Annotated in this window: 51 protein-coding genes (2 of these 51 running past the window's edge); 28 read left to right on the top strand and 23 right to left on the bottom strand. The window is 37.2% G+C overall.

Annotation, left to right across the window (positions count from 1 at the left end; all coding sequences use genetic code 11):
* Window positions 1-607, bottom strand: the 5' portion of a protein-coding gene (locus ACKWCD_RS14375) for an AraC family transcriptional regulator (protein WP_413984655.1). Its footprint begins 281 nt before the window's first position; 607 of the gene's 888 nt are visible here — the first part of the coding sequence; the start codon lies at window positions 605-607; its stop codon lies off the left edge, out of view.
* A 199-nt stretch (window positions 608-806) separates the two neighbouring features.
* Between ACKWCD_RS14375 and ACKWCD_RS14370 the strand changes: the two genes are divergently transcribed.
* The gene (locus tag ACKWCD_RS14370) at window positions 807-1,391 is read left to right on the top strand and encodes a hypothetical protein (RefSeq protein ID WP_413984654.1); all 585 of its coding nucleotides are present in this window, start codon (window positions 807-809) and stop codon (window positions 1,389-1,391) included.
* A 63-nt stretch (window positions 1,392-1,454) separates the two neighbouring features.
* Here ACKWCD_RS14370 and ACKWCD_RS14365 read toward each other — a convergent pair whose 3' ends face one another.
* The 4 genes from ACKWCD_RS14365 to ACKWCD_RS14350 all read right to left on the bottom strand — a co-directional run bounded on the left by ACKWCD_RS14365 (window position 1,455) and on the right by ACKWCD_RS14350 (window position 4,601).
* Complete coding sequence (locus ACKWCD_RS14365; protein WP_413984653.1) at window positions 1,455-1,814, bottom strand: DoxX family protein; 360 nt, start codon at window positions 1,812-1,814, stop codon at window positions 1,455-1,457.
* 2 nt (window positions 1,815-1,816) lie between these two features.
* Window positions 1,817-2,449, bottom strand: coding sequence for an MOSC domain-containing protein (locus tag ACKWCD_RS14360; RefSeq protein ID WP_413984652.1), 633 nt, complete (start codon window positions 2,447-2,449; stop codon window positions 1,817-1,819).
* A 544-nt stretch (window positions 2,450-2,993) separates the two neighbouring features.
* A complete protein-coding gene (locus ACKWCD_RS14355; RefSeq protein ID WP_413984651.1) occupies window positions 2,994-3,830 on the bottom strand; it encodes a helix-turn-helix domain-containing protein in 837 nt (278 codons plus the stop codon).
* A gap of 420 nt (window positions 3,831-4,250) precedes the next feature.
* Window positions 4,251-4,601: a DUF6249 domain-containing protein gene (locus tag ACKWCD_RS14350; RefSeq protein ID WP_413984650.1), complete on the bottom strand. Its 351-nt coding sequence runs from the start codon at window positions 4,599-4,601 to the stop codon at window positions 4,251-4,253.
* A 135-nt stretch (window positions 4,602-4,736) separates the two neighbouring features.
* On the opposite strand from ACKWCD_RS14350, the gene ACKWCD_RS14345 reads away from it, so the two are divergent.
* Together ACKWCD_RS14345 and ACKWCD_RS14340 are read left to right on the top strand one after the other, a co-directional pair.
* Complete coding sequence (locus ACKWCD_RS14345) at window positions 4,737-5,321, top strand: RNA polymerase sigma factor (protein WP_413984649.1); 585 nt, start codon at window positions 4,737-4,739, stop codon at window positions 5,319-5,321.
* Window positions 5,308-5,724: a hypothetical protein gene (locus ACKWCD_RS14340; RefSeq protein ID WP_413984648.1), complete on the top strand. Its 417-nt coding sequence runs from the start codon at window positions 5,308-5,310 to the stop codon at window positions 5,722-5,724. Before ACKWCD_RS14345 ends, ACKWCD_RS14340 begins: the two co-directional genes overlap by 14 nt.
* Here the strand turns inward: ACKWCD_RS14340 and ACKWCD_RS14335 are convergent.
* Entirely contained in the window at window positions 5,721-6,548 is an 828-nt protein-coding gene (locus tag ACKWCD_RS14335; protein ID WP_413984647.1) for a hypothetical protein, read from the bottom strand. The genes ACKWCD_RS14340 and ACKWCD_RS14335 overlap by 4 nt on opposite strands.
* Window positions 6,549-6,663: 115 nt before the next feature.
* Between ACKWCD_RS14335 and ACKWCD_RS14330 the strand changes: the two genes are divergently transcribed.
* Together ACKWCD_RS14330 and ACKWCD_RS14325 are read left to right on the top strand one after the other, a co-directional pair.
* Entirely contained in the window at window positions 6,664-8,262 is a 1,599-nt protein-coding gene (locus tag ACKWCD_RS14330; protein ID WP_413984646.1) for a solute:sodium symporter family transporter, read from the top strand.
* A gap of 2 nt (window positions 8,263-8,264) precedes the next feature.
* Window positions 8,265-9,077 (top strand): inositol oxygenase family protein, encoded by an 813-nt coding sequence (locus tag ACKWCD_RS14325; protein WP_413984645.1) that lies wholly within the window; start codon window positions 8,265-8,267, stop codon window positions 9,075-9,077.
* Window positions 9,078-9,112: 35 nt separating this feature from the next.
* Here the strand turns inward: ACKWCD_RS14325 and ACKWCD_RS14320 are convergent, their stop codons facing one another.
* Both ACKWCD_RS14320 and htpG read right to left on the bottom strand, forming a co-directional pair.
* Entirely contained in the window at window positions 9,113-9,517 is a 405-nt protein-coding gene (locus ACKWCD_RS14320; protein WP_413984644.1) for a hypothetical protein, read from the bottom strand.
* 221 nt (window positions 9,518-9,738) lie between these two features.
* Window positions 9,739-11,625, bottom strand: coding sequence for a molecular chaperone HtpG (gene htpG / locus ACKWCD_RS14315; RefSeq protein ID WP_413984643.1), 1,887 nt, complete (start codon window positions 11,623-11,625; stop codon window positions 9,739-9,741).
* Window positions 11,626-12,069: 444 nt separating this feature from the next.
* Here htpG and ACKWCD_RS14310 point away from each other — a divergent pair, with 444 nt between their 5' ends.
* Both ACKWCD_RS14310 and ACKWCD_RS14305 read left to right on the top strand, forming a co-directional pair.
* The gene (locus tag ACKWCD_RS14310) at window positions 12,070-12,729 is read left to right on the top strand and encodes a TetR family transcriptional regulator C-terminal domain-containing protein (RefSeq protein WP_413984642.1); all 660 of its coding nucleotides are present in this window, start codon (window positions 12,070-12,072) and stop codon (window positions 12,727-12,729) included.
* A 21-nt stretch (window positions 12,730-12,750) separates the two neighbouring features.
* Entirely contained in the window at window positions 12,751-14,061 is a 1,311-nt protein-coding gene (locus ACKWCD_RS14305; RefSeq protein ID WP_413984641.1) for an ABC1 kinase family protein, read from the top strand.
* On the opposite strand, the gene ACKWCD_RS14300 is transcribed toward ACKWCD_RS14305, so the two are convergent.
* Complete coding sequence (locus ACKWCD_RS14300) at window positions 14,058-16,511, bottom strand: alpha/beta hydrolase family protein (protein ID WP_413984640.1); 2,454 nt, start codon at window positions 16,509-16,511, stop codon at window positions 14,058-14,060. The genes ACKWCD_RS14305 and ACKWCD_RS14300 overlap by 4 nt on opposite strands.
* 163 nt (window positions 16,512-16,674) lie before the next feature.
* Here ACKWCD_RS14300 and ACKWCD_RS14295 point away from each other — a divergent pair, with 163 nt between their 5' ends.
* The gene (locus ACKWCD_RS14295) at window positions 16,675-17,685 is read left to right on the top strand and encodes a 3-oxoacyl-ACP synthase III family protein (RefSeq protein ID WP_413984639.1); all 1,011 of its coding nucleotides are present in this window, start codon (window positions 16,675-16,677) and stop codon (window positions 17,683-17,685) included.
* A 217-nt stretch (window positions 17,686-17,902) separates the two neighbouring features.
* Window positions 17,903-18,262, top strand: a complete 360-nt coding sequence (locus ACKWCD_RS14290) for a CoA-binding protein (RefSeq protein WP_413984638.1) — start codon at window positions 17,903-17,905, stop codon at window positions 18,260-18,262.
* A 96-nt stretch (window positions 18,263-18,358) separates the two neighbouring features.
* On the opposite strand, the gene ACKWCD_RS14285 is transcribed toward ACKWCD_RS14290, so the two are convergent.
* Window positions 18,359-19,831 (bottom strand): sodium:solute symporter, encoded by a 1,473-nt coding sequence (locus ACKWCD_RS14285; protein ID WP_413984637.1) that lies wholly within the window; start codon window positions 19,829-19,831, stop codon window positions 18,359-18,361.
* Window positions 19,832-19,890: 59 nt separating this feature from the next.
* Here ACKWCD_RS14285 and recR point away from each other — a divergent pair, with 59 nt between their 5' ends.
* From recR to ACKWCD_RS14270, 3 genes are all read left to right on the top strand, one after another.
* Complete coding sequence (recR, locus tag ACKWCD_RS14280) at window positions 19,891-20,511, top strand: recombination mediator RecR (RefSeq protein WP_413984636.1); 621 nt, start codon at window positions 19,891-19,893, stop codon at window positions 20,509-20,511.
* A 93-nt stretch (window positions 20,512-20,604) separates the two neighbouring features.
* The gene (locus ACKWCD_RS14275; RefSeq protein ID WP_413984635.1) at window positions 20,605-21,963 is read left to right on the top strand and encodes a dihydrolipoamide acetyltransferase family protein; all 1,359 of its coding nucleotides are present in this window, start codon (window positions 20,605-20,607) and stop codon (window positions 21,961-21,963) included.
* A gap of 12 nt (window positions 21,964-21,975) precedes the next feature.
* Window positions 21,976-22,698, top strand: coding sequence for a class I SAM-dependent methyltransferase (locus tag ACKWCD_RS14270; protein ID WP_413984634.1), 723 nt, complete (start codon window positions 21,976-21,978; stop codon window positions 22,696-22,698).
* On the opposite strand, the gene ACKWCD_RS14265 is transcribed toward ACKWCD_RS14270, so the two are convergent.
* Window positions 22,676-23,521, bottom strand: coding sequence for a tetratricopeptide repeat protein (locus tag ACKWCD_RS14265; protein WP_413984633.1), 846 nt, complete (start codon window positions 23,519-23,521; stop codon window positions 22,676-22,678). The two genes, ACKWCD_RS14270 and ACKWCD_RS14265, sit on opposite strands and share 23 nt — an antisense overlap.
* Window positions 23,522-23,608: 87 nt before the next feature.
* On the opposite strand from ACKWCD_RS14265, the gene ACKWCD_RS14260 reads away from it, so the two are divergent.
* From ACKWCD_RS14260 to ACKWCD_RS14210, 11 genes are all read left to right on the top strand, one after another.
* Window positions 23,609-24,385 carry an exonuclease domain-containing protein gene (locus tag ACKWCD_RS14260; protein ID WP_413984632.1) on the top strand — a complete coding sequence of 259 codons (777 nt, stop codon included), beginning with the start codon at window positions 23,609-23,611 and terminating at the stop codon, window positions 24,383-24,385.
* Window positions 24,386-25,294, top strand: a complete 909-nt coding sequence (locus tag ACKWCD_RS14255) for a carboxypeptidase-like regulatory domain-containing protein (protein ID WP_413984631.1) — start codon at window positions 24,386-24,388, stop codon at window positions 25,292-25,294.
* Between the two features lie 6 nt (window positions 25,295-25,300).
* Window positions 25,301-25,912, top strand: a complete 612-nt coding sequence (locus ACKWCD_RS14250) for a fumarylacetoacetate hydrolase family protein (protein ID WP_413984630.1) — start codon at window positions 25,301-25,303, stop codon at window positions 25,910-25,912.
* A complete protein-coding gene (locus ACKWCD_RS14245) occupies window positions 25,912-26,250 on the top strand; it encodes an Hpt domain-containing protein (RefSeq protein WP_413984629.1) in 339 nt (112 codons plus the stop codon). The genes ACKWCD_RS14250 and ACKWCD_RS14245 overlap by 1 nt, the downstream gene beginning before the upstream one ends.
* Window positions 26,251-26,266: 16 nt before the next feature.
* Window positions 26,267-27,517 (top strand): competence/damage-inducible protein A, encoded by a 1,251-nt coding sequence (locus ACKWCD_RS14240; protein ID WP_413984628.1) that lies wholly within the window; start codon window positions 26,267-26,269, stop codon window positions 27,515-27,517.
* Window positions 27,518-27,582: 65 nt separating this feature from the next.
* A complete protein-coding gene (gene rpmB / locus ACKWCD_RS14235) occupies window positions 27,583-27,819 on the top strand; it encodes a 50S ribosomal protein L28 (protein ID WP_413984627.1) in 237 nt (78 codons plus the stop codon).
* Window positions 27,820-27,839: 20 nt separating this feature from the next.
* Window positions 27,840-28,022: a 50S ribosomal protein L33 gene (gene rpmG, locus ACKWCD_RS14230; protein ID WP_099574372.1), complete on the top strand. Its 183-nt coding sequence runs from the start codon at window positions 27,840-27,842 to the stop codon at window positions 28,020-28,022.
* 40 nt (window positions 28,023-28,062) lie between these two features.
* Window positions 28,063-28,215 (top strand): DUF4295 domain-containing protein, encoded by a 153-nt coding sequence (locus ACKWCD_RS14225; protein WP_138658852.1) that lies wholly within the window; start codon window positions 28,063-28,065, stop codon window positions 28,213-28,215.
* Window positions 28,216-28,424: 209 nt separating this feature from the next.
* Window positions 28,425-29,384 carry a signal recognition particle-docking protein FtsY gene (gene ftsY, locus ACKWCD_RS14220; protein ID WP_413984626.1) on the top strand — a complete coding sequence of 320 codons (960 nt, stop codon included), beginning with the start codon at window positions 28,425-28,427 and terminating at the stop codon, window positions 29,382-29,384.
* 159 nt (window positions 29,385-29,543) lie between these two features.
* Window positions 29,544-31,217, top strand: a complete 1,674-nt coding sequence (locus tag ACKWCD_RS14215) for an amidase family protein (protein WP_413984625.1) — start codon at window positions 29,544-29,546, stop codon at window positions 31,215-31,217.
* A gap of 13 nt (window positions 31,218-31,230) precedes the next feature.
* Window positions 31,231-32,238, top strand: a complete 1,008-nt coding sequence (locus ACKWCD_RS14210) for an alpha/beta hydrolase (RefSeq protein WP_413984624.1) — start codon at window positions 31,231-31,233, stop codon at window positions 32,236-32,238.
* Between the two features lies 1 nt (window position 32,239).
* On the opposite strand, the gene ACKWCD_RS14205 is transcribed toward ACKWCD_RS14210, so the two are convergent.
* Window positions 32,240-33,334 (bottom strand): serine hydrolase domain-containing protein, encoded by a 1,095-nt coding sequence (locus ACKWCD_RS14205; RefSeq protein WP_413984623.1) that lies wholly within the window; start codon window positions 33,332-33,334, stop codon window positions 32,240-32,242.
* 123 nt (window positions 33,335-33,457) lie between these two features.
* Here ACKWCD_RS14205 and rimO point away from each other — a divergent pair, with 123 nt between their 5' ends.
* Complete coding sequence (gene rimO, locus ACKWCD_RS14200; protein ID WP_413984622.1) at window positions 33,458-34,762, top strand: 30S ribosomal protein S12 methylthiotransferase RimO; 1,305 nt, start codon at window positions 33,458-33,460, stop codon at window positions 34,760-34,762.
* Window positions 34,763-34,831: 69 nt separating this feature from the next.
* Window positions 34,832-36,154: a GntP family permease gene (locus ACKWCD_RS14195; RefSeq protein ID WP_413984621.1), complete on the top strand. Its 1,323-nt coding sequence runs from the start codon at window positions 34,832-34,834 to the stop codon at window positions 36,152-36,154.
* 15 nt (window positions 36,155-36,169) lie between these two features.
* On the opposite strand, the gene ACKWCD_RS14190 is transcribed toward ACKWCD_RS14195, so the two are convergent.
* The 6 genes from ACKWCD_RS14190 to ACKWCD_RS14165 all read right to left on the bottom strand — a co-directional run bounded on the left by ACKWCD_RS14190 (window position 36,170) and on the right by ACKWCD_RS14165 (window position 44,576).
* Complete coding sequence (locus ACKWCD_RS14190; protein WP_413984620.1) at window positions 36,170-36,613, bottom strand: DnaJ domain-containing protein; 444 nt, start codon at window positions 36,611-36,613, stop codon at window positions 36,170-36,172.
* Window positions 36,614-36,617: 4 nt separating this feature from the next.
* Window positions 36,618-37,025 (bottom strand): hypothetical protein, encoded by a 408-nt coding sequence (locus ACKWCD_RS14185; protein WP_413984619.1) that lies wholly within the window; start codon window positions 37,023-37,025, stop codon window positions 36,618-36,620.
* 16 nt (window positions 37,026-37,041) lie between these two features.
* A complete protein-coding gene (locus tag ACKWCD_RS14180; protein ID WP_413984618.1) occupies window positions 37,042-38,880 on the bottom strand; it encodes a Xaa-Pro dipeptidyl-peptidase in 1,839 nt (612 codons plus the stop codon).
* Between the two features lie 54 nt (window positions 38,881-38,934).
* Entirely contained in the window at window positions 38,935-41,445 is a 2,511-nt protein-coding gene (locus tag ACKWCD_RS14175) for a glycoside hydrolase family 3 protein (RefSeq protein ID WP_413984617.1), read from the bottom strand.
* Window positions 41,446-41,612: 167 nt separating this feature from the next.
* Window positions 41,613-41,969 (bottom strand): bleomycin resistance protein, encoded by a 357-nt coding sequence (locus tag ACKWCD_RS14170; protein ID WP_413984616.1) that lies wholly within the window; start codon window positions 41,967-41,969, stop codon window positions 41,613-41,615.
* A gap of 147 nt (window positions 41,970-42,116) precedes the next feature.
* The gene (locus ACKWCD_RS14165) at window positions 42,117-44,576 is read right to left on the bottom strand and encodes a M14 family zinc carboxypeptidase (protein WP_413984615.1); all 2,460 of its coding nucleotides are present in this window, start codon (window positions 44,574-44,576) and stop codon (window positions 42,117-42,119) included.
* 172 nt (window positions 44,577-44,748) lie between these two features.
* Here ACKWCD_RS14165 and bshC point away from each other — a divergent pair, with 172 nt between their 5' ends.
* Window positions 44,749-46,350, top strand: coding sequence for a bacillithiol biosynthesis cysteine-adding enzyme BshC (gene bshC / locus ACKWCD_RS14160; RefSeq protein ID WP_413984614.1), 1,602 nt, complete (start codon window positions 44,749-44,751; stop codon window positions 46,348-46,350).
* Window positions 46,351-46,822: 472 nt separating this feature from the next.
* Here bshC and ACKWCD_RS14155 read toward each other — a convergent pair whose 3' ends face one another.
* The 5 genes from ACKWCD_RS14155 to ACKWCD_RS14135 all read right to left on the bottom strand — a co-directional run bounded on the left by ACKWCD_RS14155 (window position 46,823) and on the right by ACKWCD_RS14135 (window position 55,674).
* Window positions 46,823-47,713: a DUF4249 family protein gene (locus ACKWCD_RS14155; protein WP_413984613.1), complete on the bottom strand. Its 891-nt coding sequence runs from the start codon at window positions 47,711-47,713 to the stop codon at window positions 46,823-46,825.
* A gap of 3 nt (window positions 47,714-47,716) precedes the next feature.
* Window positions 47,717-50,149, bottom strand: a complete 2,433-nt coding sequence (locus ACKWCD_RS14150; RefSeq protein WP_413984612.1) for a TonB-dependent receptor — start codon at window positions 50,147-50,149, stop codon at window positions 47,717-47,719.
* 543 nt (window positions 50,150-50,692) lie between these two features.
* Window positions 50,693-51,550 (bottom strand): endo alpha-1,4 polygalactosaminidase, encoded by an 858-nt coding sequence (locus ACKWCD_RS14145; RefSeq protein WP_413984611.1) that lies wholly within the window; start codon window positions 51,548-51,550, stop codon window positions 50,693-50,695.
* Between the two features lie 222 nt (window positions 51,551-51,772).
* The gene (locus ACKWCD_RS14140; protein ID WP_413984610.1) at window positions 51,773-53,569 is read right to left on the bottom strand and encodes a hypothetical protein; all 1,797 of its coding nucleotides are present in this window, start codon (window positions 53,567-53,569) and stop codon (window positions 51,773-51,775) included.
* A 218-nt stretch (window positions 53,570-53,787) separates the two neighbouring features.
* Complete coding sequence (locus ACKWCD_RS14135) at window positions 53,788-55,674, bottom strand: tetratricopeptide repeat protein (protein WP_413984609.1); 1,887 nt, start codon at window positions 55,672-55,674, stop codon at window positions 53,788-53,790.
* Window positions 55,675-55,805: 131 nt separating this feature from the next.
* Here ACKWCD_RS14135 and guaA point away from each other — a divergent pair, with 131 nt between their 5' ends.
* Window positions 55,806-57,338: a glutamine-hydrolyzing GMP synthase gene (gene guaA, locus ACKWCD_RS14130; RefSeq protein WP_413984608.1), complete on the top strand. Its 1,533-nt coding sequence runs from the start codon at window positions 55,806-55,808 to the stop codon at window positions 57,336-57,338.
* A gap of 2 nt (window positions 57,339-57,340) precedes the next feature.
* A protein-coding gene (locus tag ACKWCD_RS14125) for a LysM peptidoglycan-binding domain-containing protein (RefSeq protein WP_413984607.1) crosses the window boundary here: on the top strand, window positions 57,341-57,671 show its beginning. 1,859 nt of this gene lie beyond the right edge of the window; only the first 331 of its 2,190 coding nucleotides appear in the window; the start codon lies at window positions 57,341-57,343; the stop codon falls past the right edge of the window.

Here is a 57,671-nt window from a genome sequence, read left to right as displayed (position 1 = left end):
CCTTAAAATTAGTCTTTACGAAATTGAAAACGATATTGATTCTGTCATTATCTTTTACCCCGGTATGCATTGAAAACCCTTCGGCATTTAAGATTCTAAACTCATCAGTAGTGCTTAGACCATAAAGAACATCAAGAATTGTGTGAAGGCGTTCAAAACTATTTTTATTTTCTAAAGTTTCCAATTTGTGCCCTAAGATAGCTTTAGTTTCTCCATAAAAAACTACACCCGATTTGGCAATCTCAAAAAGGTTTTCAATATCCTCCATTTCAGGAAGGGTAAAGAAATTTTCTCCTAAAAAGTCTTTCTTCATTTGCACTACCGTTTCACTTCGATTTCCGGTGAGTTCATCTGTAAAACCACAATGCGGTAGATTACTCCCTATTAGAATCAAGGTTCCATTGGTGTAATAAGAGAGATTGCTCCCAATTTGGCGTTTGCCAGATCCCCCGTTTACAAAAACCAACTCGATTTCTGGATGGTAATGCCAAACATTACTTTGGTTACGTTGATTCTTGTCAAACTTTTGATAAGCGAACGAGTTTCCAAAGGAAGGTTCGATAGACTCAAAAGTAGGCTTGTTTACAACAGTTTCGTTCCTTTTCATACTTCAAAGTTAATCCGTTGATTTTTCTCCTATCTATGTAAAATTACCTTAAATATGTTCAATATTACCCTATTTTAATTCTGTTAAATGTTTCATAGATAAAATAGTGCATAAATCGGAAAATGCTGTGGTGGTGCGCATTAGAATGTTGCGGTAGTTTTGTAGTGTTGATTAATAGTAACCCTAAAATTTAAAAAACATGAAAAAGGTAGTAAGATCAATCGCAGTAGTAGCTTTAATGTTTTCGGTAGCAACAGGTTTGGCGAAAGAACCAAAACTTAGCTTGACTCCCAATGTGGAGAAAAGTCTAAATTTTGAAATGGACATTACATCTGAAAAAACATTCGTACGCATCTCTGATATGAATGCCGTAACTATATATAAAGAAGAAGTGGCCGCAGGTAATACCTATTCCAAAAGGTTTAATTTGAATAGCCTACCTGCAGGAACGTATGTATTGAAAATTGAAGACTCGTTGCAAGAGACAGTATTTGCATTCGCAATTAAAGATTCAGAAATAATTATCACTGAAAAGAAGGAAAACGTCAAGCCAGTTTTTAGAAGGAAAGAGAAAAAAGTTTTCTTAAATCTTCTAAACCTTGAAAAAGCGGTTGTGAAAATCAAGGTTTTAGATAGTGAAGGTCGTATTGTCTTTCAAGAAACCATTTCTGATGCGATGTTGATAGAGAAGGTATTTAATTTCGAGGATGCTTATAAAGACAATTATACCATAATGGTTCAAAATTTAAATGACACCTATTCCAAAGATGTTATTGTAAAGTAAAGTTGATTAAGTTAGTTTAAAGTTGGAGTCCTCAAGTTTAGTTAGCTTGAGGACTTTTTTTTGTTAATACCTCAAATACCAATATGCCCAAAACATTAATAAGAATTGAAGTGGTATTCTTGCAATGAGCACCCACCTAGAAATACCCATAGAGGCTTTTTTGTTAAAAAGCATATGACAATGCGCAGGCAAAAAGAAAACAAGCATGGCTATAATAGCATAAATGGCTAAGTTTTTAGTTTCAGAAAAGCACAGTGCAATACCAAGAACTATTTCTGCGATGCCACTAATTATAACCAATAGCTTATGACCCGGGAGGTACCCTGGTAAAATTCGTAAATACATTTTGGGTCGAACGAAATGCATAATTCCTGCGATGATATATATCAAGGCCATTACATATAAATGCCAAGGATAGTTCATGTCTAGAGGAATTTTTTATACCGTTCTTTTTTGTATTGAGGAACGGACGGATTATCCATAAATAATGCAAGCAGTTCTTTTGGTTTTTCACGCATAAACATCAACTCATAGAATTGCTGCGTAGTAAGCGTATTTTTTGATTGCTCTTGTAATTCTAAACGATCATCAGTTTTGACTTCCCCTTCTTCTAATATGCGTACGTAGGTGCCTGGTCTATTATGATCTATGAATTGTCGTAATACCTCTTGTGTACCAAAACGAATACCCAATTTATAACAAGGTTCACGTGGCTGTGATACTTGAACTAGCGCTGTTCCGAGTTTATAAATGTCTCCTACTCGCATTTTAGATTCATCTAGTCCGTCAATAGTTAGATTTTCACCAAACATACCCCAATCCCAATCTAAGTTAGGATACAATTCTTTCCAATACGGGTAGTTTTCTGAAGCAAACAAGTAGCAAGCCTTGTTGATACCTGCATGATGAACGCGGTCAATAACAGTGTCGTTAGAAACATCATTTGTATTTAAAAAAAGTGCTTGTGAAACAGGCTTTTTAAAAATGCCCGTTTGTTCTTCTTTTCCATTCCATATGAATGTAGTGGGAGTTCCAAGGTTGGTCGAAATTACTTGCATTTTCTAAAGATAAAAAAACCACCACAAATTAATGCGGTGGTTTTGGTAATAACCTTTCATTGTATGAAAAGTTATCGGGGGGAATTTCAACAATTTTAATTTTGGCCTTAGCTGAAATCGGGGGACAATTATATAAGGTTAAGCTATGTATGTTTCTTTAATCTATAATTTCAATTATTTTTTCTTTTTTTGTGTAAAACATATCCTGTAAATGCTATCAAAATTGGTAGTACAAAAAGATCATATCTCACGATATGAGACAAAAGGGATTCGGTCATTCTTTGTATTTGGTATTCCCATGAAATAAAAATGGACCAAACCCCTATGAACACAATCCAAAAAAATCTATCACCAACTTTCATCGTCCTTTTTTTCGGCCTGCAAATATCTGAACAATGGCATGGACCAACCTAAAAAAGTAAGGTGATAGACGTCCTGATTTCGGACTTCAGAACCGATTTTAAGTTTTTTAGGGTAATAGTATCTCGTATCAGGAATCAGGACTGAATTAAGATTGTAAATGAGATGGAAAAGTCAGTAAAAATCAGGCAGCGCTCTTTTCTTTGAATTTGGATGGAGTAGTACCAGTTATTTTTTTAAACGCTGCGTAAAAAGCACTTTTACTGTGAAAACCGACTTCGTAGCCAATGCCTTCGATACTCAAATTAATATCTTGTGATTTGAGTAAATCGATCGCTTTTTCAATGCGAAATTGATTTATATAGCTATTGAAATTTTGATTCTGTATTTTGTTAATGGCCGCTGAAATTTGTTTGGTATGAATTTGCAAATCTTTAGCTACATCTACGATGGTTAATTCACTTTTGACATAACTTTCAGAACTTTTTAAATGCTCATCTATTTTGGTGAAAAGTGCAGCGAGGTTTTCATTTTGAGGCTTTATAGTCGTTTGTTTTGTTTCTTTCTTTTGAAGACTATAATAACCATTTTCAGAAAGAATAGATAATACGTTTCGTTGAATTAATCCGAAGAAAAATATCCAGTATATCGTTACATAATCTATTATTAGAACAAATAGCTTTGAATATATATTTTCAGGTAGTAGATAATATAAGGGAAAATATACGATATAGGCTACAAAGCTAAAAATCAAAAAGAGGCGAACCCATCTTAATTCTCTCAATTGAGTTCTTGAGAAATGATCTCGTACCATTTCTTGGTGTTTATTTACGAGGACTAAATTCCAAGTGCCAATACAGAATGAATAAACAATACCCGCTATTAAATATGATTTAAACCAAAGACTTTGATCTATTGCCAATTTGGTTTCATAGGGTTGAAAGAAAACTACGATATTAATAATAAAAGCTAACAAACCAGGATAAAGTACCCAGTAGGGTATTTTTTGATCTGCAAGCATCGAAACTCGATATGAATAAATAAAAAATAAAGGATAGATTAACCAATAAAAGTTAAAAGGTAGTCGGAACAAATTTGGATAATACTTGTAAAAATCCATTTGTTCTAGGGTAGGGTGCAGTCTCATGAGTGCGAAAAGCATTATGAGCAAGCCCAAGAAGAAGGTACTTCTATATTTTCTTTTGTTTAAATAAATTAACAAAATACCCAAAACTATACCTTGCAAACAGCCTAGCAAATGCAATACCGAGAATATATTGTAGTCTAGCTCCATTTTTGCTTTAAATTCAATAGAAGCTACGAATTTAACTAGGAAATCAGACTATTTGTAAGTTAAATTTCTGAAAAATGAAGGGGAATTTAAAATTCAAAAGTCGTTGAAGACAACGACTTTTACTTTGAATTAATTTGAAATTGTAGTCTATTTTTCTTTATCCATTTTTTTGGTTAAGAAAAAGCCAGACAATAGTCCAATACCTGCCATGAAGAAAATTGTACCTGGGTATGCTACATCTGGGTCAACTCTCATCTCTTCAAGAACTGCCCCAAGGAATATGGCAACCCCGACACTGATAAGCAACAAGGCCAAATTGAGAAGAAGAATTTTACCTGTAGATGTTCCTCTACTCTTTTTTTCTGAAAAAAATATACTCGCCTCAGCTCCTTTTTCTATAAGTGCCATCCGCTCTTTATTACGCGTGGTGAAATAAAGATATACGATTGCGAAGATGAATAAAAAAAAGCTGATAGGGATTAAAATTGCTTCTGCCATTTGATTGTTTTTTAATTGATTAATAAACTCATTTGCTAAGTATGACGACAACTATTTGAGATAGGTTACAAGAATTTTAAATTTTATGAGATTTCCTGTAACCAGAATTGTAATTTATACGTCATATGAAGCAGAATGAGCCAAAAAGAAGACCAACACTATATTGATAAAGTTATCAATGGAGATACTAGAGCATTTTCTGTTTTGGTAGAACGATATAAACATATGGTCTTTACTTTGGCAGCTAAGATTCTGAAAAATCATCAAGAAGCAGAAGAGGTCGCCCAAGATGTTTTTGTAAAAATGTATTCAGCATTAACTGCCTTCAAAGGTGATTCAAAGTTTTCGACTTGGCTATATAAAATTGCGTACTATCGGAGTCTAGATTATTTAAAGAAACAGAAGCGGAGTTTGAATACCAGTTCAATCGATTCTGATACCGAGTTTCATTTAGCTAGTACAGAAAATGCTCTTGATAATCTTGAAGCGAATGAGCGAAAACAGTCTATTAAAAATGCTATCGATGAATTACCAGAAGATGATGCTGTTGTAATAACCCTCCATTATTTTGAAGAGTTGTCACTGAAAGAGATAGCAGATATTATGAATTTGGAGGCGAATACGGTAAAAGTCCGTTTATTTAGAAGTAGGAAGCGTTTGGCTCAATTGCTCAAAAATAAGTTAGAACCAGAAATACTTGATAACTATGAAAGAAAATAAAGAATTAGATGATTTCATTAGAAAGTCAGTCAAAGAAGCTGGTCTAGAACAGCCTTCAGATGGTTTTACCAATGCTGTTTTCGAAAAGATAGGTTTAGAAGTTCAAAAAAGCAGTGTCTTAACTTCCGAGCCTTTGTTTTCTAAAACTACATGGTTTATGTTGATTTCCGCTGTAACAGGGATTTTTGCTTATGTAATCTTGGGAAGTTCAGCAAGCATAGAAAATACTTGGATGGCAGCTATAAAGTTAAATAAACTCACTTCTTTTAATCTTTCTTTAAATATGTCTGAATTGCCTTTTTCAACTACTTTTATTTATGGTTGTTCAGGAGTAGCTTTCTTCGTGTGGATTCAAGTTATTTTAATAAAACAAAGACTTAATAAAAGGTATGCGGAGAGTTAGCGTTTCTTCTGATAGAATGGCGTACGTTTTAAAAAGTAGCTTAATGTTAAAATGTAATCAGTTCGACCTGAGGTCATGAAAGGGCGGCGTTTTTCATCCATAACTTTATTCCCGTTTTTGTCATAAATTTTGAAATAAACCATAGTTTCAAATTCATCTCGAGACGAACTATATTCACTACTGTATCCTTTTACTCTATTCTTCTTATCAACTCTTACAGTACTCGATTCTGAAGAACTCGATACAGTTGATCGGTAAGACACTACAATTTTTGAATTTACTAAAGTTCCAACTCCCACGATTTTTGCTATTTCGTCCATATCATAGTTTTTTATTTGCGATGCTTCGGTTATACCAGCTTTTCGTAATCGTTTCCAGGTTACTTCGGGGTCTTGATAACTTATCGTATTTCGTTCTGGTTTGCGTTGCAAATCACGGTAGTAATATTCCTGTGCTTCTATACCTTCTTCCGGGCTAACCGAACCATCAAATATGAATTCAAATGGTAGAATCGCTCCTTGATTTCCCCTCATTTCCGGATACTCATAATTAGCATTTTTACGACTTAAATTTGTTGTGTATACATCCGAAAATTTCTGTTCTCGACCACTTTTGAAAATGATTTTTTCCACATTATCCTTTTCCACAACATTTTCAAGATCTTCACCTAAATAAACATAAGTAATCGTATTAGGTTCTATTTTTTTCACCTTCGCGGCAATGGTTTCTCCGTTAGACAAGAAAATTTGATCTGAAGCATTTTGGGCATTTGCAGACAAAAACATCCCGAGAAAAGCGATGACAATGATTTTTGAATATTCCATAATAGTGTTTGTTTGTAGTCATGCTAAATTATCGCTAACTGCTATTCTATGAAATACCTGATTTCCAGTATTTTTCATTGGGCATAAACTTGAAAAATATGTTTATTTTTAAAAAATGGCCTTACTAACCTTTCTTTTGTTTACGGGATTTGTGGCATTCTATGCTACCTGGAAACTGCGTCGTGATAAACTAAATACGAAAGACGGCTACTTTTTGGGGGGAAGATCTTTAACGGGAGTTATAATCGCAGGCTCTCTTTTGCTAACTAATATTTCCACAGAGCATTTGGTAGGTATGAACGGCTCTGCCTATCGTAATGGTGCGATTATTGTTGCTTGGGAAGTTACTTCGGCTTTAGCCTTGGTATTAGGAGCCTTATATTTTGCTCCGAAGTATTTAAAAATGGGATTGACCACAATTCCTGAATTTCTTGAAAAACGCTTTGATGGACTTACACGTACTATGGTAGCTTTACTGCTGATTATTTCTTTTGTTGCTACTTTACTTCCCATCGTTTTATATACGGGGGCATTAAATATTGAGGCTATTTTTGAAATTTCGGACTTACTGAATGTAACTCAAACCGAAGGTATTTGGGTTACCATCTTAGTAGTTGGTGTAATTGGAGCGATTTATGCAATTTTCGGAGGGCTCAAAATGGTAGCCTATACCGATACAATTAATGGCTTCGGATTACTTGTAGCAGGATTGCTTGTTCCAATTTTGGCTCTACTTAGCATAGGTGATGGAAACCCATTTGAGGGCCTGAGCATGGTTTTTGAAAATAGTCCTGAAAAATTTAATGTGGTCAGCAGAGAATCAGGAGTAGGGGAAGGGGCTCGTTCTGCGATTCTACCTTTTGAGGTTTTGTTTACAGGCTTGATGGTCAATCAAATTTATTTCTGGACGATGCACCAGTCTATCATTCAAAGGGTTTTAGGAGCGGTCAATCTAAAGGAAGCCCAGAAAGGATTACTCTTTACGGGATTTTTGAAGATTTTGGTTCCTTTGGTTATAGTGCTTCCAGGACTAATCGGTTTCTATTATTTCGGTGAAAGTTTATATGATAATCCTGATAGTGTTTATCCGCTTTTAGTAAAGAAGGTACTACCACTTTGGTTGACAGGTTTCTTTGTTGCGGTTATGATGGGAGCTATTCTCAGTACATTTAATAGCGCTTTGAATAGCGCGGCGACGGTATTTAGCTTGGGTGTTTTTAAAAGATATATCTCTAAGGGTGCAACAGAAAGAAAATTGGTTAGAGTCGGAAAATGGACATCTGCCCTTCTTGCCATTTTTGCAATTGGTATCGCCCCCTTTGTAGCAAACGCACCAGACGGATTGTATCAATTACTGCAGCAACTCAACGGAATATTTTTCATTCCAATCGCAAGTGTTATTATTGCTGGTTTTGTTTTTCCAAAAATTTCAGCATATGGAGCAAAGGTAGGTTTAGTGTTCGGACTCTTTTTCTACGTCATTATGTACTACATGTTAGAGGTAAATTTGCACTTTGTTCATATTTGGGGCATCGAGTTCGTTTTAAATATATTGATAATGCATTTGGCCTCATTCTTACTACCGAAAGACAAACCATTTGAAATACAAGATGCTGGTTTACTTAACCTTACCCCGTGGAAGTACGCAAAACCCTTTAGTCTGTTCTTAGTAGTTATTACGGTTATTTTGTACCTTGTTCTAGGAAATGTTTAGCAATGGAAGAGAAAACTTTTAGAAATTACGACGCACCTGATGTATCAGTTGCTGTGAAGGAGCATTATCGAAAAATGCGGAAAAATCAGACTTTGGATTATGTGAAAAGCATGCATAGAAAATACCTGAAGTTTGATAAACCCATGGATTTATGGGAGGCTATGCGTCACTTAAACAGTCTTATCGATGTTAGTGATCCTGATTTAGATCTTCCAAACGTACAGCATTTGATTCAAAGCGCCGAAGCCATTCGAGCTGAAGGGCGACCCGATTGGATGCAACTGACCGGATTAATTCACGACCTTGGAAAAGTTATGTTTCTTTGGGGTAGCGATAAAGATGGCACTAGCCAAGCTGAGCAATGGGGCATGGTGGGCGATGTTTTTGTTGTCGGTTGTGCCCTACCTGATTCATGTGTTTATCCAGAATTCAATGAAACGAATCCCGATATGCATGACGAACGTTATAATACCTCAACCGGAATTTATGAAAAAGGCTGTGGTATAGATAATTTAGATTTAGCATGGGGGCATGATGAATATTTGTACCAAGTTTTAAACAACCACGTGGATAACAAACTTCCAGAAGAGGCGATGGTCATGATTCGATATCATTCTTTTTACCCCTGGCATTCAGGTGGTGGCTATGCCGAATTGTTGAATGAAAAAGATGAAGCATATTTAGAAATCATCAAAGACTTCAACAAATTCGACCTATATACCAAAAGCCAAAAAATATATGATTTGGACGAGGTGTTGGATTACTATCAACCGATTGCTGAAAAGTATTTAGGTAAAGGACCTATCTATTGGTAATGATTCGTCGAATTTCAGCGTATTTTCAAGATTGACTAAAGTCTGTTTTTTGCTTTGTGTTTTGCTTCCACCAGTTCTTCTACAATGGCAATTTTTATTGGGTCTTCACCTACATTTTCAAAGTCAGTAATCATTTCTATTTCTGCACACTCCCTATAAAAATGATCACCTTTTTGAAGCCTTAATAAGATAATTTGACCGTTTATATTTCTAGATAGCGCAAGACCGTCTGTAAAACTTATGCAACTATAATTGTTCTTATGATGTCTAAATGGAAGTCTTTCAAAAGGTTTTAGTTCAATTTGCCATAGTTTGAGTTCCTTGTTCTCAAAAAGTATTTTTCCTATATCTAAGCTGAACTTTTCATCCTTGATTTCTTTTAATCGGGCTTCATCCCAGGAGTCAAAGTTTCCTATAGGGTTTATTTCAGTTATCGTCATGATGAATTGCCTTTGTGTTAAGAGTGATAAACACAAATAGGGAGTTCGAATAAGAGGGGGGCTAAAGACGTTCTGCATAAGTAAGCAAAATGTCTAGTACAAAGGTGTGAAAGTTATTTGGAATAAAGACGATTTTTCCTATAAATTTTGAAGATTAGTATGTTAAAAAACCGCCTGAAAGAAAAATGAGGCGGTTTTTATAATTTTCTAACGTCTAACGTCTATTTCACCATCTCATAACTTCGTTTGATAAACTCCGTCAATTCTTCACCTTTTAATAAACCTTTTGAAAGACGCGCTAAATCAAGCGATTGATTTATCAAACGTTCTTTCTTCTTGGCCGTTTTGGTGTTTAGAATCTCTCCGACTAGTTCATGATTGGTATTGACGATGAGGTTGTACATTTCAGGCATATTGCCCATACCGAACATTCCACCGCCACCCGTTTGTTGCATCTCTTTCATGCGACGCATGAATTCGGGCTCCGTAATAATGAATGGCGAAGCATCACTGTCCATAGCTTCTAACTGAACAGTGTAACTTTTATTCTCAATAGTTGCTTCTAAATCAGCTTTTAGTTTTTCCTTTTCTTCGTCTGATAATTTAGATATCTGTGTATCTTCCTTTTTAATCAGATTATCTAAATGGTCAGCGTCAACACGGGCAAAAGAAATCTTCTCTTTTGAAGTTTCTAACTTCTGCATTAAATGACCAATGATTGGAGAATCCATTAATAGCACTTCGTACCCTTTTGATTTGGCAGCCTCAATATAACTGTGTTGTGCCTCTTTGTCAGATGCATAAAGGATAACCAACTTGTCATCTTTGTCCGTCTGGCTATCTTTAATTTTTTCTTGAAGTTCTTCAAAGGTATAGAAGCTTCCGTCTACCGTTGGATACAAAGCAAATTTGTCCGCTTTTTCAAAGAACTTGTCTTCTGAAAGCATTCCGTACTCGATGACGATTTTGATATCATTCCATTTGGCTTCAAACTCTTCACGGTTGTTCTTGAAAAGAGAATTCAATTTATCAGCTACTTTTCGTGTGATATAGGATGAAATCTTCTTTACCGCTCCGTCCGCCTGTAAGTATGAACGAGATACATTTAATGGAATGTCCGGCGAATCAATAACACCGCGTAGCATGGTCAGGAATTCTGGAACAATTCCCTCTACATTATCCGTTACGAAAACTTGATTTTGATAGAGTTGAATCCGATCCTTCTGCTGATTCAAATCTTGTGTCAACTTCGGAAAGTACAGAATTCCCGTTAGGTTAAACGGATAATCTACATTCAAATGAATATGAAACAAAGGTTCTTCAAATTGCATTGGGTACAACTCGCGATAGAACCCTTTATAATCTTCGTCTTTTAAATCAGCAGGCTGCTTCGTCCAAGCTGGGTTTGGATTGTTAACAATATTATCAACTTCCTCAGTAGGAGCAGGATCTTCCTCTTTAGCATCTTCTGGTTTAGGAAGAGTTTCAGTGCGCATTCCGAACTTAATCGGAATAGGCATGAACTTATTGTACTTATTTAGCAGTTCATTAATACGATTATCTTCTAAAAACTCTGTGGAATCATCCGCAATGTGAAGTATGATTTCAGAACCTCGGTCTTCTTTCTTTCCCTTCTTTAAAGTGAAATTTGGAGAACCATCACATGACCAGTGCGCAGCTGGTTCATCTTTATAACTCTTTGTTATAATTTCGACTTTGTCAGCTACCATGAAGGCAGAGTAGAACCCTAAACCGAAGTGTCCGATTATTCCAGTGTCTTTAGCGCCATCTTCGTATTTGTTCAAGAACTCTTCAGCACCTGAGAAAGCAACCTGATTGATATAGTTCTTTACTTCTTCTTCGGTCATACCAATACCTTGGTCAATAATATGAAGCTTCTTTCCTTCTTTATCGACTTTGATTTCAATCATGGGGTTACCATATTCTACTTTGGCTTCTCCAATTGAGGTAAGGTGTTTTAGCTTGAGCGTTGCGTCTGTCGCATTTGATATTAATTCACGTAAAAAGATTTCGTGATCACTGTAAAGAAATTTCTTAATCAGAGGAAAAATGTTTTCTACTGATACGTTTATTTTACCTTTTGCCATAAATAGTGAACTTTATTTTCATTCCCGTAACGACGGGAATCCTATATGAGTATTTCTTTAATTAGTATTCCTGAAAAGACAAGAATCTTTCTATTTGTTTTATTTCTTTACTTCATTAGTCAAAAAAAATACCACAATGGGTTAAAATGACAAACTGACACACTAAAAATTGCAAATACCTTATTGTGAAAGATTTAACAAAATTATTGTTTAATAAATTTGTATAAAGATTAAACAGTAATTATATTTACAAAGTCATTAATGAAAAGGTTGCTGTGAAAAAGATTATTTTTTGATTGATGATTATTTATTGGTTAGGTTGTTTGAAAAACGTGCTTTCTTCTCGGGAGCACGTTTTTATACATTTAGGCAATAAGATTAGCTTTTGCTTAACGCAAAATCAGGCTATCAATACGTAAATTTGATATACTAAATAAGATAAAAATGGCTACAAAAACGAAAACTAAAAAAATTACAGATGACGTAATTATCTCTATGTACATGGATTATGTTCTGGAGCATGAAGTAGTGCCAAAATCGGTGTATAAATTTTGTAAAGTTAATGATATTGACGAGGCAGTTTTCTATAAGAATTTTGGTTCAGTTGAAGGAATTCAAAAATCAATTTGGTCCAAATTCTATACAAATACTAAGAGCCTAATTGAGAAGAATAAAGAATATGATTCTTTTACCAATAAGGACAAAATGTTGACCTTCTTTTACTCCTTCTTTGAGCTATTGACGCTTAATAGGAGTTATGCTCTCTTTGCATTGTCAAGTGATAGAACAGTGCTAAAGAATATGGAACAGCTAAAGGATCTAAGAAGGCATGTGAAAGCATTTTCTGCTGAGCTAATTGAAGATGGTAATGCAACGAAATCCTTAAAAATAACAAAACACAATCCAAAATTATTTTCAGAAGGTGCTTGGCTTCAGTTCCTATTCATATTGAAGTTTTGGATGGATGACGATTCTGCGGGGTTTGAAAAAACCGATGTTGCTATCGAAAAGTCCATCAACACAATTTTCGATGTTTTCGACAATACTCCATTAGATAATATCATTGACTTTGGAAAGTTTCTTTTCAAGGAAAAGTTCGTTTAATTCCCAAACCTCTGAAAGTGTATGAAGACATTAGATAAAATTCCCACCGGAAAGATTGAAAGGGCAAGTAAGCTCATGAAAACGGGTGTCAAAATCGGAGGGAATTATGTCAAATACTACGGCAAAAAATTGGTTAATCCCGAGTTGACGAAAGAGCAGTTGAACGAAGATAATGCTGAGGATATTTATGATGGCTTAAAAACACTCAAAGGAAGTGCGTTAAAAGTGGCTCAGATGCTTAGTATGGAGAAGAATATGCTTCCTAGGGCCTACGTAGATAAATTTTCACTTTCCCAGTTTTCTGTTCCTCCACTTTCTGCGCCACTGGTGCGTAAAACTTTTAAAAAGTACTTGGGTAAATATCCTGAGGAAATATATGATACGTTTGATAGAGATTCTATCAATGCCGCTAGTATTGGTCAGGTACATAAAGCAAGCAAAGATGGGAAAGAATTGGCAGTGAAAATTCAGTATCCGGGTGTAGCTGAAAGTATCAGTAGCGACTTGGCTCTGGTAAAACCGATTGCCCTAAAAATGTTTAACATTAAGGGAAAAGATTCAGACAAATATTTTAAGGAAGTTGAAGATAAATTATTTGAAGAGACTGACTATTTGTTAGAAATAGCCCAAAGTAAAGAAATCACGGAATCGTGTTCTTTAATAGAGGGACTTGAATTTCCTAAATATTATGAAAACCTGTCTAGTGAGCGAATAATTACAATGGATTGGATGAATGGCGTTCATCTCAGTGAATTTGCCAAAACTGATTTCTCTCAAAAATTGGGCGATAATTTGGGTCAAACCTTATGGGATTTCTATATGTATCAAATTCACATCTTACGAAAAGTACATGCAGACCCCCATCCTGGTAACTTTTTGGTGAGCGAAGAGGGTAATTTAATCGCTATCGATTTTGGTTGTATCAAAGAAGTTCCTGACGAGTTTTATGTGCCTTATTTCGAATTATCTAAAAAAGAAATTCTTCAAAACGATACTAGTTTCACAGAGAAGATGTACGAGTTGGAAATTTTGACTCCAACAGATACTCCCAAAGAAATTGTCTTTTTCAAAGCTATGTTTAAGGAAATGCTAACTCTTTTTACTGCACCTTTAAACGAAGAAGAGTTCGATTTCGGTGCTGATGATTTCTGGAATAGCATAGCCGAACTTAGTGAGCAGTTTTCCAAAGACACGGAAATACGAAAAATGAATGGTAATAGAGGTTCAAAGCACTTTCTGTATATGAACCGGACCTTTTTCGGACTCTTCAACTTACTTCATGACTTGAAGGCTAATGTAAAAGTGAACAATTTTAAAAAGTACTTGGATTAGTCTTTATCAATTGGTTTTTCCTTCAGATCCAATGGTAATCCTTCTTGCTTTACATATTTGTTTAACCATTCATCTTGTTCCCATAAAAGATGAAGAATACTTTCTTTTGCGCGGTACCCATGACTTTCTTTTGGTAGCATCACCAATCTCACAGTCGCACCTAAACCTTTTAAGGCGTTGAAATAGCGTTCACTTTGCATGGGATAGGTACCTGAATTATTATCTGCTTCACCATGAACTAATAATAAAGGTGTTTTCATTTTTTCTGCGTGCATGAACGGAGACATCGTGTAATATACCTCTGGCGCTTCCCAGTAATTCCGTTCTTCACTTTGGAAACCGAAGGGAGTTAATGTCCTATTATAAGCTCCACTTCGAGCTATTCCTGCAGCAAATAAATTCGAATGGGAAAGTAAGTTTGCTACCATAAATGCACCATAAGAATGACCTCCAACAGCTACTTTTTTTCTGTCGATATAGCCTAAATTGTCTACTGCATCAATAGCCGCTTTTGCGTTAGAAACGAGCTGTTCTCTAAAGGTGTCATTGGGTTGTTCATCTTTTTCTCCTATAATTGGAAAAGAAGCGTCATCTAGAACTACATAGCCCTGAGTTACCCAATATATGGGAGAACCCCAGTAAGGATAAGTGAATTCATTTGGGTTTTGAGTGTTTTGAGAAGCACTATTTTTATCTTTGAATTCTCGCGGATACGCCCAAAGAATCATAGGCTTCTTTTCTTTATTCTCTTTGTTATAACCTACTGGTAAATACAGTGTTCCGGTTAGCTCTAGCCCGTCTTCTCTTTTGTAAGTAATAACCTCTTTGTGAACGTCTTGTATGCTTTTGAATGGGTTTTCAAAATTAGTGAGTTGTTCTTTTCCTTTTCGCTTAATTAAACTCTTGTAATAATAGTTTGGGTATTCATTCGGAGATTCTATGCGAACCAGTAGTTGGTCCTTCTGAGGTTTGTATTCTATTAAGCCTTCTTTCTTTCCCTCAATTTTTGACGTATATAATCTTGAGGTTTTTTGTGTTTTTAGATTGAATTTGTCAACAAAAGGAAACTGCCCATCTTCGGTGTACCCATCTCCTAATAAATAGGCATCATTATTTTTATCTAAAGCAATCACTGATTCACCATAGGCATTCAGTTCGGTTACCAAATCACCAGGATCACTATAAACATCTTGATAATTTCTATCAGATAGAATTTTAGGTTCCTGAGTATTTTTTGAAGGGTTAAACAAATAAGTTTTGGTATTTCTAGTGTTCCACCAATAGTCATAGGCAACTGCTATATTTTTAGTTCCCCATTGGATGCCACTATAACGGTTAATTGTTTTTAGGATGCTTTTACCTGCTTTATTAAAAGGGGCATCCATTTCAAATACTTCATCCCTAAATTCCACTTCGTTTGCGGGGTCTCCACCATCCAATGCCTGCGCATAAATCAAGGAAGATGGTTTGTCATTTCGCCAGCTAATAGAACGCATCCCCATTCGAACTGCCATAAAACCTTTTGGGAGGTCTTCAATTAGGGGGACTTCCAAAATCTCTGAAACTAAACCACCATTTTTATCATATATACTGGTTTCAGAAGGAAATCTGTAATAGGGAACCAAATAAGAGAATGGTCTTTTTACGGTAACAATTTTTACGTATTCACCATCAGGTGAAAAGTCTATGGAGGAAAAAAGATTTGCATCCATCCATTTTGATTTTGACCCATCCATATTTACTTTATATAATTCCGAACGTGCCAATTGTTCAAAGTTAAATTCGTCAGTTGGGTTTTTAAGTAAATCTTGGTAGGTCCTGTTTTGGGCTTTTTTTCCATCATTTGATGAAATTGTAGGTCCTTCAGGCACGGCTAGCGCCGCATTTTTTAGTCCTTTTCTGTCCTCGGGAAGCATTTTAACCAAAAGACTTCCCCCATCTTTAAACCAACTGATTACGTCACGCATATTGGCATTTAAGGTCGCATCGGTAAGTTTCTGAGCTGTCGCTTCTTTTAAATCTATCACCCAGACTTCCGCACCTTCTGAAGTAGTATTTGTTGCTGCCATTTTAGTCTGGTCGGGAGACCAGCTAAAATTAGCTAGCCTTGCATTTGCAGGTAAACCTTCTACCTGTTTTATTTCAGCTCCTTTGAGTGTTTTGATTTTAACATTATTCCAGTAATTGGTTCTACTACCGATATTGGTTTTAGGGTTAATGCGCAAACCTGCCAAACGTAATTCTGTTTCCGAGAGCTCCTGTATTGATTTGTAGTAATCTCTATACCGAAGTACCATTTGTTCTCCACTATCATTAATTAGAACTGAGGGTGCTAATGGCGCATCTACCAAATCTAAAATTGCTTCGGGTGGCTTTTGATAACTGGTATTTTCCTGAGAGAGGACACAAGTAGAAGCGAGAATGAATGCAATGAGGACTATTTTTTTCATGATATAAGGTGTCTTTTATTATCTTTCAATTCTGGTTAGAAAGTTAAAATATCTATATTCAATAGAAATTATTCTAAAGTAAGAAAATTTAATGTCAAAAGAATTGATTTTAAATTGAGAAAATACCAAACAAGGACTGATTAAAACTTAAATTCAGAATACAATGTACAACTCAAAAATAGTAGGACTGGGCTATTACGTTCCTGAAAACGTAGTTACAAACGATGATCTATCAAAAGTGATGGAAACCAGCGATGAATGGATCCAAGAACGCACAGGAATTAAAGAGCGCAGACATGTGACCAAAGATGATGGTAACTCAACAACCTCTATGGGTGTCAAAGCTGCCAAAATAGCTATTGAGCGAGCAGGTATTGATAAGGATGATATTGATTTTATCGTTTTTGCAACTTTAAGTCCTGATTATTACTTCCCTGGACCTGGGGTTTTGGTTCAACGCGATTTGGGTATCAAGACTGTTGGAGCCCTAGATGTGCGCAATCAATGCTCTGGCTTTGTATATGCAGTGTCTGTTGCGGACCAATATATTAAGAGTGGCATGTACAAGAATATTTTAGTTATTGGTTCTGAAATTCATTCAAAAGGATTGGATATGACCACTCGTGGACGCGGAGTTTCAGTTATTTTTGGTGATGGAGCAGGTGCTGCAGTTCTTACTAGGGAAGAAGATAATTCAAAAGGAATTCTTTCTACACATTTACACTCTGAAGGGGAACATGCCGAAGAGCTTTCTTTGATTGCGCCAGGAATGGGTAGTCGTTGGGTGAACGAGATTATAGCGGATAACAATCCTGATGATGAATCATATTTGCCACATATGAACGGCCAATTCGTTTTTAAGAATGCAGTAGTGCGCTTTAGTGAAGTAATTATGGAGGGTTTAGCAGCTAACAACCTTCCGCCCACAGCTATTGATATGTTGATTCCTCATCAAGCTAATCTTCGTATTTCGCAGTTTATTCAGAAGAAATTTAGTCTTTCAAATGACCAAGTTTTCAATAATATTATGAACTACGGAAATACTACAGCCGCTTCAATACCTATTGCCTTAACCGAAGCTTGGGAACAGGAAAAGATGAAAGAAGGTGATTTAGTAGTTTTGGCTGCATTCGGCAGTGGATTCACCTGGGGAAGCGTTATCATACGTTGGTAAAAATACCATTGAATCGATTTTAAATAAGACAAAACCCCGACCAAAGGCCGGGGTTTCTGTCATCGAGTCAACTATACTAAACACTAACCATTAACTATAAACATATAGCATCGTCAACAACTAAAATCTATATTTAACTACATACTGTCAAAACAAGGACGCATGCGGTCAAGAATAATTACAGTCTTTTTAAAACTTTAACACAACTTCAAAACAAATGAAAAAAACACTTGTTTTTGGTGTATCCCTAAAATCGAATCGTTATAGTAATTTGGCCGTGAATCGGCTTATGGACCATAACATAGAAACTGAAGCTTTTGGTTTAAAAGCTGGCAAAATAAGGGGAATACAAATTAAGACTAATTTAAACGATTTTCAAAACATACATACTATTACACTTTATATAGGAGCAGCACGTCAGCCTGAAAATTACGAGGATTTTCTTAAAATCAAGCCCAAAAGAATCATATTTAATCCGGGAACGGAAAATTCAGAGTTATATAAATTACTTAGAGACAATGAGATAGAAGTCGAAGTTGCATGTACTTTGGTCATGTTGGCCACTAATCAGTACTGATTTACAAGGTGTTAAAGTGACGAATTTTCTTATACAACTTTAACATATTTAAAAAACTTTTATCGAAGGTTTTTGACAGTTTATCGATGTGCTATTTTATGCTATTTTCGAATTCCTTTTACGAATTATCCATAGACCAAAGAAAGTTAGAAGTCCGTTTAGGGGTAAAAGCTCATAACCGAAAACGTACCCGCCTAAACTTGCTGCAGGAATTTTCCCAAGAAAGATGATGATCAAAACTGAAGCAAGAGCTACAATCCAAACATATTTGTCTTTGAGTTGGTGTTTGGTAAAAATTCCGAAGGCAAACAATCCTAAAAGTGGTCCATAAGTATAGGCTGCAACAGTTAGTAAACCATCAATTACATTGCTATTTAAGACGTATTTAAAAATTATCACAACGATGATAAGCATAACACTCATGCCAACGTGCGTTATCTTTCGTATTCTTTTTCGAGCACCTTCAGGCTTTTTCTCAATGCCTAAAAAATCTACACAGAATGATGTGGTAAGTGAAGTGAGTGCACTATCTGCACTGCTATAAGCGGCTGCTATAAGGCCTAACATAAAGGTTATGGCAACTGTCATGCCTAATCCACTGTTCAGTGCAATTTCAGGGAAAAGTAAATCTGACTTTGGCTTACCATCCATAAGTGGCATTGCGATATCAAAACGGTCAGCATAGATATACAATAGTGCTCCTAAAAGCATAAACACGAAAGTGACGATAACTAGAACAACACTGAAACTTACCATATTTTTTTGGGCATCTTTTAAAGACTTACAGGTGAGGTTTTTTTGCATCATGTCTTGATCAAGACCCGTCATGCAAATGGTAACAAACATTCCGCCAAAGAACGATTTAAGCAAGTGTTGTTTCTCATAGAAATCATCAGCAAAAATTACGCGATTGTATTCTTTGAATTCAGCGGAAGCAAGAAACTCGCTAAAACTCCAGTCTAATTTACCTAGGATAAAATAGATTGATAACCCCACAGAAATCAACATAAAAAGAGTCTGCAGTGTATCTGTCCAAACAATAGTTTTTATTCCGCCGCGGAAGGTATATACCCATATCAATAATATGGATAGGGTAACGGTAAGTTCAAAGGGAACGTTCCAGGCGTCAAATACAAATTGTTGTAAAACAATAGCAACAAGAAACAACCTGAAAGCAGCCCCCAGTACCCTAGAGATAAAAAATGACACAGCGCCCACTTTGTAACTCATCCATCCAAAACGTTCATCGAGGTATTCATAGATTGAGGTTACATTTTGTTTATAGTAAATAGGTAGAAGTACATATGCTGTAATTAGATATCCTAAAAAGTATCCGAAAACTACTTGCAAATAACTAAACTCCGAAGCTTCGACCCATCCTGGAACGGAAATAAATGTAACTCCAGAAAGAGATGCGCCTACCATTCCGAAAGCAACTAAATACCAAGGAGATTGCTTTCCTGCTTTGAAAAAATCGAGATTTGAATCGTTTTTTCCTGTAAAATATGAGATTAGTAAAAGAATTAGAAAATAACCGCCAATTAGAAGCAGAATATGGGTGGGTGTCATACAGAAAACATTATGGAGGCAAATTACAAAAACTAAAAATAGTGTGTAACTTTGTGCTTATGGATTTTTCATCAAAGCTACTCGAAAATGCGGTTTACGAAATGTCACAATTACCAGGCATCGGTAAGCGTACAGCACTACGTCTAGTTTTACATTTATTGAAGCAACCCAATGAACAAACACAGCGGTTATCTAGTGCTCTTATAACCTTACGATCTACAGTTAAGTTTTGCTCGAGTTGTCATAATATTTCTGATGTCGCAATTTGTGAGATTTGCGCCAATCCAAAACGAGATGAAAGTCTTGTTTGTGTTGTTGAGGATATTCGTGATGTTATGGCTATTGAGAATACAGGACAGTTTAAAGGATTGTACCATGTTTTAGGAGGTAAAATTTCTCCCATGGAAGGAGTCGGTCCGCAAGATCTTACTATTCAATCATTGATCAATAAAGCCAAAGAAGGAAAAATAAAGGAGCTCATTTTTGCGTTAAGTTCTACGATGGAGGGTGATACCACCAATTTCTATATTTATAAGCAATTAGATGGACTCGATATAAGCACTTCTACTATAGCAAGGGGTATAGCTGTCGGTGATGAATTGGAGTATGCTGATGAGGTAACTCTTGGCCGAAGTATTTTAAATAGAATTCCATTTGAAGGCTCTTTAAAGGCAAATTAGGTTTTTTTAAAAAATGAATTTAATTTAATGATCAGCTGATTATTTTATTATTTTTGCAAAAAAAATGTGTAAAACAGCAGGCTAAATAACAATATGTCAAAGTTTGAACTGAAATTACCGAGAATGGGTGAGAGTGTTGCAGAAGCAACATTGACTACTTGGTTAAAGGAAATAGGCGATACTATCGAGATGGACGAGCCTATTTTTGAAATCGCTACTGACAAGGTAGATTCTGAGGTGCCAAGCGAGGTAGAAGGAGTTTTGGTTGAAAGATTGTTTGATATAGATGATGTTATTAAAGTGGGCCAAACAGTTGCTATTATCGAAACGGATGCTGAGGTTGCTGTGACAACTGCTTCTGAAGTTGAAGAAGTACCAACTGAAGCATTGGCGGCGGTTGAAGAATCTGTGGTGGTGGCAAAAGAAGCTGTTGCTCCTCCTGTTCAAGATTTTAGTGCTACCGAACGTTTTTACTCTCCGCTTGTAAAGAATATTGCCAAGCAAGAGGGTATTTCTGTTGCGACCTTAGATACTATAAAAGGCACAGGTAAAGAAGGAAGGGTAACCAAAAATGATATTTTGGCTTTTGTGGCTAATGGGAAGCACACCACTACTGTTCCTGTTGCTGATGTTTCTGATGCTGTTAAGGAGGTTGTAGTAAAACAAGAAGCACCTAAGGTCACCGAAGAAATAGCAAAACCAACTAGTAGTTCACATCAAGTTACTAGAGTCCAAACTACTGGAGGAGATGAAGTGATTGAAATGACCCGAATGGGTAAATTGATCGCCAAGCACATGATAGATAGTGTTTCTACCTCGGCACATGTGCAAAGCTTTATCGAAGTTGATGTTACTAATGTGGTGAACTGGCGGAATAAAACGAAAGATGCTTTTGAAAAAAGTGAGGGAGAGAAGTTGACCTTTACTCCAATTTTTATGGAAGCTATCGCCAAAGCTTTGAAAAAGTACCCAATGATGAACATTTCTTTGGTTGGTGATACGGTTATAAAAAAGAAGAACATAAATATAGGAATGGCTGCTGCCTTACCTGATGGAAATCTAATTGTTCCTGTTATTAAAAATGCCGATCAACTCAATTTGGTGGGTATGGCTAAGGTCGTTAATGATCTTGCTCGCCGATCACGAGAGAATCAATTGAAGCCTGATGAAATTCAAGACGGCACCTATACGGTTACTAATGTTGGAACTTTTGGAAGTGTTTTTGGTACTCCGATCATAAACCAACCGCAAGTAGGTATACTAGCCTTAGGAGCAATTCGAAAAATTCCATCTGTAATCGAAACAAGCGAGGGTGATTTTATCGGAATTCGCAGTAAAATGTATATTTCGCATAGTTATGACCATCGGGTTGTAAACGGGGCTTTAGGTAGCATGTTTGCAAAAGCCGTTGCTGATTACCTTGAAGCTTGGGATATCAATCGCGAAGTATAACTCCATTTACGTATGGCTAAAGAGTATGATGACATTACAGCTTTTCACTACGCATCATATAGGCCTCCCTTACATAGCAAAATTTTAACAAGATTATTGGGTAATGAATCTTATGGTTCTGGACTTGATATCGGCTGTGGGACGGGTCAATCTTCTATTGCTCTTGCTGATTTTTGCGATCGCGTTGTTGGTATCGACCCTAGTGGAGATATGATTTCTAAAGGCATTAAGAATTCTAAGGTTGTCTATTCATTTTTTGATAAGACTCAGATTAGTTTCAACGATGCTAGTTTTGATATTATCACTTTAGCGGGTTCTTTATGGTATGCCAAGTCACAGCAATTGCTTGATGAGATTGTAAGAGTGGGTGGTAAGCATTCAAAGGTACTTATTTATGATTTTCAGGTTCTTTTAGATGACATTTTTGGAAAATTAGGTTTTGAAAAAAAGGGAGATTCTAGCCCTGAGTATAACCACCAAGAAAATTTTTCAGGTTTGGATACTAGTGAGATAAAAAAACTTAACGGAGGCTGTGAAAGCATGTTAGTTCAGATGACTGCTAAAGAGTTGGCACATTTAGTATTATCTGTAAAAAAACAATATTCTTTCTTGGCAAATTTATATGGCTCTCAAAAATTATATGATACAATTGTAACAAAGATAGATCCTGATTTGCATTCGAGAAGTTTTGATATTGAAGCCGATACTTTTTTTACTTTGTATCAGATAAAGTAGGTAGGTTTTGTTCTTCTATAGCCTTATCAATCTTCTTTTTAAGCCGACTAGCATCTAAGTTGTTAGGGTCTAATTGATTTGCCCTATCCGCATTTTTTTTAGCGATTACGAGATTTTCCATTTGAAAATATATGTTGGCAAGAACCGCAAAGGTTTTTGGTTGGGTACTGTCATTTACTACTTCCAGCAAACGATTTGCTCGCTTCATAGCGATGTCATATTCTTCTAATTCAGCATGCATACTGGCTGCAAATCCCAATAAAAAGGGATTATCCTTTTGAGAAGTGGTGCTTAACTTATTAAGTGAATCTAGAGCTTGGGCAGGGCCATAGAGTGAATGTAAAATCTCAATATATTCGGCCTTGAGGTAAACTTCTTCTGGATATTTGTGAACTACTTTTTTAAAGTTCTTTTCAGCCAGTTGTAGGGCTGCCTGGATAGCATTTTTTGCTTCCGAAGAGCCTTGATCTCTTAAATTGGTATATTTCACTAACGAAGTATATACTTCAAGAATCAAACTTTCATCCCCTTTTATAGTGCTCTTTTTCTTTTGAATTTCTTCATATAACTTTAAGCGTTCTCCAAGATCTAGAGTTAACCGTGCTAAAACACTTTTTCCCACCAAAAAATCAGGATCTTGTTCAAGTACTTTACGATAAGAAATCTCTGCATCTCCATATCTCCCTTCATCCATAATTTGAACCCATCCGCGTTTATAGTGTTCTAGTGCCTCTATAGTAGTGCTATATTTCAAAGTTGAATTCCTTTCACTAGCGCAGGATACTAAAAGAAAAAGCAATGCTAATAAGAGACCATTTTTCATAAACCTTATAGATTAATAAGAATTAATATACGCATAAAATAAAATCAAGCATCCTTCTAATTATCTTTGTACAAACAACTATTGAAGATGGAATTAAAGCTGACTAGGCCAATTTGTTTTTTTGATTTGGAAACCACTGGCACCAATGTGGCTAAAGATCGAATTGTTGAAATATCAATTTTGAAGGTTTTTCCAAACGGAAATAAGGAAAGCAGGACATGGTTAGTAAATCCTGAAATGCCTATTCCTGCTGAATCATCGGCGATACATGGCATTTCTGATGCGAAAGTTGCTAATGAACCTACATTTAAAGAATTGTCGAAAGAAATATATGCAATGATAAAGGAGAGTGATTTGGGAGGATTCAATTCCGACCGTTTCGATATTCCTTTGTTAGCTGAGGAAATGTTACGCGCAGAGGTTGATTTTGATATGAAAAATACTGTTTCGGTAGATGTACAAACTATTTTTCATAAGATGGAAAAACGAACGCTCACTGCTGCTTACAAGTTTTATTGTGACAAAGATCTGACAGACGCGCATAGTGCAGAGGCTGATACGATTGCTACCTATGAAGTTTTACTTTCGCAATTAGATCGCTATCCTGAATTGGAGAATAATATCAAAAAACTGGCTGAATTTTCTTCCCATAAACGAACCGTAGATTTTGCTGGATTTATCGTTTGGGATGAGGATGATGAAGAGATGTTTTCCTTCGGAAAGCATAAAGGACGAAAGGTACATGATGTTCTAGAAAAAGAGCCTGGTTATTTTAGTTGGATTTTAAATGCTGATTTTCCCCTATATACAAAGAAGGTATTAACCCAAATCAAACTTAGTAAATTAAATAATAAGTTAGGTTAAATGCGATACATTCTGTTCTCCCTATTCGTTGTGCTTCAAATGCAAGCGCAAGAAGTGCTCTTTGAAGGTCATGTGTATGATCATAAAACTAAAGAGCCCATTCCTTACGTGAATCTTAGCTTTTTAAATACCCTTAAAGGTACATCAACCGATGAGCAGGGTCATTTTTTTGTTGATATACCTACTCATTTTCTTGAAAGAAAGGTTCATATTTCATCATTGGGCTATAACGATACGATTGTTGACGCAAAATCTATTTATGAGTCTAAACAATTTCAAATGCTTGAGGAGTCTTTTGAGTTAGATGAGGTCGTAGTGACGGAGAGTTTTGGAAATTCAGATGTGTTAAACCCAATAAGTAGTTATAGCTTAACAAGTGGTTTTTCTTCCTCTTCTACACCATGGGTTTTGGCACTCTATTTTCCAAATATTGGTGCACAAAAAAAGTACGTTGATAGGGTGACAGTTTTTTTAAAGAAGAATCAGAATTTTAAAAGAGAATCTGCTAAATTCCGAATTCGAATTTATGATGTAGATGAGGTGACAAAAAAACCAAATGGAGATCTGTTGCGCAAGAGTATCGTCTTAGAGCACAATGTAGAAAAAGATTATGTGTCAATTGATTTGGCTGCCTTCAATATTGAAGTCCCCCAAGCAGGCATTTACATCGGTCTAGAATGGCTTTTTGTGCCGAGTAATTGGTACATGCAAAAAGAGATTGATCAATTGACCAATAAAAAGGTGGTAGAAGATCGGTTTGCACCAACTTTTAGAGGGATTTACACTCAAAATCAGAATTATAAAGTAATGATTTATGGCATGGGCGATTGGACAGATTTTCAAGTACGGGATAGAAATAATACAAAAAACTTCATTCCGGCCGTTAGTCTAAAATTAAAAAAAGAATAATCTTCTATGAAACTAATCTGCATAGGTCGAAATTATACTGATCATATAAAGGAGCTTTCTAATGAGCGTCCTGAAGAACCTATTATCTTCATGAAACCTGATTCTGCAATACTCCCTAAAGAACAAGATTTTTATATTCCTGAATTTTCGAATGAGATTCACTATGAAGTGGAGGTTTTGATCAAGATCAAAAAGGTTGGAAAACATATTGATGAAAAATTTGCGCATAAATACTACGACGAAGTCTCACTAGGAATTGACTTCACGGCACGTGATTTGCAGTCGAAATTAAAGGAAAAGGGACTCCCTTGGGAGAAAGCAAAAGGTTTTGATGGTGCCGCCGTTGTAGGAAAATGGCTCAATGCCTCAAATTTTGAAAATTTAAATAATTTGAGTTTTTCTCTTTTAAAGAATAATGAGGAAGTCCAGAAAGGCAATACCAGTCTGATGTTATGGAAGATTGACGAATTAATTTCCTATGTTTCTCAGTTTTTTATGTTAAAAAAAGGCGATATAATATTTACGGGTACCCCCGCTGGTGTTGGTAAAATACAGGCAAATGACTATCTTTCGGGCGTATTGGAAGGTCAGGAATTATTTACACTTAAAATAAAATAATGATATACAGTTTAGATAAGATTAATGAGATGGCTGATGGAGATCAAGATTTTATCAATTCTGTTATCTCTGTTTTTTTAGAAGAAGTACCTCAAGATTTGGAGGGCCTTGAACATGCTTTAAATACGAGTAACTATGAGCAGGTTTATCAGTTAGCTCATAAGATCAAACCTAATGTCGATTTGTTAGGTATGGAACAAACCCGCGCGGCAGCTTTAGAAATTGAAACTTTAGGCAAAAGTGAAGCGAATATGTCTGAGATTCAGAAGATTTTTCCAAGCCTAAAAAAAGACGTTGAACAGGTGGTATCCGAACTCCGAAAAGATTTCGGTTTATAATCACTAGAACTTTAGTATGCTTGCAGAAATCATTACCATTGGCGATGAAATTCTCATTGGTCAAATTGTAGATACCAACTCCACCTTTATAGCCAAAGAACTTAATAAAATTGGAGTTTCGGTGTATCAGATAACTTCGGTTCAAGATGAGCGTGAACATATTTTACAAGCTCTAGCAGAAGCTAAAGGTAGAGCTCAAATTATAATAGTAACTGGCGGCTTAGGTCCAACCAAAGACGATATAACCAAACATACATTTTGTGAGTATTTCGATGATGAGCTCGTTAGAGATCAAAATGTTTTGGCGCATATTGAAGAGCTTTTCAAAAAGTACATTACTACTACCAAAATTTCTGAAGTCAATCGTGATCAGGCTTTGGTGCTTACTAAGGCAACTGCTTTGCACAATGCATATGGTACTGCTCCCGGCATGTGGATCAAAGAAGATGATACTGTATTTGTATCACTACCCGGTGTTCCCTTTGAAATGAAGAATTTAATCATAAATGCCGTTATTCCAAAGTTGGTTAAAGAATTTGAGCGCCCCTATATTCTGCACAAAACTTTAGTAACCTACGGATTAGGAGAAAGTGCCATTGCCGAAAAAATTGAGGATTGGGAAAATAACCTCCCTTCTTTTATTAAACTAGCATATTTGCCCAATTTGGGTAAAGTTCGTTTAAGACTTACGGCCAAAGGCCCTGATAAAGAAGTCTTGTCGAAATCTGTTGAAGAGGAGATGCAAAAACTTCATCCGCTAATTGGAGATATTATTTACGGTTTTGAAGATGAAGAAACGCTTGAAGAAGTTGTGGCCAAACTAATTACTTCAAAAGATTTTACTTTGGCAACTGCAGAGAGTTTTACCGGCGGAAAGATTGCGCAGCGAATTACTTCGGTTCCTGGTGCATCATCATATTTTAAAGGAAGTGTAGTTAGCTATGCGACAGAAACAAAAATTGAGTTACTACATGTTCCGGAATCTCTTGTAAATGAGCATTCGGTAGTCAGTGAAGAAGTAGCAAAAGCAATGGCTAAAAATGTCAAAGAATTACTAAAAACTGACTTCGCCATATCTACTACAGGAAATGCCGGACCAACCAAAGGTGACTCAGATGCAGATGTTGGTACGGTGTATATTGGTATTGCCTCTCCTAAAGGTGTTTTTGCACATAAATTTATGATGGGTAATCATCGAGAAAGAATCGTGCAAAAGTCTGTAAACAAGGCGTTTGAGTTGCTTCAAAAAGAAATTTTAAAATTCTGAAGTAGAATTTTGTCCGTACCATAAAAAAGATATAAATTTGCATCCGGTTTAAAAAAATCAGTGCAATGTCAAAAGTTTGTGAAATTACGGGGAAAAAGGCGATGTTCGGAAACAATGTTTCCTTCTCTATCAATAAAACGAGAAGAAGATTTAACGTAAATCTTTCTAAGAAACGTTTTTATATTCCTGAAGAAGACCGTTGGGTAACTTTAAAAGTTTCTGCCAAGGCATTAAAGACAATCAACAAAAAAGGTATTTCGGCTGTAATGAAGGAGGCGAAAGCACAAGGGATTTTAAAATAATCCAGAAAATTTAGATTACAATGGCAAAAAAAGGAAATAGAATTCAGGTTATATTAGAGTGTACTGAGCACAAAGAGTCTGGTCAGCCAGGAACTTCTCGTTACATCACTACCAAGAATAAGAAGAACACTCCAGAAAGGATGGAAATCAAAAAATTCAATCCTATCTTAAAGAGAATGACCGTTCATAAAGAAATAAAATAGATTTCTGTTTTTACAGAAATGAAGCTAAAGCATATTAATCATGGCAAAGAAGACCGTAGCAAGTTTACAAACAAGTTCAAAAAGATTAACGAAAGCCATAAAAATGGTAAAATCTCCAAAATCTGGGGCCTATACTTTCGTTGAATCTGTTATGGCACCTGAAAAGGTAAACGAGTGGATCGCTAAGAAATAACAAACTACCAAGAATAGTTTCAAAGCCTCTTTCGAAAGAAAGGGGCTTTTTTTGAATAAATTATTTTGTCATTCCCGCGCCTGTGCTGAACTCGTTTCAGTAAAGGCGAGAATCTTTTTGCTCATTATTTTGAAGGTATTTTTCAACAAAGTTCAAACTATAAAATATCTCTAAGTTCTCTATCTTTGAAAAAAGGCGATTAAAACACTATGGGTATATTTAAAAACATATTTTCCTCAAAGAAAAAGGAAACTTTAGATAAAGGATTGGAGAAAACAAAAACTACTTTTTTCTCCAAAATGACTAAGGCTGTTGCTGGAAAATCAAAGGTTGACGATGATGTCTTAGATAATTTGGAGGAAGTATTGGTTTCCTCCGATGTTGGTGTGGATACTACCTTAAAAATCATTGAAAGAATTGAAGCGCGTGCGGCAAAAGATAAGTATGTTGGTACAGATGAGCTGAACGCAATTTTAAGAGAAGAAATCGCAGGACTTTTATCTGAAACACATGTAGGTGAGGATGTCGAATTTAGCATTCCAAAAGATAAGAAACCCTATGTTATTATGGTAGTAGGTGTAAACGGAGTTGGGAAAACCACAACTATTGGGAAACTGGCACATCAGTTCAAACAGCAAGGGTTAAAAGTTGTTTTGGGTGCAGGTGATACTTTTAGAGCCGCTGCTATTGATCAGTTACAAGTTTGGGCAGATCGTGTTGATGTGCCAATTGTAAAACAAAAAATGGGTAGCGACCCTGCGTCAGTAGCTTTTGATACACTGAGCTCGGCGGTAACGCAAGATGCTGATGTGGTAATTATAGATACTGCCGGAAGACTTCATAATAAAGTTAACTTGATGAATGAACTTTCTAAGATCAAGAGAGTTATGCAAAAGGTAATAGATGACACGCCGCATGACGTACTTTTAGTTTTGGATGGTTCAACAGGGCAAAATGCTTTTGAGCAAGCAAAGCAATTTACCAAAGCAACCGAGGTTACTTCTTTAGCCGTAACCAAATTAGATGGAACCGCTAAGGGAGGCGTTGTTATCGGTATTTCAGATCAATTTCAAATTCCTGTAAAATATATTGGAGTAGGTGAGGGTATTGAAGATTTACAAGTCTTTAATAAACATGAGTTTGTTGATTCCTTTTTTAATATGAACTAATGCGATCTTCAATAAAGTTTTGTTTTGTCTGTTATTAAGGCGGCTGCTCAAAATTCTTTGAAATTGGTGATGGACTTGGTAAAGAAGCGTTCGTTTTAATGAATCAAAAGAATATTGATTTATAGAAAGGAAAACTCAAAATTAAAATACTTTAGGTTTATGAAAAAGTTGATTCCTGTTCTACTACTTCTCATCACTTTTTCATGTAAAGAACAACCTTATCTTGCAAAAGAAGAAATCACCTTATGGAAACCTTATAATGATTCCGCAGAGGTAGCCAAAAACCAGAATCATCAGAACGAAAGAATGCGTTATAAATTTATTCAATCAAAAGTATTGGATAAGAATGCAGTATTTCGTCCTTTGTATAATGAAGTTTCAAAATTTTCTGAAGCAGAATATGAAGCGATCAAGCCCCTGATTTTAGAACAAGATATCTATACGCTTCAATCTTATGTTGCACAAGATTATTTCACTTACGAAAAATTAGTGCTATTCTATCTGTATCGTATTTACAAATATGAATTGAAGAACGAAACTACCTTGAATACGATTATTGCGTTGAATTCAAATGTTCTTGAAGAGGCGCGGCAAGCAGATAAAGTATTGACTAATGTAGGTTTAAAAGGTAAACACCCTATCTATGGTATGCCGATTTTGTTGAAAGACAATATTAATACTTCGGGAATGAAAACAACGGCAGGCTCTATCGCTTTGATGAACAATGAAGTAGAAGACGCATTTATTGTGAAAAGGCTAAAGGAAAACGGGGCCTTGATTTTAGGTAAAGTGAATTTGAGTGAATGGGCCAATTTTCTTTGTAATTGTCCAAATGGTCAAAGTGCAATAGGAGGGCAGACTTTAAATCCATACGGTCGTCGTGTTTTTGATACTGGCGGTTCTAGCGCGGGCAGCGGAACTTCAGTAGCTGCGAATTACGCCGTTGCAGCGGTAGGTACAGAAACTTCGGGTTCTATACTATCGCCAAGTAGTCGAAATTCTGTTGTAGGATTAAAACCAACCATAGGCTTATTAAGTCGAACAGGAATTATTCCAATTTCTAGTACACTTGATACACCCGGTCCAATGACCAAAAGCGTTCGCGATAATGCCATTTTATTATCTGCCATGTTGGGTAAAGATACTTTAGATGCGAAATCAGTTGAAGGTTACCCGGGAATTTTATCTGCGAGCATGCCCCAAGAAACTTTAAAGGGAAAGCGCTTCGGAGCAATGAAAAGTTTGATCGAAAGCGATAGCCTTTATAAGGCTACAACTGAAAGAATGAAAGCATGGGGAGCGGAGATTATAGAATTTACAGCTCCTGAGGTTAAAATGGATGGTTTCTTGAGCATTTTGAATATCGATATGAAGAATGACCTTCCCGACTATTTAAGAACCCAAGTAAAGAATGAAAATACTGTAAAAATTAAGTTCGTTGCCGATGCGATTGCTTTTAATAGAGCGGATTCTCAGGTCAGAATTCCATATGGTCAAGCACGATTTGAGGGAATATTAGCTGATAGTACTTCTGCAGAAGAATTGGAAAAAATCATATCAAGATTAGAAAACAACGGACGACACTTCTTCGATTCTGCTTTGGATGAGCATAATCTAGATGCTGTTCTATCCATCAACAATTACCATGCGAGCTACGCCGCGGTTGCCAAATACCCTGCTTTGACTGTTCCCATGGGATATAAGAATTCAGGAGAGCCTGTAGGTTTAACTTTCATTGGAAAGCAGTTTAAAGAAGCAAATTTGTTGCGTATGGGTGGTGCTTTTGAAAAAGCAATCAAGGTCAGAAAGATTCCAAAAGCCTATAAAAATTAATGAATTATAAGGGATGAGTTATTTGAAAAGATTTTTTGTAGTACTAGTGACTCTTATGCTTTTGCTTGCTGTAGTGTATTTTGCCGGTCCTCGAGTTGCAAAGCCAGATTTGAACTCAAAACTTCCTGAAATCACTAAAGATCTAGTGGTTCTGGATAGAAATATCCAACAGAAAGAAGATGCAATTTCAAATATCAAACCTGACAATCATTCTCAAATAGTTTGGTTTGACTCCGTTCCAAAGAAAACAGAATACGCCTTTTTGTATTTACATGGCTGGTCTGCAAGTCATGAAGAAGGCGCTCCTTTACATGAGCAATTGGGTAAGCGTTATGGCGCTAATGTATATCTACCGCGTTTGGCGGGCCACGGACTCCAAGAAAAGGAGGCGATGCTTGATTTGACAGCTACTGAATTATTCGATTCGGCTAAAGAAGCTCTTGCTGTTGCAAAACAACTGGGTGAAAAAGTAATCGTGATGGGAACATCAACTGGTGGGACACTTGCTTTGTATATTGCATCTCAGCATCCAGAAATTGAAAGTTTACTTTTGTATTCGCCGAATGTTGCTATGAAAGATGAATCTGCGAAATTACTGTCAGGTCCATGGGGAATTCAACTGGCAAAAGTGGTAACCGGAAAAGATTATCACGAGTTTGAAGCGGACTCCATAAAACAAAACTATTGGACTACGAAATATCGCTTAGAAGCGCTTACACACCTACAAGTACTTATGGATGAAATGATGCTACCAGAAGTGTTCGCTGAGGTGAAACAACCAACTTTTATGGGGTATTACTATAAAAATGAAGAAGAGCAAGATAATGTAGTATCTGTACCTGCTTTGTTGGAAATGTATGATCAATTGGGAGTAGATGCTAAGCGAAAACGAAAAGTTGCTTTCCCAGAAGTAAAAGATCATGTGATGACCTCACATATTACTTCAAAAGATTTTGAATCTGTAAAAATGGAAACCGTTCGATTTTTGGAAGAAGTACTTCTGCTTCAACCAACTGAATAAACTAATTTATCAAAGCATTTATCCTCTCCCAAAGTTCATTATCAAAACTTGACGGACCAAGAAGGGTCTCACCTGCATCCCCTCCCATACGAACAACAACCAATCCTAGGCTCGGAACAATATGAAGTTTCTGATCGTTTTTACCTAGTCCAGCGATAAGATCATCAGGGGCGTTTTCTATTAGTTTGCCCTGAAACAAGATTTCCCCTCCCGGAACCCTGTAACTTTCTTTGCCATTTAACCACCATAAGTAGCCATATGCTCGGTTATGTTCTTGAGAGGTAGTTTTCATAGCTTCATTAAAATTTGGATCGTCTAAAATGGTTTGTCCATCCCAAACCCCGTTATTGAGGTTCAGTAATCCAAAACGTGCCATACTTCTTGCCGTACTGAAATATACATTGTTGTAGCCTACCGATATCCAAGAGCCGGTCATTCCAATAGGGTTTTTTATTTTTTCTGTAAAATAAGCCTCGAAATCCTTACCGACTGCATTTGTGATAATTTGATCTAACAAAGTGTACGGCGCGTTATGATAAAACCAAAAATCACCCGGGTTATTTTTATATGTTAAACACTCTTTGTCGGTACAATTTACGTCCCCAAGGGTATAGTCAAGGCCTGTGGTCATTGTGAGATGATGTTCCACCGTGATTTGCTGTTCTTGTTCTGGTGTAAGCATTGACCAAGTGTTTCCTAAATAATCTAGTGGACTATCGGAAAGCGATAAAAAACCTTCCTGTTGAGCAATTCCAGTAGTCATTGCCGTAATGGTCTTACCAGCGGAATTCCAGGTATGTGGACTAGTATGCGTAAAATCCCCAAAATATTTCTCGATAACAATTTTACCACCCTTTAAAACTAAGAAAGCATCGGTCTCTTTTTCCTCTAAAAAGTCATATAAATCCTGCTCAGCGCTAGTATTCCAATTAAGCTCACTTAAGGTAGTTGCTTCCCAATCATTTGAACCAATAGGTGGAAAATAGAGTTCACCTGTTTCTAGAATGATTTCTGGAGAATCTTCTTGACTATCCTTAGAACAGGAAACAAATAATACAATTACGATGAATGCAAAAAACTTGATTGGGGCTTTCATGGCTTCGATTTTGGTAGTTAGACATAAATAGGTTCCTAAGGTTTAACGAAAAACTTGAATTATTCGTGTATAAACCATTGGTTTCATTGAGCTTGTTGTATTTTTGCACTCCAGAAAAAAAGTATGCGAACAAAATCACTTAAGAAGAATAAGATTAACGTAGTTACCCTAGGTTGCTCAAAGAACGTTTATGATTCGGAGGTGCTCATGGGGCAATTACGAGCTAACGATAAAGAAGTAGTTCATGAGGAGGAGGGTAATGTAGTGGTTATTAATACCTGCGGATTTATTGCAAATGCTAAGGAAGAGAGTGTAAATACCATTCTAGAATACGTTCAAAAAAAGGAAGCAGGAACAGTTGATAAGGTCTTTGTTACGGGATGTCTTAGTGAGCGTTATAAACCTGACTTGCAGAAAGAAATCCCCAACGTTGATGAATATTTTGGAACTAGCGAATTACCGAATTTATTAAAAGCACTAGGAGCAGATTATAAGCATGAATTGATTGGAGAAAGGTTGACGACTACTCCTAAAAACTATGCGTACTTAAAGATTGCGGAAGGTTGTGATCGCCCTTGTTCATTTTGTGCGATTCCTATTATGCGTGGGAAGCACCGCAGTAAAAAAATCGAGGATTTAGTTACTGAATCAGAAAAGCTTGCCGCTAAAGGTGTGAAAGAATTAATTCTTATTGCTCAGGATTTAACCTATTATGGACTCGATTTATACAAAAAACGCAACTTAGCGGAACTTTTGGAAGCTTTAGTGAAGGTAGAAGGAATCGAATGGATTCGCCTGCACTATGCCTTCCCAACAGGTTTTCCACTAGATGTTTTAGATGTGATGAATCGAGAACCTAAAATCTGTAATTATTTAGATATTCCGTTGCAACATATTTCCGATTCAATTTTGAAAAGTATGCGTCGCGGAACCACGCAGGCCAAGACTACCAAACTCTTGAAAGATTTTCGTGCTGCTGTTCCTGAAATGACCATTCGTACTACTTTGATTGTTGGATATCCAGGAGAAACAGAGGAAGACTTCCAAACCTTAAAGAAATGGGTTGAAGAAATGCGTTTTGAACGTTTAGGCTGCTTTACCTATAGTCATGAAGAGAATACCCATGCCTATAATTTAGAAGATGATGTTCCCGAAGAAGTGAAACAAGACCGTGCCAATGAAATCATGGAAATACAATCTCAGATTTCATGGGAATTGAACCAACAAAAAATAGGAAAGACTTTTCGCTGTATTATTGACCGCAAGGAAGGTAATTATTTTGTGGGTCGTACTGAATTTGATTCCCCAGATGTAGATAATGAAGTCATGGTAGATGCTACAAAGTACTATTTAAAGCAAGGTGAATTTGTTGACCTTAAAGTTATTGAAGCAGCTGATTTCGATCTGTATGCTGAACCTTTGAAATAAAGGACATAAACTACCAAGGAAATTTATCTGTATTTTTAGTGTTCTGACCAATCTGTCAAACCCAACACTATGATATTTCTCATCGGCTTACTGCTCTCTATTGTTTTGATTGTAGTGGGTATTGTCCGTTTTAAAATCCACCCGTTTTTTGTTCTACTTCTAGCTGCTATTCTTTACGGATTTATCACTGGAATGGAAGTTTCTCAAATTATCTCAGCTGTAAATGATGGCTTCGGAAGTATCATGGGTAAGATCGGGCTCATTATTTTCTTCGGAGTAGTCATCGGAACCCTTTTGGAAAAGTCCGGTGGAGCGATGGTAATTGCAACAAGGTTGATCAAGCTGATAGGGGAAAAGTCTATTCATTTAGCTATGATGCTTACGGGTTATTTGTTATCTATTCCAGTATTTGCGGACAGCGCCTTTATCATTATGAACTCTTTGAACAAGGCTCTTTCCGATAAAGCCAAAGTATCGTATGCAGGAACTACCGCAGCACTCGCCTTAGGGTTAATGGCGACGCACGTTATGGTTCCGCCAACACCAGGACCTATAGCCGCAGCAGGAATTTTAGGAGCTGAATTGGGTAGTGTTATTGTCTGGGGATTATTTGTGAGTTTGTTGGCATTGGTTCCCTGTTACTTTTTTGCAACCAAAATTGCTTCAAAGGTTGAGGTGCCTATATTCCAAGAATCTTCGGGAGACTCCACTCATAAACCAAAACTTTCTTTGTCGCTTCTCGCCATTCTAGTGCCAATTCTACTGATTGTGGTGAAGTCAGTTTTTGATTATCCAGAAATGAATATGACAGACTCAGCGATGTATCCTGTTGTTCAGTTTTTGGGGAGTCCTGTGATTGCACTTTTGGTTGGCGTCTTATTGTCTTTGTTGTTGCCGCAAAAATTAGATGAAAAAGTATATTCCGCTACTGGATGGTTTGGAGATGCTGTTCGAATTGCGGCGCCCATTATCTTAATTACTGGTGCTGGGGGAATCTTCGGAGCCATGCTTCAAAACTCAGGAATGTCAGAGTTTATTAAAGAATATTTTACGGGAATGTCTATCGGACTTTTCCTCCCCTTTCTTTTAGCAGCTTGCCTAAAAACGGCTCAAGGGTCGTCAACAGTGGCTTTGATTACTACAGCCTCAATTGTGGCTCCTATGATGCCTGCATTAGGCTTAGAAGATGCCTTCATGAAAACAATGACTGTACTGGCTATTGGCGCAGGTTCAACAGTGGTTTCTCATGCAAATGATAGTTTCTTCTGGGTGCTAACCCAACTCACAGGAATGGATGTCAAACAAGGGAATCAAGTACAAACGGTCGGAACTTTAATATTGGGTGTGTCAGCCTTTATTATCATTTTTTGCGCTGTGCAAATACTGCATTGAAAATATCCGAACTATTTAAAAATCAAAAATAGAGCTAATCAAAGTCCCAAGTGCTCTAAATGTTAGTTCTAAAAAAACGTCAGCCAAAAAGCTAGATTCCCACCAGCTAGTTCTTTGCTTAAATCTTTTGCCAGACTCCGAGGCATATTTTTCACCTTTTCTTTTTCCCTTTCTAGCAGATGTGTTTATGCTTGATTCTCTTGATTTTTGTTTTCGAGTGTTTCTTTTGGTGGCCTCTTTTTTGATTTTTTCGGCATCGAGAAGTCTGTTGTATTGTTTTCTCCTTACGGGGTTTCGTAAAACCTGATAGGCTTCATTTAGGTCAACGAATTGTTGTTGCGCATCAGGTGCGTCATTAATATCTGGATGGAGCTTAAGTGCTAATTTTCGAAAAACTCTTTTAATGGTTGCAGAGCTGTCTGTCCTTTCAACAGTAAGTATTCTGTAATAGTCTTTCAATACCCTACAATTTTTCGGCTATTTTTCCACCTATCCATGCCATGGGAAGATAAGCCGAAGCTATGTCCGCGACTGCAAACCAAGTTGGTCCCGGCAGCATATAATTGACTGCTATTCCACCGATAAGGAATAATACTCCAATGGCCCAAGCAAATTTCATTTTGTGCGAAACTGCTATTCTATAGGCAATAGCTGCTCCCATAAGGGTGCCAAGCGCATGTGCTAAAAAAGGAAAAATAAAGTACTTGAAGTCTAAAGTGGGCATAGCTTCAGCCAGTGCAGTTAAATCATTAGTGTCAACACCCGGAATGGGCATTATACTGCTTCCGATATTGACAAGACCTATATTAATAATACTGCCGCCTACCCATCCTAAAACAACGGCTAGAATATTTCTTAGGGTTGGATTCATATTAGTTGGTTTTTAGTTAGTCTATAGCCTTGTTCAATGCTTCAGTACCACCTACAATAGGTAAGTTAAGCATTGTTTTATCTAAATCAATGGTGAGTTCAGTTCCAGGAGCGGGCCATAGCGTGAATTCTTTATCACTTGAAAATATCATAAGACCAATTTGTTGACCTTTAGCAATAATCTGATCATCAGGCATTAGATCAAATGATACTTCATAGAATTTCCCTGGAGTCAAAGCTTCACTTTCAGTAATCGATTTATGATTCTGAGGATCTGCCCATCCGCGTGTGATGATGTTATCCGTGATTTTTGTTTTTCTTCCTTCATTCCAGGGTAAGGAAACTAGCCACACCGAAAGATTTGCCGCAGGTTTGCTACTTGATAAGGTAATCGTAACCTTTGCTGTTCCTGATATATGAACATCTTCTGATAATGTTGGTGTTACATATAGCAAGCGATGATTTGTAATTTCGGCTTGTGCCAATGAAGCTCCGGTAAAGGAATAATTGTCCACTAATTTTTCGATGCCTTGATTTTTGGACTTTACAATACTCAAGCCTCCTTTTTCAGGAGCGCCTGAGTTTAGATAAAGCGTTACATCTGATGCTTTAGGATTGGGGTAGTCTGCGTAGGCAGTTGGATTTTTTCTCTCATCATTTTCACGTACAATCCATGCTTTGGAATCATTTTCTACTCCGTTTTCTACACCATGCAAATACCGGGTAAACCATCGATTCATTATTTTCATGGGTGGTGGACCTCCATGTCCGTTTTGGTGATAGTAAATTTGGCTGGGCAAACCTTTGGCTTTTGCTGCCTCGTAAATTCTATAGCTGTGTTCAGGCATCACATTCCAGTCATTAAACCCGTGAGACATTAACAAAGCGGCCTTCATGGGTTCCATTTCGTTTAGATAATCACGTCCAGCCCAGAAATCATTATAATCACCCGTAATCCGGTCCATGCCATTCTTCATTTCTTGATCTCTAACAGTCGCATTATTATAAGCACGTTTTGATTCATCACCACTATGAATAAAATCATAGAGTACAGTAATATCCTCACCTAAATATCCGCCAGGAGAACGCACTAAACCATTCGATCGATAATAGTGGTAATATGATGTGTTCGGTGCAATGGGTATAATTGCTTCTAGCCCTGCTACTCCTGTTGTGGCAGCAGCTAGGGGAATAGTCCCATTATAAGAGGTTCCTGTCATACCTACCTTACCAGTTGACCAAAATGCTTCTACTTTTTCATCACCATCTATGGAAGTGTAACCAGGTTTGCGACCGCACAACCAATCAATTACTGCTTTGGGAGCTAAGGATTCATTGTTTCCACCAACAGTAGGCGCTCCTTGTGAAAGCCCGGTTCCGGGGGATGAAGAGTGCACCACAATATACCCCCTGGGCACCCATGTTTTAATATGAGAATTTGAAATGATAGGTCTTTGACCAACACGAACAACTTCTGGATGTACATGTTCTTCGGGGAGGGTGCCTAGCTCATGCTTGACATCCCAAAAAGCTCCCTCAACATTAGGTGCAACACCTGCAAAGTAAGGACTAGAAACATACACAACTGGCAATTTAAGTCCCTCTGTATCCGTTTGCTGCGGTCTAGTAACAGAAACATGCATACGGTCTAGTTTACCATCACCGTCAGTATCAAACTCAGCTTCAACCCAGAGGTCATGTCTCACCCAATTTTCAGGATCTTCAAACCCGGCAATAATTTGAGCCTCTCCATTCTCGAAGAAAGGAACGGACTTCTCTGCGGTTTGGGAGTTTGCTAAGAATATGGTTCCAATAAATATAGAAAAGAAGAAGCTTAGTTTTTTTCGTGTTTTCATAATGAATTTTCAATTAGGTTACTATAGGTTCATCTATTCTATTTCAAAAAACCTTTACTTGCCTGTACATCCTGGTTTGGCATCAATATCTGATTCTAAGCGAATATGGCTGAGTCCGATATCGACACCTCCATCAGCGGTAATCATTAAAGCCGTACTGATTTTAGTCATGTCAATACCTAGCTTGTCAAAACAACTTAGGCTAATACGATATTCTTGCCAATCACTACCGGAAATTGTAATATCTAGTGTTTCATTACATGGTGCGTCTTGATCGCACCCCATACTAATTTTAACTAATGCGTCATTCCCTTTAAATGATTTTGCGGAAAATGTGAGTTCCATCGCACCATTGCTTTGACGCGACATATCAGTCGGCGAAGCTGTGCTAACTCTTACTTGATCTCCGTCTGATTGGGTCCATTTTATACGTAAAGCATCTTCTTGCGCTTCATGGTCTGTTTTACTAATAATTAAACCACCCACAGATGTCGGAAAACTACCTATTTGTTTGCTCAAGTCGCCAGATTTTAGCCATAGCGACCATGGGGCGATAGGCGCACCTTTTCCATAAAAATTCCCAGTAGAAGCAACTACAATGTCTTCCAATCCTGATTCTTCTGAAAGTTTCTCAACGTCAGATGTGCTTTTATAATTTAGACCATAACCTAGATCAAATAAATTTAGGTCACCTTCGGAGAATACGGCACTATTTGGCCAAGAGAAAGACAATCTACCAGTGAAATCATATGATGGATCTCTTTGGAATAACAAGTCTGAGATACCGCCACCTTCACTTCCTGGTAACCAGGCGGCAACAAATGCATCTGACATGTTGATTTCAGGGTTAGTCCATAAAGGCCGTCCCGATAGGAAAACAGATACGACTGGAATTCCTTTGTCACGGAATTTGGTCAGTTTGCCCACATCAAATCCGTTAGGTACAAAATCTAAATTTTCAAGATCTCCTTGAAACTCTGCATATGGATCTTCACCGTAGACCGCAACTACGACATCTGCCGATTCATTTGAGTCTCCGTTGGCTGAAAAAATTACTTTTCCACCAGCTTCCTTAGCAGCTTCTCTAATACCTGCGAGTATTGATTCTCCATTCGGAAACTCTTCATTTGTATGGCCAGTTCCTTGCCATGAAAGGGTCCAGCCTCCGCAAGCTTTTGAAATACTATTAGCACCATCACCAACAACAAGTATCGTTTTCATGGCATCCAATGGAAGTAAACCATCATTGTTCTTTAGTAGTACCATTGACTCCCGAACTGCTTGTCTTCCGATTGCTTTGTTTTTCGGAAGCCCTAAAAGGTTTTTATCTCCAGCATTTTTGCGAGTGCTTGGTGCACCTTTTGTGAATATACCCGAAGCAATTTTTACACGTAGAATACGTCTAACGGCATCATTCAATCTAGTCATTGGAATTGCTCCACTCTTTACATGAGCGAGTGTACTTTCCCATAAACCTTTCCAGCTGTCTGGAGCCATATACATATCTAAACCTGAGTTTAAAGATTGTGCACAATCAATATTTGTGCAACCAGGAACTTGACCGTGACCATTCCAGTCACCTACGACGAAACCGTTAAAACCGAGTTGCCCTTTTAAAACATCAGTCAATAATTCTTTGTCACCATGGAGTTTTCTGCCTTGCCAGCTTGAAAAGGAGGCCATAACAGTTTGCACACCAGCGGGAATGGCGCTATAGTAACCAGCAGCATGCACGTCTCTTAATTCTGCTTCGCTAATTTTCGCATCACCTTGATCAACCCCTTTTTCCGTTGCACCATCAGCAAGAAAATGTTTTGCGCTAGAGATAACACGCCCTTCTCCCATAAAACTTTCTTCACCAAAACGACCTTGTAGACCATACACAATACGTTCTCCATATGATTTCACTATATCAGGGTTCTCTGAAAACCCTTCATAACTTCGGCCCCAGCGTATATCTTGAGGTACTGCTAGAGTTGGCGCAAAAGTCCAATCATGCCCAGAAACAGTTAATTCATGCGCCGTCACTGTCATAATTTTCTCAATTAAATCTGGGTTGTTGGCAGCACCAAGTCCTACGTTATGCGGAAAGATAATGGCGCCACTCAAGTTAGCGTGACCGTGCACTGCATCAATGCCCCAAATAGTGGGTATTGCAATTTCAACACCCTCAGTATCAATAGATGCATTATAATATTGATCGGCCATTTCTAACCAGGTTTTGGTATCCGCGTAGGGTAGTGGTCCAGGTGCTGAATTACCACCACTTAGAATTGACCCTAAACGATATTTTTTAACCTCTTCAGGAGTAATTGAACCGTTATCAGCTTGAATAACTTGACCAACTTTTTGTTCTAAGGTTAGTTTAGGTAAAATATCATCTATTTGCGCCTCAATAGCAGGATCTAATGGAAGTGCTTTTATGCTTGCCCAATCTTCGGGATTTACTAGGTCAGTAGATTTTTCTTCATTTGTAGATTTCTGTTGTTCTTCACAGCTGACCAATAGAATGGAAAGCGCGCATAAAATTGAGACCGATAGTGATAAGGACTTGATAACTTGCATATTGAAAAAAATGATTTTATTTGAAATTTTGTTAACTGCAATGTAACATATTTCTTCAATTAAATCTGAATGACGGTGCTAGAAACATGGCATTTATTGACTAGCGGATATCACAAGAAAATTTTAATTAGCTAGCATATTTTGCTAGTCTTTAAGGGTTCGTTTTTCTATATGCTTTGTCCGAATGTCAATAGATTACTATCTGGATCAAGGACGGAAAACTCCCTTTGACCCCAGGGTTTGGTCTCTAGTTTTCCATTCGGGTGGATGCTTGTTTTATGGTCCAATAAGAATTTGTAATAGTTGTCAATATTATCTGTTCTGATATACACTTGACCATAATTCTCTTTGGGGTCAAGTTCTTTAAATGAAAAGAAGTGAATTTGAATTTGGTCTTTTTCGAGCATTAAATAATCGTCATACTCAGTGCTTCCGAAAGTTTTGAACCCCAACTTGTTGAGATAAAAGTCTTTGGTAACATTTTTGTCTCGCATGGGTAATTTCGGATTGATAGCTGTCAGCATAAATTCACCAGTATTTTTGAACTTCAAATCGAACGCAGTGTATCAATAAATTTAAATAAAAATAAGAACCTGAGCTATTCTTACAAAAACTTAATGGCATTCGTAAACATACCTATATTTAAGTGCACTATTCCAATTCATTTAAATTTAGTGCACCATAAAGAGCGCATTGGCAAAGAAGAGTTTACCATTTTCCCAAAAACCACGAAATAAAGGGTTGTCTACCATGTAGACGACACTTCCGCGCCCGTGACTTTCAACACCGTAAATCAAGGTTTTGGCTATCTTTTCTTGGGCCTTGCTACCGGCAAAACCGGAGACAGGTTTGTTTTGATTTTCTTCTAGATATACCACATTGCCATTGGTCAAGTACTCGTAGGAATCGTCACCTAGTTTTAGTGTGAAGTAACTGTTGTCGTAGCCATATGCCAGAGGGTGGGTGGGGTCTACTTTGGTTTTGAAAATAGCTCCAGTAATTGCACTTTTGATACGTTCGCGTTCTGAACCGTCAAATGGTTGAACTGATTTGGTGCTGTCTTTTTCAGTTTTTTTGACTTTGATTCCGAATCCATCCTCCCCAGTTAGTGACTTGATTGATCCGTTCATGGCGATTAATTTCCCCCCATTACTTACCCATTCTTTGAGCTCTTTTAGTTTATCCTTAGACATAAAACTTTTATAACCCCATCCGCCAGGTAAAATCAAAACATCGTATTCTGAAAAGTCTACACGATTCATATATTCCGAATCAATTACCGCTAAAGGATATTCTAATTGTTGTTCAAAAAAGTGCCAAACTTCCCCAAAACGAAGGGTAGATGCAGGTTCACCGGATAATAGTGCCACTTTTACATCGTCAATCATCTGTACGTAACCCGAGCCGAAATCTTTTCCGCTATCTACAAAACCTGTTTGTACTGCAGTCAAAGGTTTAGAATGTTTTGCAGCAATTGAACTCAAGGTTTTTACAAAGCTCGCATTGTTTTTGTTATCCGATTTGGTAATAATAAGACTGCCACGCTTATGCGTTTTCCCATCTAAAGAAAAGGGTTTGTGCGTAACACGCACCCTTATCTTTTCTTTGAGTAGATCTGCTAAAAAGCGCGCATCTTTCAAACTGTTCCAATCACCTACATAGGCGTAGGTGTCGTCATTAATATTTGCTCCTTCAGATGGGCTGCTAGACGAACCTGCTACCGCTGAATTCACTTTAGATTCAGATGCTACGGAATTCAATCCGTAGGCATAAGGTAAGGACCAAGCCGTAATATCATAAGTCACTGAATCGCTAAGTTTTGCTCTTGGTTCAAAAAGTACTTTTACCAATGTCCCCTTAGGCTGATCTGTATGTATTACAAGACTCTTATCGGTTGTTTTTAGACTTTGTGTTCTTCCAGTATCATATGAAAAACCTTTGGCGCTGCCTTGTTTTCCCCAGCCATATTCAATATTGTGTTTGCTGAGTAATGAGGTCAGTGCATCTATTTTATCGCGATCTCCATTGAGCACATAACTCTTGTACTTGAAATTCTTGTTTTTATAGAATTTCTTAAACTCCTCATTTAATTTCTTCGCGCTTTTTGAAGCTACTTCAACGGTTGAAAGTCCTGTGGTGTGGTGATGCGCAATACGATCTTTTAAAGTAAGCGTGTCTCCAATTCTAGTTTTGATCGCCAAGCCGGCACGTCCGCTTCCCCCTTGTTCGTAGGTCATTCCAATACCACCATTCATAGTAGGGTAGGTATCTCCGTAACTAGGATACAACAAATCAAAAACTTCCTTGGTAAAATAAAACCATCCGTTGGCATCAAAATATTTGGCGTGATTCTTTCCGATCTTAACTTGAAAATCCCTTTGAAAATTTGTGATTACCTCGTGATACGGTTCCGCCGCAGGCGCAAAATAATACGGATTATCAACTCCCTGCTCATGAAAATCGACATGTACATGAGGCAGCCATTTGTTGAAATATTGCAAACGCTGTTGACTTTCCACCTGCGTCAGCCAAGCCCAATCTCTGTTCAAATCAAACATATAATGATTCGCACGACCACTTAACCAACCCTCATGATGCTCCTTACTATTGGGATCAACACTATAGGGTGAATTTTTAAACTGGTTGTACCAATTCACATAACGATCACGACCATCAGGATTGATACAGGGGTCCATCAATACGACGGTATTTTCTAAATAGCTCGATTTGCTGGTCAATAAATCATAAATGGTTTGCATCGAAGCTTCTGTGCTGACACTTTCATTACCATGCACATTGTAACTTAACCATACAATGGCTTTTGAGGGTTCGCCTTCGCCTTTGGTATTTTTCATATGCTCCTCACGAATGCGCTCTATATTCTGAATGTTCTCAGCCGAGCTAACATAAGCTAGTAAAAGTGGTCTGCGTTCATTGGTTTTGCCATACTCTTGTAATTGTACGCGATCACTAGCGACTGATGCCAAGTATTGGTAGTAATCGACTACTTCGTGATGACGGGTAAATTGGCTGCCGAGTTCGTATCCTAAAAACTCAGAAGGAGATTTTAGTTCTTGGGCAAAGCTTAAAAAAGCGCATAGAAAGGCATTAAGGAGTAGTAATTTTTTCATGAACTATAGTTTGATTATGAGAAGAAAGAAAGGTAAGGAATATAGATCGTATTTCAACCCTAAAATCTTTGATCGGTGTTATTTTTTGGATGACTAACCCACCTAATTAACGTATTTTTAGGAACTCTAAAATCAAGGAATTTTATATTTACACGGAATTTTTAGTTTTTATATGGATATTGACTGTTTACCCTTTAAGAATACTGGTTATTTTTCAGCATTGATTTGTGATTATTTAGATCAAAAAAATGACCTAAAACCATTCTACAATCGTTTTACCACACTGGAAAATTTTAAGGGTCAAATCGAGGAGAAAGCCAAGAATTTTCCGGATGCTAATCGAGAAGTCTTATACGAGGCTTTACAAAAGCAATATTCCAGCACAAAAATTTCTAAGAAGACGGCAGCAAATTTAAAGCAGCTTAAAGAACCTATCACTTTTACAGTGGTTACAGGACATCAATTGAATCTTTTTACCGGTCCGCTGTACTTTTTGTATAAGATTATTTCTACGATAAACTTGACAACCGAGCTCAAGAAAAAATACCCGAAATATAATTTTGTACCCATCTACTGGATGGCAACCGAAGATCATGATTTTGAAGAGATCAATTATTTTAATTTTAAAGGAAAGAAATTACAATGGAATCGCGAGGCATCGGGAGCGGTCGGACATTTAAAAACGGATGGACTTGATGATGTTTTAAAAGCTTTTTCGAATGGATTGGGAAGTTCCAAAAACGCAGAAACGCTAAAAGAACTTTTCAAGAAAGCATATTTGGAACATGAAACCTTGACAGAAGCCACTCGGTTTTTAGCGAATGAACTTTTTGGAGAGCAAGGGCTTGTTATCGTTGATGGCGATGATCGCGATTTGAAAGGTTTGTTGATTCCGTATGCGAAGCAAGATATTTTTGAGCAGAAATCTTTCGAGAAAGTTTCAGTTTCTATTGAAAAACTAACCGCAGTTTCAGATTCTTACGGAATTCAAGTGAATCCGCGTGAGATCAACTACTTTTATTTGATTGATGGTGTTCGTGAACGTATTGTTGCAGACGGAGATAATTTTGGAGTGGTAGATTCTGAAATAACTTGGACTAAAAATGAGTTAACCAAAGAGATTGACAATTTCCCAGAACGATTTTCTCCGAATGTCATCACAAGACCTTTATATCAAGAAGTAATCTTACCAAATCTTTGTTATATCGGAGGCGGAGGAGAGTTAGCATATTGGTTAGAGCTCAAAGCGAATTTTGAAGCGATGAGTATTCCTTTTCCTATGTTGTTGCTGCGTAACTCCGTTTTAGCGATGACCCAAAAACAAGGCGCTAAGTTAGATAAGATGAATGTTGCTATTGAAGATCTTTTTCTAAAGCAACACAGTTTTATCAATAAAAAGATACGTAGTATTTCAAATATTGATATTGACTTTTCTCCTCAAAAGCAATTGCTAGAAGAACATTTTAAGTCCCTTTACGAAGTTGCAGAGCAAACCGATCCTTCTTTTTTAGGAGCTGTAAAGGCACAAGAACTCAAACAGAAAAAAGGACTCGACAATTTAGAGAAACGGCTGCTAAGGGCTCAAAAAAGAAAGCTGAAAGATCATGTCGTACGCATGACGGAAATTCAAAATGAACTTTTTCCAGGGCAATCATTACAAGAACGGAATCTCAATTTTTCAGAGCTATTTTTGGAATTTGGTGAAGATTTGATTCCAACTTTGTTAAAAGCTCTGAAACCTCTTGACCTTCAATTTGCTATTTTAAAATTTTAGATTAAAACTTCAGAATGCCATAGCGCTTCGACAAGCCTGCCTGCCGGTAGGCAGGCTCAGCATGACAGTGTTGTTTGCGATTGTCTTTTTGTCATAACACTGCTATACGGTCCATCCGAGCCTTTTGAGGGTAATTTTTCAAGGATTTTAAAAAAAAATAAATTTTAGGTAGGGTTTTTTGGAACATAGCTGTTATATATAAAAATTGCTATGATTATTTAATTGAGTTAGTTAGCTAAATAATCAATCAGTTTAATGTGTTTAGGTTGGTTTTTGATTTTGATGAAAAGCTCGGGGTGGTTCCCGAGCTTTTACTTTGAATGAAGTCCCGATTTGATTTTTTATCAAATTGGCGGACTGAATTCATCCCGCGGCAGGGCGAGATCCTCCTGTTGATTTTCTCTATATTTCATTTCAAAAAACACTCGAACTGACATTCGAAAAATCTGTATAAATTAGATTTCAATACCATTTACAACTCCAACTCAACCACTTTCTCAGTAAGCTGATACCCGGCAAAAACGCCAACTGCACCTTCTTCTTGGATATTATTTGGAGCAATAGCATATTCCACAAAGGGATTACCATCAGCATCGGCATTGGTAGAGGCCGTTTTTAGATTTTGAAACAAGGCTTCTTCAACATGGGCAACCTGAAGTGTGACTGTATTTTCCATAACATCTACGTCACTACCTACATTAAAAAATGCACTTCCGCTCAAAGTACCTCCATCTTCTAGATTATCTGAAAGAAACTCATCAGATTCGAAGAATAGACCAAAATCAAAGGTTTGAGGTTCTTCGCCTTCAATCTGGAAGGTTGTGGCAACAAATCCACCTAGAATGTAAAAACTTCTTCCTTCTTCGGCGTCTTGAAAGGCAAGATTGATGTCGACCTCTCGTCCCCCAAAATTACTTTCTCTAAAATTTATCCGTTCATTTATTTCAGCCACCTTTTCGGGAATCCTGCAAGAAGCATTATACTCACTTCCATCAACGATGACTTTTAAAAAATAGCTTTGATTTGATCTAATGGCCAAAGTACTGGCATCTGCCAAATAGGTTCTGTCTTCTTCGGAATATGATAAATTCGAATTATTACCAGCTTCATCTGAAATAGTAACCTGGGCATCTTTGATTAAGAATTTCTCTTGGTTTGCTTCTTGGTCTCGAACGCTCAACGGCGTACCAAAAACGGGAAGGGCTCTTGATACATTTACCCGAAGAACGGTATCTTGGGGAGATATATAACTCGTAATAAATACTTTCGCCTCTATATCAAGCAAGCCATCCGCATCAACAACTTTTTGGCAGGAGATGAATAAAACTAGTGTTGCAATAAAAAATGGGATATACTTTTTCATAGCTTAAAATTTAAAGGTGTAGTTAAAGGAAGGAATCAATATCAACACAGATGTTCGTGTGAGTTCATTTTCAACCGTGGCATTAGGGTCGTCAAAATTATAAAAAGACTCTCCCGTAGTATAGATAAACGGATTCTGTCTAGCATAGCTATTATACAAGGAAAACCCCCAAGTACGTTCACGGCCTTTTTTTAGTTTTTTATGTAGCTGTACCCCAAGATCAAGACGGTGGCTAGATTCACCTCTAAAATTATTTCGTTGTGTAGAAAATTCTTGAGTTTCACCACCGAAGAAGTTACTCGAATTTTGAATTGGAAATCCATCTTGAGTATTCAAACGCTGTAAATTCGGAAGGGTATAATTATTACCCGTAGCAAACACCCAAGTAGCCGAAAGTGTAATTCGGTCATGTGGTTTATAAATTCCTACTAGCGAAATATCATGTCTACGGTCATAGCGGTCAAAGAATTTCTTACCCAAATTCAATTCATCAAATTGTCTTTCAGACCAAGCAAGAGTATAACCCAACCATCCAGTGAGTTTGCCAGTTTGTTTTCTTAGCAGGATTTCTCCTCCGTAGGCCCAACCTTGGCCTGATGTAATATTATCTTCCCAATTGGTTGTTTTTCCACTTTCCAAATCCTCAATAGCTAAAAAAGAAGCCCCTTCTTTATAGGCAATGACATCATCCATAGTTTTGTAATATCCTTCTACAGTAATCGAATAGTCCTTATCAAAAAAATCCTTTGCAATTCCAATGGCAAACTGCTGAGAAGTTTGTGGTTTTACTCTATCCGTAGAAGAAACCCAAAGGTCCGTGGGAAGTCCGATACCTGAACTGGATAGTAAATGAATGTATTGATTCATTCGCGTATATGAGGCTTTGAAGGCTAAATCGGGTTTGTAGTTATAGGCAAGTGCCAGACGCGGTTCAGGATTCACATACTGTTTATCTCCTTGTTTGAAATAACTTAATCTAAAACCAGGGGAGATTCTTAATTTATCGGTAAGTTTCCAATCATCTTCTGCATACACTGCCCCTTCAAAAGAATTTAGTTCTTGGGTGGCATCAACATTTCCGGCGAAATCATCTTTGATTAAAATTCGTTGTGGCTTAAATTGATGATTGGTGGCCAATGCTCCAAACTTAATGCTGTGTTTGCTATTTGGGAAATAATCAAAATCGGTTTTTAGCGTGAAATCATTTATACCTGAACTGGTTCTAAAGAAGGATTCTTCGATTTCGCCATCTTGAAAGGTTTCTTTAAAATCACCAGTAACCTTAAATTCGTAGTTGCTAAAAATCAATGAGGTGTTCGAGAAAAGTTTATTGTTGTATTGATGATTCCAACGCAGTGTAGAGGTGATATTTCCCCAACCTAGACGAACTTTGTCTTCATAATTTTGCTCATTCGTCTCTCCATAGAATTTATCCCTTCCATAGTAATTGCTCCAATAAATTTTGTCTTTAGGACTGAATATGTGATGGATTTTAAAGTTGAGATCTGCAAAGTAATATCCTCCCTCGCCTTCACCATCAGTTTCTGCTTTGATAAAAGGACGTGCCAATACATCTGCATAGGTGCGGCGCCCACTTACAATAAAAGAAGTTTTTCCTTTGTTGATAGGACCCTCCAATAATATCGAAGATGAAATTAGACCGATATTGAACTTTCCGGAAAGCTTTTCTTTGTTACCATCTTTCATGTCTATTTTGATGACTGATGATAGCCGTCCCCCAAAACGAGCGGGGAAACCTCCTTTGAAAGCTTCTACGGATTTTATGGCATCTCCATTGAAAACAGAAAAGAATCCGAAGAGGTGATTGGAATTATAAACTACGGCATCATCGAGAACAATGAGGTTTTGATCGGGAGTTCCCCCACGTACAAAGAATCCTGAACTACCTTCAGACCCTGCTTGAATACCAGGAAGCAGTTGCAAAGTCTTTAAGACATCTTTCTCTCCTAAGAGCGCAGGGACATCTTGAATTACGGATGGATTAATTTTTACCGTACTCATTTGCGTGACCTTACTCTCCTTGACTTTTTCGTCTGCTGTGACTACAACTTCTTCTAAAAACTCTGCGGAAGTGGATAGCTCAACGGCCCAAACAGCATCTTTGTTAAGTTCGATTGTTTTGATCTCCGTTCCATAACCGATGTACGAAATGTAAACTTCATGACTGCCTTCAGGGAGGGTTAACGAAAAGAATCCGTAGTCGTTTGAGGTTGTTCCTAGTTTCAGTTCGGGTACATAAATGGAAACACCCAAGAGGTTTTCACCACTACCAGTTTCGGTAATATATCCACTAATGGTATACTCGGATGATTGATAAAAGAGTTTTGAATTGTCGGGGGAGTCGGAGTGGTCTTTTGCATATCCCTGAAAAAACAGAAAAAGCAAAATTGCTGCGCAATAGATTTTGTTTGTCAAACTGGTTAGGTTTTTTGATTTGTAAAATTTGCTAAAACTATCAACTAAAATTTTCAAATACGAGGTTGAAGTAGTTGCAAATGGTTTGGTCTTTTACGTGCAGTTTTCCAGTTGTAATCAATTCGTTGGTTGGTTTGATTTGACTGCAAGAAAGAATTATTTTTTGAGTGCTGTTGTTAACAAAACGATAAATGTGAGTTTAGACTAATAGCAAGAAACACTGTTTTGTTTTTCCTTTATTGAAGTCTTAAAATGACACTCGGATTGTTATTTTAGTTATGGTTCAAGACTTTTTAACTTCTTTCTGAAAGATGTTTTAACGTACTTAGATTTTATAAAAATGCAACTTTCTATTTTAACAAAGTTTAACGTATACTCTGCGCAAGGTTTTGAAATATATGACGTCTAAATATGCAGAAAAGATTTTTAGTTTGTTAGTTTGGTTGAATGATTTCCGGCTGGTTACCGGAAAAAATAACAAAGCTCGGAGCGACAGCTCCGAGCTTTTGTTTTTGAAATTTGTTCTAAGCCTTATAATCATTTTCAATCATTAAAATGAACGTACTTTTTAAGGTTGGCATCTTCACAAATAAAAGATAGATTGCTATTGTAAATGCCTTTATAATCTGAATAAACCTGTCCGCAGTTGGTTTCATTGTAATGATTGATAATGACTAATTTGCCAGCATCTAAAAAGTTTTGCGCTCCCGATTGATCCCACCAATTTTTATCATTGTTGTAAGATTCATAAAGGACCCCATCAAAAGCTGTAGCTTCTTCAGTCATATTCTTAGCCATACACTTCATTCCTTTTTCGTGCACATAATCACACAAGACTTGAAAATAGGAAATAGCTTCAGCTTCAGTAACCTGAAACCCGTAAATGCCTCTGTTGTCCTCATCGTAAGCCCAGTCCATATTATCAAATTCTACCCAATCACAACCCCAAGCAGCAATTTTATCAATACGAGCTTTCATAATTTCTAGAATACCCGTTGTAGTTTGGTTTACAAAAAACTCATCAGGCCATTCACCCCAGGCTTTTGAAACTAGAAATGGTTTGAGTTGTTCATAGTCGTCGCGATAGGTTTCTCCTGTACCAATGCTGATATAGGCACCCACTTCATTTCCGTTTGCTTTCAGAGCTGCAATAGACTCGACGAGATTTTCACCGAATGGATCTACTAAAACATATGAGTTTTTAGCATTGACAAGAATATCGACGATAGCGTCTGCTTCGTAATTTTCTTGATAGGCTTGATTGTAGACAGCTATGGCTGTATTTTGTGTTGAAATGCTATCGTTTTCAATTTGATCTGTATTTTCATTGACTATTTGATCTGAATTGCGCTCACAAGAGCAAAGGAAAAAGAAACAATATATTATGCTAAACAAATTCATTTTCTGCATGTTATTAAGAATAGGAGAAATAGTGATACACATGAATAATGCGTAGGGCTCTATAATAACTAACGGTGATAATTCCCCAATGTGATTTGAATACTGGTTTTATTTGTTTTTAATTAAAAAGGATATCAAGTATGGACTCTTAAGTCTACTTAAGCCAAAAAACAGGCCCGAAGGCCTGTTTTGAAATAGCTAACTCAAATAAAATTGTTTCTATTATCCACCGCAATTTGGATCTACATTTTGAACATTACTTTCGCTATCAACTATTTTATCAAGGGTCATCGTACCTTTTAGGGTAATTACAATGGCATCTGCTTCTATTGCGGTTACAACACCATTAAATCCACTGATATAAAATAGACTTCTTATTTCTTCTCCAGTTAAGGGAACACCGCCGTCTGTACCTTTAACACGCATGCGTTGTGCAAAATTTACTTTAGTGTTAGGATAAAACTGTATTACATCATATACTAAAGAAGCATTTCCAGAAGGTACGGTAACTGTTCTTTCAACTAATAGACTTTGATTATTTGTTATATTTTCACTTTCCCAATTACTATTGGTCTCTGTTGAAGACCAAGAGTGTGAATAATTAGTGGTAGTGCTAAGACCCACACCATACTCCGAACCTAAAATATTAACGGAAAAATCTACATCCAAAGTGGCAGACACCCCAATGGTATTCGAGGTGCTCATAGATAAGCTCTCTTCCCAACCAATGGTGTTCGTAACGGTTTCAGAAAGTGTTACACCAGCACTCTGACTTAAATCGCCACTGCCACAATTTGTGAGAATAGTGTTGTATTTTAACGAGGTTTCTGCTTTTGATAAAATAGGATCCAAAAATGAAGTGCCAATATTGGTCACGCTCCATTCAATATCTGTAGATACAATGCGCCAGGTGCGATCTTCGGCTTCAACCACTCTTTGTATAGGTAAAATTCTTATATCTGGACTTATCGTTAATCCATAGCCGGGTAATTGTTTTATTGGGGTATTATTAACACCTCCTTGAATAATATAACTACCATCGATTTGACGTTCAAATTTAAATTTGAAGGAGTTAAAAACCGGAGAGGCTTCAACTTGAGCAAAGGTTGTTAGATCACTCATTTTAGGTCCAGAATGTAATCCTAATTCAGTAATTTCCCCATTAGGCCTTATAATCCTAACATCACCGACTAGCAAATATCTAGAAGATTCTGTATGCTTTATGGCAAAGGTATTTGGCTCACCAGATATAGGTGTAAAGGTAAAGCTTCGATCAGGTTCGTTACCATTAAATTCAGAAGTATTGGAAGTCATAAGGTCATTAGTACCAAATTCAGGGAGGTATCTCCAAGCCTCGCTACTGGCAGTGCCATCAGTGTTCATGCGCTGAATATAGTATGATGTACCATCACGAAAACTTAAGGTGGTGTTTTCTTCTGTCTCCGCTAGCCCATTCGTATTTGCCGATGTTATTGATGGATTAGGTTGAAATGATACCGTAGTTGGTTCTTGAGTAAAAATAGTATTACCACTGGCATCTTTATATTCGGGTGTAATTTGTACACCCCCAATAAGTTCATCTTTAGCCATATCACTTAAGTTTTCTACAGGTAATTTTAGTTGCCCTAGAAACGAAAATTCATCTAAGGGTACTGTCTCTGTATAATTACCAGTATTAGCGGCAACGTTAATGGTTACTTGGGTAGGTTTATGACCTTTTCGCGCAAGAGGTCTAGCATCTATAATAACCCCTAACTCCCCTTGATAGGCTTCAAAATCATCTTCAGAAATTGTACCTTCAGTTTGGTCTAGCTCTCCAATAGTATCAATGGGGCAACCATCTGTACTACCTGGGGCGGCTTCATTTGGGCACTTATCAATACTATCTACAATACCATCTTTGTCGGTATCGATAACCTCTACCGGCGGTATCACTTCATCTTTGGTACAGCTAACACCGACAATACTGAGGGCTAAAAATAAAATAACAAGTTTCAATAATCTGTTTTGCGTTTTCATAATTTATTTATTTTGTGGTTAAACTTTTAATTTGGTTTTGTGTGACCTACTCGGTTTTGATCTGCAGTACCGAACCGAGCAAGACCACAAAACTTGATTGTTGAACTAACAACACCACAAACCTAGGTCGCACATATCAGGGCATAAAAAAAAGAGGGGAGACAAATGGTATACTCCGCCAAAATAATTCGGAAAACGTAATGTTTACTGGAAGTTCACTAAATGCTCAAAACAGCATTTTCAAGGGAATCGGTGGAAGAAAGCTGCATTTTTTTGCGCAAACGCTGTCGTGCTTTTTTGATTCCAGGAATGGAAATGTTCAAGATATTGGCAATTTCTTTTGAGGAAAGGTTCATTTTCAAAAGAGCCATTAAACGCAATTCATTGGGGGTCACTTCGGGGTATTTTTTGGCGACATTACTATTAAAATCTTTATGCACTTCTTCAAAATAACGTGCGAAATTTTCCCAATTGTTATCGTCTTGCAAATCAAAATTAATGGCGGTTATCAATTGCTGATACCCATTATGAACTTCAGATGTTTTGAGTTCGTTGGCCTTTTGTTTTAGATTTTCAAGGGTTTCGTTCTTTTTGGCAAGTTGCAAAGCCTGGGTGGTGAGTTCTTTCTTTTTGAAATCGAGTTCCGATTTTTTAAAGGCCAATTCGGCATCCATCTTTTCTTTTTCAAGTTTATTTTTCTTTGTTCTTTGACGGAAGCCATAAAACCCGAAACCCAGTGCTAGGGCAGAAAGGCTCAGACCACCGCCCAAAGCTATTTTTTGAAGTCGGCTTACTTTTTCTTTTTCTTCCAAGAGCGTTATTTCGGTTTCTTGCTGGGCAATTTGCTGCTCTTTTTTTTCGGTGTCGTAAATGGCGCGTAATTCTTCTATTTGTTGTGATTTTTCAACGGTAAAGAGACTGTCTTTTATGGTTTCATATGATTTGTAATCATCCATTGCCATCGCTAGTTTATTCTGATTTTCAAAGATTTTCGAACGCAGCTTATAAAAGACGGAGACGGAAGCGGATTCTTTAATGGATTTAGAGATTCTCAGGCCCTTATTTGCAAATTCGAGAGCTGACTTTAAGGAGTTTTTTAGCAACTCAGCCTCCGCTATTTCATATAGTATTCGAGCATGGTCCGATTTTCTTTCATTTTTTTCAGCCAACAACAATGCTGATTTATAATATGAGATTCCTTTATCGTAGTTTTCGGCTTTAACCTCAATGTTTCCCAAAGAAGATAACAATCTTAATTCCGAAACTGGACTATTCATCTCCCTTGCCAAAACAAGACCGATATTGAAATGTTCTTTGGCTTTGGTAGTGTTGTTTAGCCCTAAATATGTGCTACCAAGGTCGGCATGTACGATAGACTGGTAGAATTTATCATTCTGTTCGGTATAAATGTCAAGAGCTTGTTTATAGTTATTAATGGCATTTTGTCGGTTTCCGAGTCCTGATTCAATATCGCCCATTTGGTAAAGTGCGTCTGCATAACGCAGAGGATCGTTTGCGTTTTCGTGGAACTTTAATGCCAATGTGCAATATTCAAGAGCTAGCTTAAAATCTTTCTTATCTGAATATATACCCGCCAAATGCTTGTAATCATTGGCTAATAAAGCGGTGTCTTTTATAATTTTCTCTCTTTCAATGTTCTGTAGCAGGAGTTTTATCGCTAGGTCATCTCTACCATCTTCATCATAAATGATTGCCATGGCTTTGTCCGTATCAATAATGCCTTTTAGGTAGTTTTGCTCTATGAATATTTCTTTGGCTTTCGCAACATAAATGTTATGGGAATCTTTATTACCAATAGTTCTTTGTATATAGGATTTCGCATAATAGGCAGAACCTACTTGCCGTGGTGTGCCATATTCTCTAGCAGCTTTTAGAAGTTTCTCGGCATAACTTTTTGATAATTCGGTATCATTGAACAATACTGATTCATATAAATCATATAACATCTCAACCTTATTGGTATCCTTTGGCATCTCATTATAGATGTTAAGAAGACTATCATGTACCTTGTTTTCTTGGCTTAGAGCCGAAATAGTAAAACAAAGAAAAAATAAGACAGAGAAAAAACTAGTGGTGGTTCTCATATGCCGGGTTTGGTTTTGCGGGGAAGGCTCAAAATATACGATTTTTTTAACATTTTAACAGTTGTTAAAAACCTCTTGTAAATAACCACAAAGAATACTTCTCCAAATTTTCGATTTTGCTATTTTTGCCCATGCAAAACAAAGTCCTGATTCTAGACTTCGGTTCTCAGTATACCCAACTCATTGGTAGACGTGTTCGAGAGCTGAATATTTTCTCTGAAATAAAGCCTTTTAATAACCCCCCAAAAGACCTTTCTGAATATAAGGCTGTCATACTTTCGGGTTCGCCGTATTCGGTACGGGCCGATGATGCGCCGCATCCTGATTTATCAGAAATTAGAGGGAAGAAACCTTTATTGGGCGTTTGCTACGGAGCTCAATATTTGGCTCATTTTAATGGTGGAAATGTTGAAAAGTCAAATACGAGAGAATATGGTAGAGCGAATCTTTCCCATGTAGAAACGGGAAATCCTTTCCTTGAAAATATCAATACAGGAAGTCAAGTTTGGATGAGCCATGCCGATACGATTAAACAGCTTCCTGAAAACACGCAACTTTTAGCAAGTACGCATGATGTTGAAAATGCAGCTTTTAAATTTGATGGGGAAGAAACTTATGGCATACAATTTCATCCTGAAGTATATCATTCCACGGATGGAAAACAATTGTTAGAGAACTTCTTGGTAAACATAGCGGGAATAGAACAAACCTGGACACCCGATGCTTTTGTAGAAACTACGGTTGCAGAACTCAAAGAAAAACTTGGCGATGAAAAAGTGATTTTAGGATTATCAGGGGGAGTAGATTCATCGGTAGCAGCGGTATTATTACATAAAGCGATTGGATCAAACCTGCATTGCATATTTGTAAACAATGGATTACTCAGAAAAAATGAGTTCGATGGCGTATTAAAACAATACGAGGGAATGGGACTCAATGTAAAAGGCGTAGATGCTTCGGCACGCTTTTTGGATGAATTGGCTGGAGAAAGTGATCCGGAGAAAAAAAGAAAAATCATCGGACGCGTATTTGTTGAGGTATTTGATGATGAATCGAAATTGGTGGAAGGCGCAAATTGGTTGGCACAAGGAACGATTTATCCTGATGTTATTGAATCGGTTTCTGCCACTGGCGGACCTTCAGCAACCATAAAGAGTCATCATAATGTAGGTGGATTGCCCGATTATATGAAATTGAAAGTGGTGGAGCCTTTGAAAATGTTATTTAAAGATGAAGTGCGTAGAGTAGGAGCCAGCATGGGATTAGATAAAGAGCTGTTAGGAAGACACCCTTTCCCAGGTCCCGGATTAGCGATACGAATCTTAGGAGATATCACAAGAGAGAAGGTAGCCATTTTGCAAGAAGTAGATCATGTTTTCATTCAAGGTCTCCGTGATTGGGGCTTATATGATAAGGTCTGGCAGGCGGGTGCTATGTTATTGCCTGTCAATAGTGTAGGCGTAATGGGTGATGAACGGACTTACGAAAAATGTGTAGCTTTACGTGCTGTCGAAAGTACAGATGGAATGACGGCTGATTGGGTGAATTTACCTTATGAGTTTTTACAGAAAACATCAAATGATATAATTAATAAAGTCCCTGGAGTGAATCGTGTCGTATATGATATAAGTTCCAAACCACCAGCAACGATAGAATGGGAATAACTATGAATCAAGTTTATAAAAATATAGTATTACTGCTTTTGTTTGTTTTTGTAGGATGCAAAGCAACGGCACAGAAGTTTCTAACGCACCCTGTTAAAAAAGGTGAAACCTTAGAAAGTGTCGCTAAGAAATACAAAGTTACCCCAGCGAATATTTTGAAGTATAATAAAGAGATTCGCGTGGGTCAGGATTTAAAACCCAGTACTATTTTGGTGATTCCGGCGGAAGGCACTGTAGATCAGACGGCACCTAGTACCCCTAATAACCCTAGAACTCCGGCAGCAAAAGACCCTAAAGCTGATCAAGAGGAACCTATTGGTTTTACTTCCCATA

This window comes from Maribacter taeanensis, assembly GCF_047345145.1.
Lineage (GTDB): Bacteria > Bacteroidota > Bacteroidia > Flavobacteriales > Flavobacteriaceae > Maribacter_C.
This window is presented reverse-complemented; position numbering and strand designations above follow the sequence as displayed.

Excerpts from the sequence above, each read along its gene's own strand:
- ACKWCD_RS14250 (WP_413984630.1), top strand. The coding sequence starts at position 25,301 with ATGAAACTAATCTGCATAGGTCGAAATTATACTGATCATATAAAGGAG.
- ACKWCD_RS14195 (WP_413984621.1), top strand. The coding sequence starts at position 34,832 with ATGATATTTCTCATCGGCTTACTGCTCTCTATTGTTTTGATTGTAGTG.
- rpmG (WP_099574372.1), top strand. The coding sequence starts at position 27,840 with ATGGCAAAAAAAGGAAATAGAATTCAGGTTATATTAGAGTGTACTGAG.
- ACKWCD_RS14185 (WP_413984619.1), bottom strand. The coding sequence starts at position 37,025 with ATGAATCCAACCCTAAGAAATATTCTAGCCGTTGTTTTAGGATGGGTA.
- ACKWCD_RS14265 (WP_413984633.1), bottom strand. The coding sequence starts at position 23,521 with ATGAAAAATGGTCTCTTATTAGCATTGCTTTTTCTTTTAGTATCCTGC.
- ACKWCD_RS14145 (WP_413984611.1), bottom strand. The coding sequence starts at position 51,550 with ATGAATTTGTTTAGCATAATATATTGTTTCTTTTTCCTTTGCTCTTGT.
- ACKWCD_RS14355 (WP_413984651.1), bottom strand. The coding sequence starts at position 3,830 with ATGCTTGCAGATCAAAAAATACCCTACTGGGTACTTTATCCTGGTTTG.
- ACKWCD_RS14365 (WP_413984653.1), bottom strand. The coding sequence starts at position 1,814 with ATGAACTATCCTTGGCATTTATATGTAATGGCCTTGATATATATCATC.
- ACKWCD_RS14165 (WP_413984615.1), bottom strand. The coding sequence starts at position 44,576 with ATGAAAAAATTACTACTCCTTAATGCCTTTCTATGCGCTTTTTTAAGC.
- ACKWCD_RS14360 (WP_413984652.1), bottom strand. The coding sequence starts at position 2,449 with ATGCAAGTAATTTCGACCAACCTTGGAACTCCCACTACATTCATATGG.
- ACKWCD_RS14240 (WP_413984628.1), top strand. The coding sequence starts at position 26,267 with ATGCTTGCAGAAATCATTACCATTGGCGATGAAATTCTCATTGGTCAA.
- bshC (WP_413984614.1), top strand. The coding sequence starts at position 44,749 with ATGGATATTGACTGTTTACCCTTTAAGAATACTGGTTATTTTTCAGCA.
- ACKWCD_RS14215 (WP_413984625.1), top strand. The coding sequence starts at position 29,544 with ATGAAAAAGTTGATTCCTGTTCTACTACTTCTCATCACTTTTTCATGT.
- ACKWCD_RS14350 (WP_413984650.1), bottom strand. The coding sequence starts at position 4,601 with ATGGCAGAAGCAATTTTAATCCCTATCAGCTTTTTTTTATTCATCTTC.
- ACKWCD_RS14260 (WP_413984632.1), top strand. The coding sequence starts at position 23,609 with ATGGAATTAAAGCTGACTAGGCCAATTTGTTTTTTTGATTTGGAAACC.
- rpmB (WP_413984627.1), top strand. The coding sequence starts at position 27,583 with ATGTCAAAAGTTTGTGAAATTACGGGGAAAAAGGCGATGTTCGGAAAC.
- htpG (WP_413984643.1), bottom strand. The coding sequence starts at position 11,625 with ATGGCAAAAGGTAAAATAAACGTATCAGTAGAAAACATTTTTCCTCTG.
- ACKWCD_RS14155 (WP_413984613.1), bottom strand. The coding sequence starts at position 47,713 with ATGAAAAAGTATATCCCATTTTTTATTGCAACACTAGTTTTATTCATC.
- ACKWCD_RS14255 (WP_413984631.1), top strand. The coding sequence starts at position 24,386 with ATGCGATACATTCTGTTCTCCCTATTCGTTGTGCTTCAAATGCAAGCG.
- ACKWCD_RS14370 (WP_413984654.1), top strand. The coding sequence starts at position 807 with ATGAAAAAGGTAGTAAGATCAATCGCAGTAGTAGCTTTAATGTTTTCG.
- ftsY (WP_413984626.1), top strand. The coding sequence starts at position 28,425 with ATGGGTATATTTAAAAACATATTTTCCTCAAAGAAAAAGGAAACTTTA.
- ACKWCD_RS14135 (WP_413984609.1), bottom strand. The coding sequence starts at position 55,674 with ATGAGAACCACCACTAGTTTTTTCTCTGTCTTATTTTTTCTTTGTTTT.
- ACKWCD_RS14295 (WP_413984639.1), top strand. The coding sequence starts at position 16,675 with ATGTACAACTCAAAAATAGTAGGACTGGGCTATTACGTTCCTGAAAAC.
- ACKWCD_RS14335 (WP_413984647.1), bottom strand. The coding sequence starts at position 6,548 with ATGGAATATTCAAAAATCATTGTCATCGCTTTTCTCGGGATGTTTTTG.
- recR (WP_413984636.1), top strand. The coding sequence starts at position 19,891 with ATGGATTTTTCATCAAAGCTACTCGAAAATGCGGTTTACGAAATGTCA.
- ACKWCD_RS14245 (WP_413984629.1), top strand. The coding sequence starts at position 25,912 with ATGATATACAGTTTAGATAAGATTAATGAGATGGCTGATGGAGATCAA.
- ACKWCD_RS14140 (WP_413984610.1), bottom strand. The coding sequence starts at position 53,569 with ATGAAAACGCAAAACAGATTATTGAAACTTGTTATTTTATTTTTAGCC.
- ACKWCD_RS14305 (WP_413984641.1), top strand. The coding sequence starts at position 12,751 with ATGAAGACATTAGATAAAATTCCCACCGGAAAGATTGAAAGGGCAAGT.
- ACKWCD_RS14340 (WP_413984648.1), top strand. The coding sequence starts at position 5,308 with ATGAAAGAAAATAAAGAATTAGATGATTTCATTAGAAAGTCAGTCAAA.
- ACKWCD_RS14170 (WP_413984616.1), bottom strand. The coding sequence starts at position 41,969 with ATGCTGACAGCTATCAATCCGAAATTACCCATGCGAGACAAAAATGTT.
- ACKWCD_RS14270 (WP_413984634.1), top strand. The coding sequence starts at position 21,976 with ATGGCTAAAGAGTATGATGACATTACAGCTTTTCACTACGCATCATAT.
- rimO (WP_413984622.1), top strand. The coding sequence starts at position 33,458 with ATGCGAACAAAATCACTTAAGAAGAATAAGATTAACGTAGTTACCCTA.
- ACKWCD_RS14325 (WP_413984645.1), top strand. The coding sequence starts at position 8,265 with ATGGAAGAGAAAACTTTTAGAAATTACGACGCACCTGATGTATCAGTT.
- ACKWCD_RS14345 (WP_413984649.1), top strand. The coding sequence starts at position 4,737 with ATGAGCCAAAAAGAAGACCAACACTATATTGATAAAGTTATCAATGGA.
- ACKWCD_RS14300 (WP_413984640.1), bottom strand. The coding sequence starts at position 16,511 with ATGAAAAAAATAGTCCTCATTGCATTCATTCTCGCTTCTACTTGTGTC.
- ACKWCD_RS14225 (WP_138658852.1), top strand. The coding sequence starts at position 28,063 with ATGGCAAAGAAGACCGTAGCAAGTTTACAAACAAGTTCAAAAAGATTA.
- ACKWCD_RS14320 (WP_413984644.1), bottom strand. The coding sequence starts at position 9,517 with ATGACGATAACTGAAATAAACCCTATAGGAAACTTTGACTCCTGGGAT.
- ACKWCD_RS14180 (WP_413984618.1), bottom strand. The coding sequence starts at position 38,880 with ATGAAAACACGAAAAAAACTAAGCTTCTTCTTTTCTATATTTATTGGA.
- ACKWCD_RS14330 (WP_413984646.1), top strand. The coding sequence starts at position 6,664 with ATGGCCTTACTAACCTTTCTTTTGTTTACGGGATTTGTGGCATTCTAT.
- ACKWCD_RS14275 (WP_413984635.1), top strand. The coding sequence starts at position 20,605 with ATGTCAAAGTTTGAACTGAAATTACCGAGAATGGGTGAGAGTGTTGCA.
- ACKWCD_RS14290 (WP_413984638.1), top strand. The coding sequence starts at position 17,903 with ATGAAAAAAACACTTGTTTTTGGTGTATCCCTAAAATCGAATCGTTAT.
- ACKWCD_RS14210 (WP_413984624.1), top strand. The coding sequence starts at position 31,231 with ATGAGTTATTTGAAAAGATTTTTTGTAGTACTAGTGACTCTTATGCTT.
- ACKWCD_RS14285 (WP_413984637.1), bottom strand. The coding sequence starts at position 19,831 with ATGACACCCACCCATATTCTGCTTCTAATTGGCGGTTATTTTCTAATT.
- ACKWCD_RS14205 (WP_413984623.1), bottom strand. The coding sequence starts at position 33,334 with ATGAAAGCCCCAATCAAGTTTTTTGCATTCATCGTAATTGTATTATTT.
- guaA (WP_413984608.1), top strand. The coding sequence starts at position 55,806 with ATGCAAAACAAAGTCCTGATTCTAGACTTCGGTTCTCAGTATACCCAA.
- ACKWCD_RS14310 (WP_413984642.1), top strand. The coding sequence starts at position 12,070 with ATGGCTACAAAAACGAAAACTAAAAAAATTACAGATGACGTAATTATC.
- ACKWCD_RS14175 (WP_413984617.1), bottom strand. The coding sequence starts at position 41,445 with ATGCAAGTTATCAAGTCCTTATCACTATCGGTCTCAATTTTATGCGCG.